This window comes from Lentzea sp. NPDC036949 (genome assembly GCF_055608075.1).
This window is the reverse complement of record NZ_JBVJRA010000004.1, coordinates 394,396-451,076: the sequence shown is the minus strand read 5'-3', so window position 1 is coordinate 451,076 and position 56,681 is coordinate 394,396. Positions and strand designations below refer to the sequence as shown.

At 70.8% G+C, this 56,681-nt stretch carries 49 protein-coding genes (1 of these 49 running past the window's edge); 22 read left to right on the top strand and 27 right to left on the bottom strand.

All coding sequences use genetic code 11. The features are described from left to right. The 4 genes from ACZ7CD_RS14605 to ACZ7CD_RS14590 form a co-directional block, all read left to right on the top strand. A protein-coding gene (locus ACZ7CD_RS14605) for an urease accessory protein UreD (RefSeq protein WP_470379049.1) crosses the window boundary here: on the top strand, window positions 1–505 show its 3' portion. It extends 197 nt beyond the left edge of the window; 505 of the gene's 702 nt are visible here — the last part of the coding sequence; the start codon falls outside the window, past its left edge; the stop codon is at window positions 503–505. Between the two features lie 156 nt (window positions 506–661). Continuing rightward, window positions 662–1,318 (top strand): pyridoxamine 5'-phosphate oxidase, encoded by a 657-nt coding sequence (gene pdxH / locus ACZ7CD_RS14600; protein ID WP_360385627.1) that lies wholly within the window; start codon window positions 662–664, stop codon window positions 1,316–1,318. A gap of 186 nt (window positions 1,319–1,504) precedes the next feature. Then, window positions 1,505–3,439 carry an asparagine synthase (glutamine-hydrolyzing) gene (gene asnB / locus ACZ7CD_RS14595; protein WP_470369529.1) on the top strand — a complete coding sequence of 645 codons (1,935 nt, stop codon included), beginning with the start codon at window positions 1,505–1,507 and terminating at the stop codon, window positions 3,437–3,439. Window positions 3,440–3,497: 58 nt separating this feature from the next. After that, a complete protein-coding gene (locus ACZ7CD_RS14590; RefSeq protein WP_470379048.1) occupies window positions 3,498–4,760 on the top strand; it encodes an MFS transporter in 1,263 nt (420 codons plus the stop codon). Here the strand turns inward: ACZ7CD_RS14590 and ACZ7CD_RS14585 are convergent. After that, window positions 4,744–5,538: a hypothetical protein gene (locus tag ACZ7CD_RS14585; RefSeq protein WP_470379047.1), complete on the bottom strand. Its 795-nt coding sequence runs from the start codon at window positions 5,536–5,538 to the stop codon at window positions 4,744–4,746. The genes ACZ7CD_RS14590 and ACZ7CD_RS14585 overlap by 17 nt on opposite strands. Before the next feature lie 104 nt (window positions 5,539–5,642). Here ACZ7CD_RS14585 and ACZ7CD_RS14580 point away from each other — a divergent pair, with 104 nt between their 5' ends. Beyond that, window positions 5,643–7,037, top strand: coding sequence for an APC family permease (locus ACZ7CD_RS14580; protein ID WP_360385633.1), 1,395 nt, complete (start codon window positions 5,643–5,645; stop codon window positions 7,035–7,037). Window positions 7,038–7,116: 79 nt separating this feature from the next. Here ACZ7CD_RS14580 and ACZ7CD_RS14575 read toward each other — a convergent pair whose 3' ends face one another. Next, window positions 7,117–7,893 (bottom strand): MBL fold metallo-hydrolase, encoded by a 777-nt coding sequence (locus ACZ7CD_RS14575; protein ID WP_458429523.1) that lies wholly within the window; start codon window positions 7,891–7,893, stop codon window positions 7,117–7,119. 38 nt (window positions 7,894–7,931) lie between these two features. Between ACZ7CD_RS14575 and ACZ7CD_RS14570 the strand changes: the two genes are divergently transcribed. Continuing rightward, the gene (locus ACZ7CD_RS14570) at window positions 7,932–8,816 is read left to right on the top strand and encodes an aldose 1-epimerase family protein (protein ID WP_470379046.1); all 885 of its coding nucleotides are present in this window, start codon (window positions 7,932–7,934) and stop codon (window positions 8,814–8,816) included. Window positions 8,817–9,530: 714 nt separating this feature from the next. Then, window positions 9,531–10,745, top strand: a complete 1,215-nt coding sequence (locus ACZ7CD_RS14565; protein ID WP_470379045.1) for an amidohydrolase — start codon at window positions 9,531–9,533, stop codon at window positions 10,743–10,745. Here the strand turns inward: ACZ7CD_RS14565 and ACZ7CD_RS14560 are convergent. Next, a complete protein-coding gene (locus ACZ7CD_RS14560; RefSeq protein ID WP_360385641.1) occupies window positions 10,742–11,881 on the bottom strand; it encodes an acyl-CoA dehydrogenase family protein in 1,140 nt (379 codons plus the stop codon). The genes ACZ7CD_RS14565 and ACZ7CD_RS14560 overlap by 4 nt on opposite strands. An 82-nt stretch (window positions 11,882–11,963) precedes the next feature. Here ACZ7CD_RS14560 and ACZ7CD_RS14555 point away from each other — a divergent pair, with 82 nt between their 5' ends. From ACZ7CD_RS14555 to ACZ7CD_RS14540, 4 genes are all read left to right on the top strand, one after another. Further along, a complete protein-coding gene (locus ACZ7CD_RS14555; protein ID WP_470379044.1) occupies window positions 11,964–12,554 on the top strand; it encodes a TetR/AcrR family transcriptional regulator in 591 nt (196 codons plus the stop codon). Window positions 12,555–12,560: 6 nt separating this feature from the next. Continuing rightward, window positions 12,561–13,493 (top strand): carbohydrate kinase family protein, encoded by a 933-nt coding sequence (locus ACZ7CD_RS14550; protein WP_360385645.1) that lies wholly within the window; start codon window positions 12,561–12,563, stop codon window positions 13,491–13,493. A 223-nt stretch (window positions 13,494–13,716) separates the two neighbouring features. Further along, the gene (locus ACZ7CD_RS14545; RefSeq protein WP_360385647.1) at window positions 13,717–15,030 is read left to right on the top strand and encodes a citrate synthase; all 1,314 of its coding nucleotides are present in this window, start codon (window positions 13,717–13,719) and stop codon (window positions 15,028–15,030) included. Window positions 15,031–15,098: 68 nt separating this feature from the next. After that, on the top strand, window positions 15,099–16,346 hold the full coding sequence (locus ACZ7CD_RS14540) for a cryptochrome/photolyase family protein (protein ID WP_470379119.1): 1,248 nt from the start codon (window positions 15,099–15,101) through the stop codon (window positions 16,344–16,346). On the opposite strand, the gene ACZ7CD_RS14535 is transcribed toward ACZ7CD_RS14540, so the two are convergent. Then, window positions 16,336–17,517 (bottom strand): ABC transporter permease, encoded by a 1,182-nt coding sequence (locus tag ACZ7CD_RS14535; protein ID WP_470379043.1) that lies wholly within the window; start codon window positions 17,515–17,517, stop codon window positions 16,336–16,338. The genes ACZ7CD_RS14540 and ACZ7CD_RS14535 overlap by 11 nt on opposite strands. Beyond that, window positions 17,514–18,422 (bottom strand): ABC transporter ATP-binding protein, encoded by a 909-nt coding sequence (locus ACZ7CD_RS14530; RefSeq protein ID WP_360385651.1) that lies wholly within the window; start codon window positions 18,420–18,422, stop codon window positions 17,514–17,516. Before ACZ7CD_RS14530 ends, ACZ7CD_RS14535 begins: the two co-directional genes overlap by 4 nt. A 129-nt stretch (window positions 18,423–18,551) precedes the next feature. Between ACZ7CD_RS14530 and ACZ7CD_RS14525 the strand changes: the two genes are divergently transcribed. From ACZ7CD_RS14525 to ACZ7CD_RS14515, 3 genes are read left to right on the top strand one after another with little or no spacing between them, the layout of a single operon-like run. After that, a complete protein-coding gene (locus ACZ7CD_RS14525; RefSeq protein ID WP_360385653.1) occupies window positions 18,552–19,004 on the top strand; it encodes a YbaB/EbfC family nucleoid-associated protein in 453 nt (150 codons plus the stop codon). A 20-nt stretch (window positions 19,005–19,024) separates the two neighbouring features. Beyond that, the gene (locus ACZ7CD_RS14520; RefSeq protein ID WP_360385655.1) at window positions 19,025–19,333 is read left to right on the top strand and encodes a hypothetical protein; all 309 of its coding nucleotides are present in this window, start codon (window positions 19,025–19,027) and stop codon (window positions 19,331–19,333) included. Further along, window positions 19,330–21,093 (top strand): WXG100 family type VII secretion target, encoded by a 1,764-nt coding sequence (locus tag ACZ7CD_RS14515; protein ID WP_470379042.1) that lies wholly within the window; start codon window positions 19,330–19,332, stop codon window positions 21,091–21,093. The genes ACZ7CD_RS14520 and ACZ7CD_RS14515 overlap by 4 nt, the downstream gene beginning before the upstream one ends. A gap of 73 nt (window positions 21,094–21,166) precedes the next feature. Here ACZ7CD_RS14515 and ACZ7CD_RS14510 read toward each other — a convergent pair whose 3' ends face one another. Next, on the bottom strand, window positions 21,167–22,552 hold the full coding sequence (locus tag ACZ7CD_RS14510) for a glycerol-3-phosphate dehydrogenase/oxidase (protein ID WP_470379041.1): 1,386 nt from the start codon (window positions 22,550–22,552) through the stop codon (window positions 21,167–21,169). Then, a complete protein-coding gene (locus tag ACZ7CD_RS14505) occupies window positions 22,549–23,115 on the bottom strand; it encodes a TetR/AcrR family transcriptional regulator (protein WP_458429516.1) in 567 nt (188 codons plus the stop codon). Before ACZ7CD_RS14505 ends, ACZ7CD_RS14510 begins: the two co-directional genes overlap by 4 nt. On the opposite strand from ACZ7CD_RS14505, the gene ACZ7CD_RS14500 reads away from it, so the two are divergent. Continuing rightward, the gene (locus ACZ7CD_RS14500; protein WP_470379040.1) at window positions 23,114–24,682 is read left to right on the top strand and encodes an FAD-binding oxidoreductase; all 1,569 of its coding nucleotides are present in this window, start codon (window positions 23,114–23,116) and stop codon (window positions 24,680–24,682) included. The two genes, ACZ7CD_RS14505 and ACZ7CD_RS14500, sit on opposite strands and share 2 nt — an antisense overlap. Window positions 24,683–24,743: 61 nt before the next feature. Here ACZ7CD_RS14500 and ACZ7CD_RS14495 read toward each other — a convergent pair whose 3' ends face one another. From ACZ7CD_RS14495 to ACZ7CD_RS14450, 10 genes are all read right to left on the bottom strand, one after another. Beyond that, a complete protein-coding gene (locus ACZ7CD_RS14495; protein ID WP_470379039.1) occupies window positions 24,744–25,751 on the bottom strand; it encodes an NADP-dependent oxidoreductase in 1,008 nt (335 codons plus the stop codon). 85 nt (window positions 25,752–25,836) lie between these two features. Then, a complete protein-coding gene (locus ACZ7CD_RS14490; RefSeq protein ID WP_470379038.1) occupies window positions 25,837–26,550 on the bottom strand; it encodes a GNAT family N-acetyltransferase in 714 nt (237 codons plus the stop codon). Continuing rightward, window positions 26,551–26,994 carry a hypothetical protein gene (locus ACZ7CD_RS14485; protein ID WP_360385669.1) on the bottom strand — a complete coding sequence of 148 codons (444 nt, stop codon included), beginning with the start codon at window positions 26,992–26,994 and terminating at the stop codon, window positions 26,551–26,553. Further along, complete coding sequence (locus ACZ7CD_RS14480) at window positions 26,991–29,810, bottom strand: FtsK/SpoIIIE domain-containing protein (RefSeq protein ID WP_470379037.1); 2,820 nt, start codon at window positions 29,808–29,810, stop codon at window positions 26,991–26,993. The genes ACZ7CD_RS14485 and ACZ7CD_RS14480 overlap by 4 nt, the downstream gene beginning before the upstream one ends. Beyond that, window positions 29,810–30,061 (bottom strand): hypothetical protein, encoded by a 252-nt coding sequence (locus ACZ7CD_RS14475; protein ID WP_360385673.1) that lies wholly within the window; start codon window positions 30,059–30,061, stop codon window positions 29,810–29,812. Before ACZ7CD_RS14475 ends, ACZ7CD_RS14480 begins: the two co-directional genes overlap by 1 nt. Then, on the bottom strand, window positions 30,061–30,321 hold the full coding sequence (locus tag ACZ7CD_RS14470) for a hypothetical protein (RefSeq protein ID WP_360385675.1): 261 nt from the start codon (window positions 30,319–30,321) through the stop codon (window positions 30,061–30,063). The genes ACZ7CD_RS14475 and ACZ7CD_RS14470 overlap by 1 nt, the downstream gene beginning before the upstream one ends. 238 nt (window positions 30,322–30,559) lie before the next feature. Then, on the bottom strand, window positions 30,560–30,991 hold the full coding sequence (locus tag ACZ7CD_RS14465) for a hypothetical protein (protein WP_470379036.1): 432 nt from the start codon (window positions 30,989–30,991) through the stop codon (window positions 30,560–30,562). A 197-nt stretch (window positions 30,992–31,188) separates the two neighbouring features. After that, on the bottom strand, window positions 31,189–31,791 hold the full coding sequence (locus tag ACZ7CD_RS14460; protein WP_360385679.1) for a DUF4232 domain-containing protein: 603 nt from the start codon (window positions 31,789–31,791) through the stop codon (window positions 31,189–31,191). 65 nt (window positions 31,792–31,856) lie between these two features. Then, window positions 31,857–32,819, bottom strand: coding sequence for a gamma-glutamylcyclotransferase family protein (locus tag ACZ7CD_RS14455; RefSeq protein WP_360385681.1), 963 nt, complete (start codon window positions 32,817–32,819; stop codon window positions 31,857–31,859). Window positions 32,820–33,069: 250 nt separating this feature from the next. Then, window positions 33,070–33,381, bottom strand: a complete 312-nt coding sequence (locus ACZ7CD_RS14450) for a winged helix-turn-helix transcriptional regulator (protein ID WP_470374288.1) — start codon at window positions 33,379–33,381, stop codon at window positions 33,070–33,072. Between the two features lie 108 nt (window positions 33,382–33,489). Between ACZ7CD_RS14450 and ACZ7CD_RS14445 the strand changes: the two genes are divergently transcribed. Then, on the top strand, window positions 33,490–34,248 hold the full coding sequence (locus ACZ7CD_RS14445; protein ID WP_470379035.1) for an SDR family oxidoreductase: 759 nt from the start codon (window positions 33,490–33,492) through the stop codon (window positions 34,246–34,248). On the opposite strand, the gene ACZ7CD_RS14440 is transcribed toward ACZ7CD_RS14445, so the two are convergent. The 7 genes from ACZ7CD_RS14440 to ACZ7CD_RS14410 all read right to left on the bottom strand — a co-directional run bounded on the left by ACZ7CD_RS14440 (window position 34,245) and on the right by ACZ7CD_RS14410 (window position 42,131). After that, the gene (locus ACZ7CD_RS14440; protein ID WP_458429507.1) at window positions 34,245–34,418 is read right to left on the bottom strand and encodes a DUF397 domain-containing protein; all 174 of its coding nucleotides are present in this window, start codon (window positions 34,416–34,418) and stop codon (window positions 34,245–34,247) included. The two genes, ACZ7CD_RS14445 and ACZ7CD_RS14440, sit on opposite strands and share 4 nt — an antisense overlap. Beyond that, window positions 34,393–35,241, bottom strand: a complete 849-nt coding sequence (locus ACZ7CD_RS14435; RefSeq protein WP_360385689.1) for a helix-turn-helix domain-containing protein — start codon at window positions 35,239–35,241, stop codon at window positions 34,393–34,395. The genes ACZ7CD_RS14440 and ACZ7CD_RS14435 overlap by 26 nt, the downstream gene beginning before the upstream one ends. A 61-nt stretch (window positions 35,242–35,302) precedes the next feature. Continuing rightward, window positions 35,303–36,253 carry a LysR family transcriptional regulator gene (locus ACZ7CD_RS14430; RefSeq protein ID WP_360385691.1) on the bottom strand — a complete coding sequence of 317 codons (951 nt, stop codon included), beginning with the start codon at window positions 36,251–36,253 and terminating at the stop codon, window positions 35,303–35,305. A 247-nt stretch (window positions 36,254–36,500) separates the two neighbouring features. Next, the gene (locus ACZ7CD_RS14425) at window positions 36,501–37,781 is read right to left on the bottom strand and encodes a PhzF family phenazine biosynthesis isomerase (RefSeq protein ID WP_470374291.1); all 1,281 of its coding nucleotides are present in this window, start codon (window positions 37,779–37,781) and stop codon (window positions 36,501–36,503) included. 31 nt (window positions 37,782–37,812) lie between these two features. Then, window positions 37,813–39,207, bottom strand: coding sequence for a hypothetical protein (locus ACZ7CD_RS14420; protein ID WP_470379034.1), 1,395 nt, complete (start codon window positions 39,205–39,207; stop codon window positions 37,813–37,815). Further along, a complete protein-coding gene (locus ACZ7CD_RS14415; protein WP_470379118.1) occupies window positions 39,204–41,012 on the bottom strand; it encodes a dynamin family protein in 1,809 nt (602 codons plus the stop codon). The genes ACZ7CD_RS14420 and ACZ7CD_RS14415 overlap by 4 nt, the downstream gene beginning before the upstream one ends. Window positions 41,013–41,207: 195 nt before the next feature. Then, the gene (locus tag ACZ7CD_RS14410) at window positions 41,208–42,131 is read right to left on the bottom strand and encodes an IniB N-terminal domain-containing protein (RefSeq protein WP_470374293.1); all 924 of its coding nucleotides are present in this window, start codon (window positions 42,129–42,131) and stop codon (window positions 41,208–41,210) included. 224 nt (window positions 42,132–42,355) lie between these two features. On the opposite strand from ACZ7CD_RS14410, the gene ACZ7CD_RS14405 reads away from it, so the two are divergent. The 3 genes from ACZ7CD_RS14405 (at window position 42,356) to ACZ7CD_RS14395 (ending at window position 48,058) form a co-directional block, all read left to right on the top strand. After that, window positions 42,356–43,543, top strand: coding sequence for an Hsp70 family protein (locus ACZ7CD_RS14405; RefSeq protein ID WP_470379033.1), 1,188 nt, complete (start codon window positions 42,356–42,358; stop codon window positions 43,541–43,543). Window positions 43,544–43,575: 32 nt separating this feature from the next. Next, entirely contained in the window at window positions 43,576–45,888 is a 2,313-nt protein-coding gene (locus ACZ7CD_RS14400; RefSeq protein WP_470369511.1) for a helix-turn-helix transcriptional regulator, read from the top strand. Between the two features lie 175 nt (window positions 45,889–46,063). Then, window positions 46,064–48,058 (top strand): diguanylate cyclase domain-containing protein, encoded by a 1,995-nt coding sequence (locus ACZ7CD_RS14395; protein WP_470379032.1) that lies wholly within the window; start codon window positions 46,064–46,066, stop codon window positions 48,056–48,058. On the opposite strand, the gene ACZ7CD_RS14390 is transcribed toward ACZ7CD_RS14395, so the two are convergent. Further along, window positions 48,033–48,530, bottom strand: a complete 498-nt coding sequence (locus tag ACZ7CD_RS14390) for a DUF2165 domain-containing protein (protein WP_470379031.1) — start codon at window positions 48,528–48,530, stop codon at window positions 48,033–48,035. The two genes, ACZ7CD_RS14395 and ACZ7CD_RS14390, sit on opposite strands and share 26 nt — an antisense overlap. A gap of 31 nt (window positions 48,531–48,561) precedes the next feature. On the opposite strand from ACZ7CD_RS14390, the gene ACZ7CD_RS14385 reads away from it, so the two are divergent. Further along, a complete protein-coding gene (locus ACZ7CD_RS14385) occupies window positions 48,562–49,620 on the top strand; it encodes a glycosyltransferase family 4 protein (RefSeq protein WP_470379030.1) in 1,059 nt (352 codons plus the stop codon). Here the strand turns inward: ACZ7CD_RS14385 and ACZ7CD_RS14380 are convergent. Next, the gene (locus ACZ7CD_RS14380) at window positions 49,604–53,413 is read right to left on the bottom strand and encodes a WD40 repeat domain-containing protein (protein ID WP_470379029.1); all 3,810 of its coding nucleotides are present in this window, start codon (window positions 53,411–53,413) and stop codon (window positions 49,604–49,606) included. The two genes, ACZ7CD_RS14385 and ACZ7CD_RS14380, sit on opposite strands and share 17 nt — an antisense overlap. A 251-nt stretch (window positions 53,414–53,664) precedes the next feature. Next, window positions 53,665–54,585: an LCP family protein gene (locus ACZ7CD_RS14375; protein ID WP_470379028.1), complete on the bottom strand. Its 921-nt coding sequence runs from the start codon at window positions 54,583–54,585 to the stop codon at window positions 53,665–53,667. 183 nt (window positions 54,586–54,768) lie between these two features. Here ACZ7CD_RS14375 and ACZ7CD_RS14370 point away from each other — a divergent pair, with 183 nt between their 5' ends. Both ACZ7CD_RS14370 and ACZ7CD_RS14365 read left to right on the top strand, forming a co-directional pair. After that, a complete protein-coding gene (locus ACZ7CD_RS14370) occupies window positions 54,769–55,239 on the top strand; it encodes a GNAT family N-acetyltransferase (RefSeq protein ID WP_458429496.1) in 471 nt (156 codons plus the stop codon). Continuing rightward, on the top strand, window positions 55,236–55,760 hold the full coding sequence (locus ACZ7CD_RS14365; protein ID WP_470379027.1) for a hypothetical protein: 525 nt from the start codon (window positions 55,236–55,238) through the stop codon (window positions 55,758–55,760). Before ACZ7CD_RS14370 ends, ACZ7CD_RS14365 begins: the two co-directional genes overlap by 4 nt. Window positions 55,761–56,681: the final 921 nt, after the last annotated feature.

The window sequence follows — 56,681 nt, the reverse complement described above, 5'->3', positions numbered from 1 at the left end:
TGCCGCGCTGGACCTGCGGGGCGTGGCGGCGACGCTGGCGCTGCCCGGCCCGTCCGGTGCGGAGTCGTCCTCGGTCGTGCGGTTCACGATCGAGGGCACTGCCCGGTACCTGCCGGAGCCCACGGTCGTGACGGGCCGCGCGCGTCACACCGCAGTGGTGGAGGCCGAATTGGACGGTCACGCGGTGTTGTCGTTGCGCGAGGTGCTGGTGCTCGGCCGCGTCGGCGAGAAAGCCGGTGCGCTCTCCACGTCGGTGCGCGCGACCCGGTGCGGCACGCCGTTGTTGCACCAGCAGCTCGTCGTCGGCGACCCGGCGGTCGACGCGTCCGCGGCCGGGCTCGCCGGCAAGCGCGTCCTGGGCAGCCAGGTGCACCTGGACGCCGTCGAGCGCCCCGCTGACGGCGGTGAGTGGTGGAACGTCGTGCCGTTGGCGGCGGGCGGATCCCTTGCCACCGCACTGGGTGAAGACGTGGTCACCGTCACACGTGTGCTCGACGCCATCTGACTCGATCACGTATTCGATCCAGATCCGTTCAAACCACGGACAGTCACTGTTCAGGTGGTGGTCATCACCGCGCAGGCGGTTTCGGGATCGGGTCGCCGTGCGTATGGTCGCGGGTCCAAGGACCACGAGTTCTGCGCTGTGCTGGGAGGTTCGCCGATGACGGAGACCACGAACATCGCTCTGCCCGCGATGCGCGTGTCTTATGAGCAGGGCTCGCTCGCCGAGTCGGAGCTTGCCGCCACCTGGCACGAACAGCTCCAGCTGTGGCTCGACCACGCTTCCCGCGCCGGTCTGGCGGAACCGAACGCCATGGTCCTCGCGACCACCGACACCCAGGGCCGCCCGTCCTCGCGCACGGTGCTGCTCAAGGGCCTCGACGAGCGCGGCGTGGTGTTCTTCACCAACTACACCTCGAACAAGTCGCACGACCTGATGGCGACCCGCTACGCCTCCGCCACGTTCCCGTGGTTCGCGATGCAGCGCCAGGCGCACGTCCGCGGCACGGTCGAGAAGGTCGGGCCCGTCGAGACCGCCGAGTACTGGAACTCGCGGCCGCGCGGGTCGCAGATCGGTGCCTGGGCCTCGCCGCAGTCGCGCGTGGTGGCCGGCCGTTCCACTTTGGACTCGGCGCTGCACAAGATCGAGCGGCAGTTCGCCGACACCGAGCAGATCCCGGTCCCCCCGCACTGGGGCGGCTGGCGGGTCCGGCCGGAGGAGGTCGAGTTCTGGCAGGGCCGCCGCGACCGGATGCACGACCGGCTGCGGTTCCGCCTGGGCCGCGACGGCTGGCAGGTCGAGCGAGTAGCGCCGTAGTCCGCGGCGCGAGGCTTTCGCGAGGGGGCGTCTCCTGTGGGCGGGAGGCGCCCTTTCGCATGGCCTTGACACACTGTCGCGGAACCTGGTGGCGGCCTCACACGTCCTCAGGCTGACCTAAGCGCCCAAACCACCCCTCGGCATACTGGGCGCTCAGCCACAGCGAACTACGAGGTGTGACTTCACGTGTGCGGAGTGCTCGGACTCATCTGCCCCACCGAAGCCGGCGCCGGCTCGGCGCGCGGCTCAGTGGCCGCCGCACTGCGCTGCCAGCGGCACCGCGGTCCTGACGAGAGCGACACCTGGGCCGACGCGGAGGTCGTCTACGGGTTCAACCGGCTCGGCTTCATCGACCTCGACCACTCGCACCAGCCGCTGGTCTGGGGCCCGCCGGAGAACCCGGCGCGGTACACGCTGAACTTCAACGGCGAGATCTACAACTACAAGGAGCTGCGGGCCGAGCTGGCCCTGCGGTTCGGCGCGCAGTTCCGCACCCAGGGCGACGGCGAGTCGATCGTCGCCGCCTACCACTACCTGGGCGCCGACTCGGTCAAGCGGCTGCGCGGCATGTTCGCGTTCATGATCTGGGACGCGCAGGAGCGGGTGGTCTTCGGCGCGCGCGACCCGTTCGGCATCAAGCCGCTGTACTGGGCGTCCGGGCCCGGCGGGGTGGCGTTCTCGTCGGAGAAGAAGAGCCTGCTGCAGCTCACCGGCACCCTCGGCATCAGCCAGGAGCTCGACCAGACCGCGCTGCAGCACTACCTGGTCCTGCAGTACGTGCCGGAGCCCGAGTCGCTGCACAGGGCGATCCGCCGCGTCGAGTCCGGCACCTCGTTCCGCGTCACGCCGGGCGGGCCGGTCCTGTTCAACCGGTACTTCAAGCCGGTGTTCGCGCCGCGGCCGGTCAACGGCGAGCACGAGGCCGAGGCGCTGCACGAGCGGATCGCCGAGGTCATGCGCGACTCGGTGGCCAAGCACATGATCTCCGACCCGGACGTCACGGTCGGCGCGTTCCTGTCCGGCGGCATCGACTCGACGGCCACGGCGACGCTCGCGAAGCTGCACAACCCCAACCTCATCGCGTTCACCAGCGGCTTCGACCGCCAGGGCTACTCGGAGGTGGACGTCGCGGCCGAGACGGCGGCGGCCATCGGCGTGCGGCACGTGGTCCGCACGGTGTCGCCGGACGAGATGATGAACGAGCTGCCGCTGATCCTCTGGTACCTCGACGACCCGGTCGCGGACCCGGCGCTGGTGCCGCTGTGGTTCATCGCGCGGGAGGCCCGCAAGTACGTCAAGGCGGTGCTGTCCGGCGAGGGCGCGGACGAGCTGTTCGGCGGGTACGTGATCTACCACGAGCCGCTGTCGCTGTCGCCGTTCGAGAAGGTGCCCGGCGGTGTGCGCAAGCTGATGGGCGCGGTGTCGAAGTCCATTCCGGAGGGTGTGCGGGGCAAGGACCTGCTGCGGCGTGGCTCGCTGCGGCTGGAGGAGCGCTACTACGGCAACGCCCGCAACTTCAGCGACGCGCAGGTCCGCGCCGTGTTCCCCGGCTACGTCGAGGGCGTCGGCTTCCAGGACGTGACCGCGCCCTGGTACCGCGAGTCGGAGGGCTGGGACCCGGTCGCGCGCATGCAGCACATCGACCTGTTCACGTGGCTGCGCGGCGACATCCTGGTCAAGGCCGACAAGGTGACCATGGCCAACTCGATCGAGCTGCGGGTGCCGTTCCTCGACCCCGAGGTCTTCCGGGTGGCCGCCGAGGTGCCGCTGGAGCAGAAGCTCACCGAGGGCACGACCAAGTACGCGCTGCGCAAGGCGCTGGCCAAGATCATCCCGCCGCACGTGCTGAACCGGCCGAAGCTGGGCTTCCCGGTGCCGATCCGGCACTGGCTGCGCGCCGAGATGTACGACTGGGCGCGTGGGATCATCGCCGACTCGCAGACCGGCCACCTGCTCGACAAGAACGCCGTGCTCGACCTGCTGGCCGAGCACAAGTCGGAGCAGTTCGACCGGTCGCGCCAGCTGTGGTCCGTGCTGTGCTTCATGATCTGGCACGGGATCTTCGTCGAGGGCCGGATCAGCCCGAAGGTGCCGGAGCCGGTGTACCCGGTCCGCCTCTGACGAGTGGTCTTGGTGACACCTCACGTGAAGTGCTTGTTAGTTGTCATAGGCTAACGAAGTGGCCACTGTGGGGAGAAGCGCGCGCTCGACGTTCGTGATCGACACGCGACCGTTGAAGATCGTCGCGTACCGCCGGTTGTGGCTCTCCACGATCGTCACGGCGGTGGGCTCCCAGCTCACCGCCGTCGCCGTGCCCAAGCAGGTCTACGACCTCACCGGCTCGTCCGCGTGGGTCGGCATCGCCGCGGGCGTGGCGCTGGTGCCGCTGCTGGTCTTCGGGCTGTGGGGCGGCGCGATCGCGGACACCGTCGACCGGCGCAAGCTGCTGCTCGTCACCAACACCGGCATCGCGGTCTCCTCCGTGCTGCTGTGGGTGCAGGCCGCGCTGGACGTCCGATCAGTGTGGCTCGTCATCGCGCTGCTCGGCCTGCAACAGGTGTTCTTCGCGGCCAACGCGCCCGCCCGGTCGGCCTCCATCGCCCGGCTCGTGCCGGCGGAGCTGCTGCCGTCGGCGGGCGCGCTCGGCTCGACGGTCATGCAGTTCGGCGCCGTGCTCGGGCCGTTGCTCGCCGGCGCCCTGATGCCCGTCGTCGGGCTGCCCACGCTGTACCTGGTGGACGCGATCGCGCTCGTCGTCACCGTCTACGCGGTGTGGAAGCTGCCGCCGATGCCCCCGCTCGACGGCGTGGTGCGGCGGGCAGGGCTGAAGGACGTGCTGGCCGGCTTCGTCTACCTGTGGGCGCAGAAGGTGCTGCTCGCGTCGATGCTGCTGGACATCATCGCGATGGTGTTCGGCATGCCGCGGGCGCTGTTCCCGGAGATGGCGCAGCACACGTTCGGCGACCCACCCGGCGGTGGGTTCGCCCTCGGCGTGCTGTTCGCCGCCATCCCGATCGGTGCCGTGCTGTGCGGGCTGACGTCCGGGTGGATCGCGAACGTCGGCAGGCACGGCGTCGCGGTCACCGTGTCGGTGGTCGCCTGGGGCGTGGCCATCGCCGGGTTCGGGCTCTCCGGCAACCTGTGGGTGGCGGCGGCGTTCCTCGCGTTGGCGGGCGCGGCGGACATGGTGTCGATGGCGTTCCGCGGCGCGATCCTGCAATCGGCGGCCACGGACGAGATGCGCGGCCGCATGCAGGGCGTGTTCATCGTCGTCGTGGCGGGCGGCCCGCGGATCGCCGACCTGCTGCACGGCACGGGCGGTGCGGCGTTCGGCACGGCCGCGGCGGTCACGGCCGGCGGCGTGCTGGTGGTCGTGGCGACCGTCGTCGCGGTGCTGCTGCTGCCCGCGATCTGGCGCTACCGCGTCAGTTCCGCTGGCTGACCACGGCCGGCACCGGGTCCACGACCCGCGCCGACGTGCCCCAGTCGGTGAACCTGGCGTCGTCGACGATCGTCGCTTGGCCGAACTGCCGGGAAACCTTCAACCGGGTCGGCAGACCGGCCCGGTCGAAGTCCAGCTCGGCGACCGACGCCTGCACGCCCTGGTCGAGAGCGATCTTGACCTCGTTCTTCAGGAAACCGTCCGGCAGCGAGTCGTAGGCCTTCCGGTGGTCGACGTCCACCGTGTACAGCGTGCGGTCGCCGAACTGGCCGGACAACCGCACCACACCGCCGGCCGCGATGATCGGCAGGTGGTACCGGGTGAACACGGCCTCCTGGTGGACCAGGTCGTAGAAGCCCAGCATGGTGTCCGTGAACTCGTCGGTGTCGGCGCGGGTGAGCTTCACCCACGGCTTGTCCGCGGGCAGCCCGAACACCGGGGGCAGCTCGACGTACGCGTTGTCCTCGCTCGTGGACACGTAGTGCAGCTTCTGCGGCGCCCCACCGGTCTGCACCGGTCGCTCGGTCGTGGCCTCGACGTCCGCGCCGTCACCCGCCGTGAGCCGCACGACCCCCGACGCCGACGCGACGGCGCCACCGCCCACCGGCGCGGTCACCGTGAAGCGGTAGGAGGTCTTCTCCGACACGGCACGGGTGGTCGCCGACACCAGCGAGGCGATGTCCTCGTGCACCACGGCGGTGGGCCCCGGAGCGGCCGGCGGCGGGGAGGAACAGGCCGCCAGCACCGCGGTCGAGATCAGCAGGACCGCGCGCTTCATCGCGACACCCCCAGGTCGGAACGAGTCCGGTCGATTACACCATACGGGTGAGGAAAGCAGTCATCAGTGCTGGTCGTCACACCGAACCGGCACAATTCCACGGCATGGCTGAAGCGACTCCACAAACGGAACAACCGGGGCTGCACCGGGCGATCGGGCCCAAGCTGCTGTTGTTCTTCGTCGTCGGCGACATCCTCGGCACCGGGATCTACGCGCTGACCGGCAACGTCGCCGGCAAGATCGGCGGCGCGCTCTGGTTGCCCTTCCTGCTCGCGTTCGTCGTCGCGTTCTTGACCGCGTTCAGCTACCTGGAGCTGGTCGGGAAGTACCCGAGAGCCGCGGGCGCCGCGCTCTACACCAACAAGGCCTTCAAGATCCACTTCCTGACGTTCATGGTCGCGTTCGCGGTCATGTGCTCGGGCATCACGTCCGCCTCCAGCGCCGCCCTCGCGTTCGGCCGCACCTACCTGCGGCAGCTGCTCGTGGAGTTCTTCGACATCGCGCTCAGCCCGGAGTCGCTGGTCATCACCGGCATCGCGATCGTGTTCATCGCGGCGCTCGCGATCATCAACTTCCGCGGCGTGTCCGAGTCCGTCAAGGCCAACGTGGTCCTGACCTGCATCGAGCTGTCCGGCCTGATCATCATCATCGCGATCGGCGCCTACGCGGTCATGGTCGGCGACGGCGACCCCTCGCGGCTCACCGAGATCCACACGCCGTCCGGCTCCAACGTCCTGCTCGCGGTCACCTCGGCGACGGCACTCGCGTTCTTCGCCATGGTCGGCTTCGAGGACTCGGTGAACATGGCGGAGGAGTGCCGCGACCCGGTCCGGATCTTCCCGCGCGCGATGCTGTGGGGCATGGGCATCGCCGCCTTGATCTACGTCCTGGTCGCGATCACGTCGTCGCTGCTGATCCCGTCCGACGAGCTCGCCAAAGCCGGCTCCGGCGCGTTGCTGAAGGTCGTCACCGTCGGCGCACCCGGCTTCCCGCTGTGGGTCTTCGCCCTCATCGGCCTGCTCGCCGTCATCAACTCGGCGCTGATCAACATGCTGATGGCGTCCCGCCTGCTCTACGGCATGGCCAACGAGAAGATCATCCCGAAGTTCTTCAGCGCCGTGCACCCGTTCCGCCGCACGCCGTGGATCTCCATCGTCTTCACCACCGGCATCGCGGTGATCCTGGTGTCCACGGCCGACATCGGCAAGCTCGGCGGCACGACCTCGTTGCTGCTGCTCGTCGTCTTCACCATCGTCAACATCGCGTGCCTGGTGCTGCGCAAGGAGAAGTCCGAGCACAAGCACTTCCGCGCACCCACCTGGGCACCGGTGCTGGGCGCCATCACCTGCGCGTACCTGGCGCTGCCGTTCACGTCCGGCCGGCCGTGGGACGACTACAAGATCGCCGGCTACCTGCTGCTCGCCGGCCTGGTGCTCTGGGGCATCAACCGGGTGCTGCACGGCAAGGTCGACATCAGCCCGGAGAACCTGTCGAAGTGACCGGTTCGGCACGAGGGACCGGTCGGGCACGCCCGACCGGTTCCGCTGCCTTTGTCGCACCCGAGCGTGCGGACGGCCGTCATCCCAGCCTGGCCAGCTCGACCGGGTCGTGCGCGCAGAACACCTCGACCTCACCGGTCGCCTTCAGCTCCCGCAACCGCTCCACATTGGACAGCCGCTGCACCCGGATCGTCTCCGTCTGCCTGGCGGTCATCTTGAGCGCGAAGATGCTGCTCGGCGGCGTCTCGACCTCACCGCGGTAGAAGTAGGCGTCCCCGGCGTGCAGCAGCCAGCCGTCGTCCGACCTGACCGCGATGCCGCTGTGGCCGCGGGTGTGCCCGACCAACGGCACGATGAGGATGTCCGCGGGCAGCCCCGGGATGTCGCGGACCGCCTCGAACCCGAACCACTCCTCACCGGTCGCGTGGTGCGTCCGGAACGTGACCCCCTCGCGCTGCGCCTTCGGAAACCGCATCTTCTCCTTGGTCGTGCGCGGGTTGGTCGCGGCCTCCAGTTCGGTGTCGAGCACGTGCACCGTCGCACCGGGGAAGTCCCGCAGCCCACCCGCGTGGTCCATGTCGAGGTGCGTGAGCAGCACGTGCCGCACGTCGCTCGCCCGAAACCCGCGCTTCTCGACCTGGCTGACCGCGGTCTCGTTGACGTCGAGCAGCGGCCGCAGCAACCGCCGGCTGAGCCCGTCGATGGTCTGCGCCGGGTCCTTCACCTCGTGCGTGCCGAAGCCCGTGTCGACCAGCACCAGCCCGTCGTCGGCCTCGATCAGCAGGCAGTGCGCCACGAGCCCGCCGGGCACCAGCGGCGGCCGCATCGAACCGCAGTTGAGGTGATGGACCTTCATGGGCAATTCCTTCCGTTGGCCCCGTAGGCTTCAGCCTCATGTTGGGGATCTCGTACGAGGGTGCCACCGCTGTGATCACGACTGTAGGCGCGGGCCTGCGGTCCTTCGAGGTGAACGGCGTCCCGTACGTGGAGACGTTCGGCCCGGACGAGAAACCACCGATGTCCGCCGGCGCCGTCCTCGTGCCCTGGCCCAACCGCACAGCCGGCGCCTGCTGGACCCTCGACGGCGAGGTCCAGCACCTGGAGGTCACCGAACCGGCCCGCGGCAACGCCATCCACGGCCTGGTCCGCCGCCGCCCCTGGTCCGTCCTCGAACACACCGGCTCCCTGGTGACCCTCGAAACGGTCATCGACCCCCAGCCCGGCTGGCCGGCGGCCCTGCGCACCACCGTCTCCTACGCCTTGGACGACAACGGCCTGACCATCGCCCACCACGTGACGAACGTCGGCGAGCTCGCCACCCCCTTCGGCGTCGGCACCCACCCCTACCCTCGCGCTGGGAACGCTTCCACGGACTCCTGCACGCTCACCCTGGCGGCCACGACGGTCCTCCCACTGGACCTCGAACGGATGGTGCCCTCCGGCCCCGCCGTACCCGTCGAGGGAACCTCCTACGACTTCCGCGCCGGCCGCCCACTGGCCGGGGTCCAGCTCGACACGCCGTTCGGCGGCTGCGAACCGGGCCGCGACGGGCTGGTGCGGCACTCGCTCGCCGGTGACGGCTGGGGGGTCGAGCTGTGGGCCGACCCGGACTTCCGGTGGGTGCAGGTGTACACGCCGGAGGCCTATCCGGGGCGGGGGCGGGCGGTGGCCGTTGAGCCGATGACCTGTCCGCCGGATGCGTTGAACTCCGGGGTGGATTTGATCTGGGTGGCTCCGGGGGAGTCCTGGGGGGCTCGGTGGGGGATTCGGCCGCTGTGACTCGCTGAGGGTGGCTGTTCCTGGGGCTCCGCCCCAGACTCCGACACTCCCAAAGAAGCCGCCGGCGCCGTTCGCGGGTTGATGGCACGCCTGTTGCTTTGTGCGGCTGCCGGTTGCGTTGTCGGTTGCGTTGCGGTGTGCGTCTTCCCCGTCGAGCGCTTCGGAGCGCGCCAGACCTGGGCAGGACGATCGGAGCGCTAGACGGGGAAGCCACCCACCGCGGAACCGCCCGAGGAAAGCCCTTCACGCCTCGCCTTCGGCTCGATCACAAGCCGATCCCCTGACGCTTCCCGCTATGCGGCTCTTACCCGGCGGCTTCCGCCGTGCGGCTCGCGCCTGGCCTCCACCCCGTCATCCCCCGGCGCACCCCAGCCCGTTCCCGGCCGCGAGTCCCCGCGCACCCCCGCCCAGGCTCCCCACCCGATCCCCACGCACCCCGACGCGTCTCCCCAGCGCGCCCCAACCCCCTCCTTCCATCGCACCCTCACCTCCACCCCCTCGACGCGATCCCTAACAACGTGCCGTGCGCCCCTCCCGCGCTTCCTTGTCTGCGGGCGAACGAACCACCTGCATCCGGACATCCCAACAGACGCCCAGGCGTGCAAATCAGGACAACCTTCACCCGATCAGGCGACCGCGCACGAAACGCAGGCAAAGCGAGAGCCACGAGGGTGGACTGGCCCGAGCGGCGTCCAACCGTTAGCGTTGCTAACCATGAACATCGCGATCACCGGGGGCTACGTCGTGCCGGTCGACGGGGAGCCCGTCGAAGGCGGCACTGTTCTGATCCAGGACGGGAAGATCGTCGCCGTCGGCGCCGACGTCGACATCCCGGACGGGGTGCGGGTCGTCGACGCGGACGGGGCCTGGGTGTTGCCGGGCTTCGTCGAGGCGCACGGGCACATCGGCGTCCACGAGGAGGCCGAGGGGTGGGCCGGGCAGGACACCAACGAGATGACCGACCCCGTCGGGGCGCGGATGCGGGCGCTCGACGCGATCAACCCCGCCGACATCGGGTTCGCCGACGCGCTCAGCGGGGGTGTCACCACCGCGGTGATCAAGCCGGGGTCGGGCAACCCCATCGGCGGGCAGACGGTTGCGATCAAGTGCTGGGGGCGCACGGTCGACGAGATGCTCGTCAAGGAACCGGTCAGCGTGAAGAGCGCGCTCGGGGAGAACCCGAAGCGGGTCTACGGCGACAAGGGGAAGCTGCCGTCCACGCGGCAGGGGGTCGCGGCGGTCATCCGCGACGAGCTCACCAGGGCGCAGGACTACCTGGCGAAGAAGGCGGAGGCGGAGGCGGACGGCAAGGCGTTCGACCGCAACACCACGCTGGAGGTCCTCGGCAAGGTGCTCACCGGCGAGCTGCCGTGGTGCCAGCACGCGCACCGGGCCGACGACATCGCCACGGCCATCCGGCTGGCGGAGGAGTTCGGCTACCGGCTGATCCTCAACCACGGCACCGAAGGCCACCTGATCGCGGACCTCATCGCCGAGAAGCAGATCCCCGTGATCATCGGTCCGCTGTTCACCACCCGGTCCAAAGTGGAGCTGCGCAACCGCGGGCTGCGCAACCCGGGCATCCTCGCGCGGGCCGGGGTCGAGCTCGCCATCACGACCGACCACCCCGTCATCCCCATCCACTTCCTGGTGCACCAGGCCACGCTGGCGGTGAAGGAGGGGCTCGACAGCGACGTCGCGCTGCGGTCGATCACCACCAACCCCGCGCGGATCATGGGGCTGGACGACCGGGTCGGGGCGCTCAAGCCCGGTCTCGACGGTGACGTCGTCATCTGGTCGGGGGACCCGCTCGACGTGATGAGCCGCGCGCTGCACGTCTACATCCAGGGACGCGAGGTCTACGCGTTCGACGAGCGCAAGGGCGAAGGGACCGTCGCCGATCCCTTCTACCGGGAGAACCTGGGCTAGCGCAGGCCGCGGCCGATCACGAGGCGCTGGATCTGGTTGGTGCCCTCGAAGATCTGCAGCACCTTGGCCTCGCGCATGTAGCGCTCGACCGGGAAGTCGCGGGTGTAGCCGGCGCCGCCGAGGACCTGCACGGCGTCGGTCGTCACCTTCATCGCCGCGTCCGTGGCGACGAGCTTGGCGATCGACGCCTGCTGGCGGAACGGCAGACCGGCGTCGCGGCGGCGGGCGGCCATCAGGTACGTCGCCCGCGCCGACTCGACGGCGGCGGCCATGTCGGCGAGCAGGAACTCCAGGCCCTGGAACTCGATGATCGGGCGACCGAACTGGGTGCGGGACTTGGCGTACGCCACCGCCTCGTCCAGTGCCGCCTGGGCCAGGCCGACCGCGCAGGCCGCGATGCCGAGCCGGCCGGAGTCCAAAGCGGACAGAGCGATCTTCAAGCCGTCGCCCTCGGCGCCGATCAGGCGGTCGGTGCCGAAGCGCACGCCGTCGAACGACAGCTGCGCGGTGATCGAACCGGTGAGGCCCATCTTGCGCTCGGCGGGCGCGGCGGACAGACCGGGCGCCTCACCGGGGGCCAGGAAGCAGGAGATGCCGCGGCCGGCGTCGGGGGACGTGCGGGCCATCAGCGTGTAGAAGTCGGCGGCGCCGGCGTGCGTGATCCACGCCTTGGTGCCGTTCACGACGTACTCCGAGCCCTGGCGCACCGCGCGGGTCGACATCGCGGCCGGGTCGGACCCCGCCTGCGTCTCCGACAGCGCGTAACCGCCGAGCAGCTCGCCTTCGAGCATCTCCGGCAACCAGCGGTCCTGCTGCTCGCGGGTGCCGAACGTGGCCAGGCCGTAGCAGGACATCACGTGCACGGAGAGGCCGACGGCGACCGTCATCCACGCGGAGGCGACCTCCTCCAGCGCCTGCAGGTACACCTCGTAGGGCTGCGCGCCGCCACCGAACTCCTCGGGGTACGGCAGGCCCAGCAGACCGCTGCGGCCCAGCAGCCGGAACGCCTCGCGGGGGAACTTCTCGTTCTCCTCCGCGTCCGCCGCGTGCGGCTTCAGCTCGTCCCGCGCGATCTCCTTGACCAGCGCGATCAGGTCTTCGGCCTCTTGGGTGGGGAGCAGCCGCTCGGCGGGCATCGTCGACCTCCGGTGTGTACTGGTAGCTGTACTGTAGGACGTACCGCAGTACACCTGCCAGTCAGTGTGGCAAGGTCGTCACATGACGCGGGCTCTCACGCAGCGGCAGGCCGAGCTGCTCTCCCGGTTGGAGGTCCTCTTCCTCGACGAGGGCTTCGGTCACCTCACGCTGGACGACATCGCGGGCAGGCTGCACTGCTCGAAATCCACCCTCTACGCGCTCGCCGGCAGCAAGGAACAGCTCGCCGTGCGGGTCGTCGGCCGGTACTTCAAAGGCGCGGCCGAACGCATCGAGAAGCGCATCGCGGGCCTCCACGACGTGCGCAAACGCATCGGCAGCTACCTCGCTGCCGCCGCGGAGGAGCTGAACAGGGCCTCGGCCGCGTTCATCGCCGACGTGTCCGACTTCCCGCCCACGCGCGCCACCTACGAGCGCAACGCCCGTGCCGCCGCCGAGCGCATCAAGGCGTTCATCCAGGACGGCGTCGAGCTGCACGTGTTCCGCGAGGTGCACGCCACGTTGTTCGCCGAGATGGCCGGTCTGCTCATCGAGAGCATCCAGACGGGGGTCCTCACGAAACGGGCGGGTGTTTCGGATGCCGAGGCGTTCACCGCACTGGGGGAACTGCTGTTGGATGGTCTGCAGAGGACCGGGGCCGGCCAGAAGGAGTAGGACGCTGTGATCGTGGTTGCTGGTGAGGCACTGGTCGACATGGTGCCGGTGGGGGACGACGAGCTGGCGCCGCTCGCGCCCAAGCTGGGGGGCGGCCCGTACAACGTCGCCGTCGCGCTCGGGCGGCTCGGTGTGCCGACGGGTTTCCTGTCGCGGGTGTCGGCCGACCACTTCGGCGAGCAGCTCGTGAAACGGCTGCACGCGTCGAACGTGGGCACGGACCTCGTCCAGCGCGGGCAGGAGAACACCACCCTCGCGGTCGTCGGTCTCGCGGACGACGGCAGCGCGCGCTACTCGTTCTACGTCGACGGCACGGCCGACCGGCTCGTCGAGGACCCCGGCCCGCTGCCGGAGGGTGTGAAGGCCGTGTCGTTCGGCACGCTGAGCCTCGTCCTGGAACCCGGTGCGAGCGTCTACGAGACGGTGCTGCGGCGGGAGAGCAAGCGGCTGCTGACCGTTCTCGACCCCAACATCCGGGCAGGCCTGATCGACGATCCGGGCGCCTACCGCACGCGGTTCACGTCGTGGCTGCCCGACGTCGGGCTGCTGAAGGTGTCCGTCGAGGACGCTCAGTGGCTCGCCGAGGACGGCGACGTGATCGAGATCGCACGCACCTGGATTTCACAGGGACCCGCCGCCGTCGTGCTCACCAGGGGTGGTGACGGTCTCTCCGTGATCACCGCCACGGACCGGGTCGACGTGCCGCCGGTGGAGGTCGACGTCGTCGACACCATCGGTGCCGGCGACACCGTGCAGGGCGCCCTGATCGCGTGGCTGCACGACCACGACGCGTTGTCCGCCGAGAAGGTCCGCGCGCTGTCCGCGGAGGAGTGGACCAGCGCGTTGACCTACGCCGGTGCGGCCGCCGCGATCACATGTTCGCGTGCGGGTGCCGAGCCGCCCTTTGCGAGCGAACTCACCGCCGCGTTGGGTGGATAAAGCGCCGAACCGGACTACCGTGGGGGAGCCGCGCTAGAAACCTGCATCGCGGATGTGATGCCGGTCCCATCTCACAGAATCGGTTCACACCGCTGCTGCGAGGCGGGCCTTCCGCCGACTAGCGTGGATGAACTTGAAGACTCAGATCCCAACGGGGTGGTCCGAGACGACGGCAGTCCGCGCGGGCTGCCGCCACCCCGTCCGAGCGTTGAGAGGGACTTGAATGCCCGACGCGACGACTGCGCCGAACGACACCCAGACCGTCGCGCTGCGCCACGGGGGCGGAGAGCTCGAGATGAAGGTGGTGCCGGCGACCGAAGGCGCGTCCGGCATCGAACTCGGCAAACTGCTGTCGACGACCGGTCTGGTGACCCTGGACACCGGTTTCGTCAACACGGCCTCCTGCTCCTCCGAGATCACCTACATCGACGGTGACGCGGGCATTCTGCGTTACCGCGGGTACCCGATCGAGCAGCTGGCCCAGCGTTCGAACTTCGCCGAGGTCTCCTACCTCCTGATCTACGGCGAGCTTCCGACCGCCGCGCAGCTCGAGGACTTCACCTCCAAGATCAGCCGCCACACGCTGCTGCACGAGGACCTCAAGCGCTTCTTCGACGGCTTCCCGCGTGACGCGCACCCGATGCCGGTGCTGTCCTCCGCGGTCTCGGCCCTGTCGACCTTCTACCAGGACTCGCTGTCGCCGTTCGACGCCAACCAGGTCGAGATCTCCACGATCCGCCTGCTGGCGAAGCTCCCGACGATCGCGGCCTACGCCTACAAGAAGTCGGTCGGCCAGCCGTTCCTCTACCCGGACAACTCGCTTGGCCTGGTGGAGAACTTCCTGCGGATGACCTTCGGGTTCCCGGCGGAGGCCTACGACCTCGACCCGGACCTGGTCCGCGCGCTCGACCTGCTGTTCATCCTGCACGCCGACCACGAGCAGAACTGCTCCACGTCGACCGTGCGCCTGGTCGGCTCCTCCGAGGCGAACCTCTTCGCGTCCATCTCCGCGGGCATCAACGCCCTCTTCGGCCCGCTGCACGGCGGCGCGAACAGCGCGGTGCTGGAGATGCTGGAGAAGATCAAGGCCGACGGCGGCGACGTGGCGTCGTTCGTCAACAAGGTCAAGAACAAGGAGGACGGCGTCCGCCTGATGGGCTTCGGCCACCGGGTCTACAAGAACTACGACCCGCGCGCCGCGATCATCAAGAAGACCGCCGACGAGATCCTCAACAAGCTCGGCGCCGACGACCAGCTGCTCGACATCGCGAAGCAGCTGGAGGAGACCGCTCTCGCGGACGACTACTTCATCTCCCGCAAGCTCTACCCGAACGTGGACTTCTACACGGGTCTGATCTACCGGGCGATGGGCTTCCCGACGAAGTTCTTCACCGTGCTGTTCGCGCTCGGCCGGCTCCCCGGCTGGATCGCGCACTGGCGCGAGATGATCAACGACCCGGCCACGAAGATCGGCCGCCCGCGGCAGATCTACACCGGCCCGACCGAGCGCGACTTCATCCCGATGGAGAACCGCTAGTCACCCACCGCTTCACCCGTGCGGGGCGCGCCTGTCATGCAGGCGCGCCCCGTTCGTCTTAGCGTCGCCTGGTGAGCTCTTCCCCCTCGATCGTCTGGTTCCGCCGCGACCTGCGGACGGCCGACCACCCGGCCCTCCTCGCCGCCGCCGGGCGTTCTCCCCGCGCGCTCGGCTTGTTCGTCCTGGACGACCGGTTGCTGAAGCCGTCGGGGCAGCCGCGGATCGAGTTCCTGCACCGCTGCCTGCACGCGCTGAACGACCAGCTGGGCGGCCGGCTGATGGTCGTGCACGGCGACCCGGTGAAGACGGTCCCGCGCATCGCACAGGAGATCGGCGCGGGCAGCGTCCACGTCTCCGCGGACTACGGGCCGTACGGGCGGCGCCGCGACGAGGCCGTCGAGGAGGCGCTGGGCGACGTCGAGCTCGTCCGCTCCGGCTCGCCCTACGCCGTCGCGCCCGGCCGGGTGCTCAAGGGCGACGGCACGCCGTTCAAGGTCTTCACGCCGTTCCGCAACGCCTGGCTCGACCACGGCTGGCGCGCGCCCGCCGACACCGGCGCCTCCACTGTGGACTGGCTCGAACCGCCGCACAGCACCGCGATCCCGAAGACCACCGAGAAGCTGCCGGACGCCATGCGGTTGTGGGAGGAGTTCCGCGACGAACGGCTCCCCGACTACGACAAGACTCGCGACCGGCCCGACCTCGACGCCACGAGCCGGCTGTCGGCTTTCCTGCGGTGGGGCGTGCTGCACCCCCGCACGCTCCTGCGGGACTGCGACGGCACGTACCGCAGCGAGCTCGCGTGGCGCGAGTTCTACGCGGACGTGTTGTGGCACAAGCCGGAGACCGCGCGGCAGAACCTCGACCGCAAGTTCGACCGGATGGTGCACGACGACGACCGGGAGCTGTTCGAGGCCTGGAAGCAGGGGCGCACCGGCTACCCGATCGTCGACGCCGGCATGCGCCAGCTGCTCGTGGAAGGCTTCATGCACAACCGGGTGCGCATGATCGTCGCCAGCTTCCTCGTGAAGGACCTGCACCTGCCGTGGTGGTGGGGCGCGCGGCACTTCATGGAGCACCTCGTCGACGGCGACCTCGCGTCGAACCAGCACAACTGGCAGTGGGTCGCCGGCTGCGGCACGGACGCGGCGCCGTTCTTCCGGATCTTCAACCCGATCACGCAGGCCAAGAAGTTCGACCCGGACGGCGCGTACGTCCGCAGGTACGCGCCCGACTCGGCGGACCTCACGCCGATCGTCGACCACGCGGTGGAACGCCAGGTCGCGCTCGACCGCTACCAGGCCATCAAGTCCTGAACGCCTCGCGGAGCTTGACGCGAGCGCCGGTCCGCAGCACGGCGTTCGCGTAGACCTTGCCGCCCAGCCACGTGATCACCGCGATGGCCACCAGCGCCAGCACCACGGCCAGCACCACCTGCCAGGCGGGGGCGACGCCCAGCGCCATCCGGCCCGGCATCAGGATCGGGGCGAACGGCGGCAGCAGCGACAGGACCGTCACGGTCACCCCGGACGGGCTGCCGATCATCAGGTTGATGCCGGCCACGAACGCCACGATGATCGTCATGCTGATCGGCGTCAGCACCGACTGCAGCTCCTCCTGCCGCGACACCAGCGACGCGGCGGCCGCGAACACCGTGGCGTACAGGAAGAACCCGAGCAGGTACCAGAGCACGCCGGTCGCCAGCGCCGTCACGCCCACCGCGCCGACGTCGACCACGTCGAACCCCGACGACAGCGCGAGCCCGACCGTGGAGATCACCAGCAGCTGCAGCAACCCGACCGCGCCGAGGCCGATCACCTTGCCCAGCAACAACTGCCACGGTCGCACGGTCGCGAGCAGGATCTCCACGACCCGGCTCGACTTCTCCTCGACCACGCCCTGCGCGACCATGGTTCCGTAGACCAGCAACGAGTAGTACAGCAGCGCGGCCACTACCAGCCCGATGGCGAGGCGCTGACCTTGTTGTGGGTCAACGGGTTCCAGCGCTGTCACGCCCACCCGCACGTTGGCGAGGTTCTCCGCCACCTGCTGCGGGGTGATGCCCGCCTCCGCGAGCTGCGCGACCAGGACCTGTTGGCGCAGCACGTCGTTGAGCGCCGTGGTCAGCACCGAGTCGCCGGAGCCCTTGACGATCATCTTCAGCTCCGGCGGCGCACCGGTCACCAGCGCGTCGAGCGCGCCGTCGCGGACCAGCTGCTCGGCGTTGGCGTCGGTGGTGACGTCGCGCGTCTCCAGCTCGACGCCGAACGACATCGCCTTGTCCCGCAGCGGTTCCGCGAGCTGCGTGGCCTGGCCGGACAACCCGACGACGCTGCGTTGGTGGTCGTCGAACAGCACCGACTGCAGCACCACGTACCCGGCGAGCACCGCGATGATCACCGCGGTGCCGATGAGGAACGACCTCGTGCGCACCTTCGTGACGAACTCGCGCCGCGCCACCAGTCCGACCGCCCTGGCGGATGTCATGCGGTCCTCTCCCCGGTGGTCACGACGTTGCGGAAGAGCTCGGTCAGCGCCGGGCGCTGCCGGGAGAACTCGTGCACCGGACCGGCCGACAGGGCCGCGTGCAGCACGGCCTGGTCGTCGGTGCCGTCCACGAGCTCCAGCACGCAGCGCGTCCCGTTCTCCTCGATCACCCGCACGCCGTCCAGCGTGGCAGCCCAGTCGGTCGTCGGCGATTCGACGACCAGGCGCGGCACCCCGCCCGACCGCAGCTCGTCCACGGTGCCGACGGCGACCATCGCACCCTCGCTCACGATGCCGACCCGGTCGCACAGCCGTTCCACCAGGTCGAGCTGGTGGCTGGAGAACACCACGGGCACCCCGGCGGAGGCCTTCTCGCGCAGCACGCCGCTCATCACGTCCACCGCGACCGGGTCGAGGCCGGAGAACGGTTCGTCGAGCACCAGGACGTCCGGGTCGTGCACCAGGGCCGCGGCGAGCTGCACGCGCTGCTGGTTGCCGAGGCTGAGCCGCTGCACCTCGTCGGTGCGCCGGTCGCGCAGCCCGAGCCGGGCGATCCAGTTCTCGGCGTTGCGGTGCGCCTCGTTCGTGCCCAGGCCGTGCAGCTCGGCCAGGTAGACGAGCTGGTCGAGGACCTTCATCCGCGGGTAGAGCCCGCGTTCCTCCGGCATGTAGCCGATCCGCCGCCGGGTGTCGAGGTCGACGGCTCTGCCGTTCCACCGCACCTCGCCGGAGTCGGCGGCGAGCACGCCCAGCGCGATCCGCATGGTCGTGGTCTTCCCGGCGCCGTTGCTGCCGACGAACCCGAAGAGCTCGCCCGCACGCACGTCGAACGACATGTCCCGCAGGGCGACGACCTCTCCGTAGCGCTTGGAGACCGCGTCGATCTCCAGCACCCCCTCAGGCACGGTGCACCCCTTCGTTAGCCCGGATGGCGGTAATCGGACTCAAAGTATCGATGAGCAGGGAACGGGTGAAACGATACGGGCGTCTACGGCGAATCGAACGAACGACTGATTCACTCAACGGGGGTGACCATGCAGCCCATCGAGCCCGACCAGTGGCTCGCCCAGTACGGGGCGAAGATCGAGCAGGCCAAGCAGCAGGCCGAGCAGGCCCGCGACCAGCTCGGAGGCGTGGGCGGGAGCGCCAGCTCGCCGGACGGGATGATCACGGTGACCGTCAACGCCACCGGCGTGTTGACAGATCTCCGCATCAAGCCGGAAGCCCGCGGCATGGACCCCGGTCAGATCGCGTCCGAGATCCTCACCGCCTCGGCGAAGGCCCAGCGTGAGGCCTCCGGGCGGGTGGTGCAGATCATGACCGACTTCGTCGGCGAGAGCCCGGCCCTGGACTTCGTGAAGCAACAGATGCCGAACGGATACAAGGGCGACGGAACCGACGAGGACGAACCGAAGTCGGAGTTGGAGCGCAAGGACACGCGGCCCGACGACGAGTACTTCACGAACCCGCCCGACGTCATGGCCTGAGTGCAGGAGGGGGTTAAGGCATGAGCCAGTTCAATCTCGATCTCGACGAGCTCAGACGCCACGCCGCGAGCGTGGAACGGCTGACCGATCGGATGCGCAAGGCCACCGAGACGTGTGATCCGGGTGCTCTCACGACCGAGGCGTTCGGCGTGTTCGCGGGCTTCCTGGCCTCGCACATCCTCAAGACCGCCGGGCTGTCGCAGGACGGTCTCGGCAAGGCCGCCAACTCGCTGATGGACATGGGCATCGGGCTCAAGGAGACCATCGAGCAGTACGAGCAGGTCGACCTCGACAACATGTTCGGCTTCACCGGAAAGGGCCGAGGATGAACGCGCCCGCCACCCAGGCCGCGGGAACCGACCCGCAGCAGCTGATCAGCACCATTTCGAGCACCTACTCCGCGATCGAGCGCGGTGACTGGGTGCAGGGCGGTCTCGGCATCGCCAACACCGCGATGGGCATCGTCGGCATGGCGTCGAACCCGCTCAGCGGCTTCCTCTCCGCCGGTTTCAGCTGGGCCATCCAGCACGTCGACTTCCTGCGCGAGCCGTTCGACGTCCTGCTCGGCAACCCGGAGGCCATCGGCAAGATGGCCGGGTCGTTCCGGTCGGCCGGCAAGCAGGTCCACGACATCGCGGCCGAGTACAAGAAGATCTGCGTCGAGCAGACCCGCGAGTGGGAGGGCAAGGCCGCCGACGGCTACCGCGCGGCCGCCCAGAAGCACGCGGGCGGTCTGGAGTCGCTGGCCAAGGCCGCCGACGGCATCGCGGGTGCCGTCGAGGGCGCGGGCCAGCTGGTCGGCACCGTCCGCAAGATGATCATGGACATGATCAGCCAGGCCGTGTCCGACATGGTCATGAAGATCATCCAGTGGCTCGCGGCCTCGTTCCTCACCTTCGGCGCGGCCATCGCGGGCGCGATCTCCGACATCGTGACCACCGCGGTGAAGTACGCGAAGAAGCTGGCCGACTTCCTGCAGAAGCTCTCCGGTTCGCTGCAGAAGCTGATGAAGCTGGTCCAGAGCGTGCAGAAGATCGCCCAGACGGCCGAGCAGGTCATCAACGCGATCTCCGCGATGGCGCACAAGGGCGCGGGCGGTGGCGGCGGTGGCGTGACCCGCCCGTCCTCCGGCGGTCTGGGCATCGACGCGGGCCACCTCGACCGGGTGTCCGGCGGCGCGAACGGCCAGTACTCGCACGACCAGGGCGGCTACCGCGGCGGCCCCGGTGGCGGCAGCGGCGGTCCGCAGGTCCAGCCGGTCTACAACCCCGGTGGCGTCCCCGTCGGCGCGGGCGGCGGCAACACCGGCACGTCCGGCACCGGCGGCCCGGTGGTCCGCCCGCCGTACACGCCGCCCGGCCAGGGATCGGGCGGCGGTCAGTGGGTGCCCGGTCCCGGCGGTGGTTCCGGCGGTTCCGGCGGTCAGTGGGTGCCCGGACCCGGTGGCGGCTCCGGCGGCTACCCCGGTTACCCCCAGGGACCGGGTGGCGGCTCCGGCGGCTACCCCGGTTACCCCCAGGGACCCGGTGGCGGCTCCGGTGGCACCGGCAGCCAGGGTCCCGGCCGCTGGGTCCCCGGTCACTGGGAGTACGACCAGACGACCACGGCCGGTGGCAACACCGGGACGAGGCCGCCGTCGATCGGCACCCCGAGCACGGGTGACTGGTACCGGCCGGCCGTCGAGCACCCGGCGTCGCCCGCGTCGTCCACGTCGGCGCACTCGGCCACGTCCGCGGCGGGCGGTGGCGGCGGTGGCGGCGGCATCCCCAAGGGCATGGGTGGCGGAGGCGGCGGCATCCCCGCCGGTGCCTTCGGTGGCGGTGGCGGTGGCACGGGTGCGACCGCGATGCAGCACGGTGGCGCGGCCGGTGTCATGCCGACCGCCACGGGTGGCGTCGGTGGCGCTGTTCCCGCCGGTGGTGGCGGTGGCGGCGGTGGTGGTGCCGCGGGCGGCATGATGGGTGGCGCTCCGATGGCCGGTGCCGCCGGTCAGCAGGGCGGCTCCAACGAGCACAAGCGGAAGGTGCGGATCGAGGGCGACGCCCTGGTCGACCCGCCCAAGGCCGCGAAGCCCGTCATCGGCGAATAACCCGCGTTCCTCGCGCTGAGGGCGTCTGCGAGTACCACCGACTTCGTGTCGGTAGTACTTGCAGACGCCCTTTTCACACGGTGGCGAGGAGTTTCGCGATCTCCGGCTCCGCCCTGGCGCGGTCCGCGGGCACCAGGCCGATGCGGGTGCGCCGGTCGAGCACGTCGTCGGCGGTGAGCGCGCCCTCGTGTCGGACGGCGTGCAGCACGTCCGCCTCCGTCACGCCGGGAGCGATCGGCGTGGTCGGGTGCGGCCGGTCGTCGACCAGGCGGATGTCCTTGGTGCGGCACGGCATCCGGGTCAGGCCCGTCGCGTTCACCGCGTCCGCCGCCATCCTGCGGTAGGTGGTGAGCTTGCCGCCGACGATCGTGAGCACGCCGTTCGGTGCCGTGAGGACGGTGTGGTTGCGCGACAGGTCGGCCGAGCGGCCCTCGGCCTCCAGCAGCGGCCGCAGCCCCGCGTAGCTGCCGATCACGTCCTGCCTCGTCAGCTCCCGCCGCAGCACATGGGAAGCGGTCCGCAGCAGGAAGTCCACATCGGACTCGGGAACGACCGGCACGTCCGGGACGTCGTCGACCGGCTCATCGGTGAGACCCAGGTAGGCGCGGCCGTTCGGCTGGGGGAGCAGCAACGCGTACCGGTTGCGCTCACCGGGGACCGGGATCGTGACCGCCGTCCCCGCGAGACCGACGCCCTTCGCGTCGACCACCAGGTGCGAGCCCCTCGACGGCGTGAGCCGCACCGGTGCGAGCGTCCCGGCCCAGACACCGGTGGCGTTGACCACCGCCCTGGCCCTGACCGTGAACGCGGTGCCGGTGAGCGTGTCCACCGCCTCGGCACCGTCACCCTCCAGCGCGGTGACCTTCGCGCGGGTGATGATCCGCGCGCCGTGCCCCGCCGCGGTCCTGGCCAGCGCGACGACCAGCTGGGCGTCGTCGGTCAGCTGGCCGTCGTAGCTGAGCAGGCCGCCGAGGAGGTTGCGCGGGCTCAGCCCCGGGACCAGCGCCAGCGCCTCGTGCCGGTCCACCCGGCGCGGCCGCGGCAGGACCCGCGCGGACGTGCCGGCGGCGATGCGCAGCGCGTTGCCCGCCTTCAGTCCGGCCATGACGAGGTTGTTCGCCTTGTCGTGCAACGGGAACAGCATCGGCAACGTGCGGGTGAGGTGCGGTGCCGTGCGCGTCATGAGGATGCCGCGTTCGACCGCGCTCTCGTGCGCGAGCTTCACGTCCCCGTTCGCCAGGTACCGCAGCCCGCCGTGCACGAGCTTGCTCGACCACCGCGACGTCCCGAACGCCAGGTCGTGCGCCTCCAGCAGCACGGTCCGCAGCCCGCGCGAGGCCGCGTCGAGCGCGACCCCCGCGCCCGTGACCCCGCCGCCGACCACGAGCACGTCGACGACCTCCCGTTGCGCCGCCTCCAGGTCCTCCCGGCGGCGGGCGGCGTTCAGCGACGTGTTCACGGCCTCAGCGCCCCGTCCAGCTGCCGGGCGAGCTCGTCCAGCAGCGAGGCGGGGTCGAGGCCCGACGTCGCCGGCCGCGTCGACAGCACCATGCCCTGCGTCGTCAGCAGCACCACGCGTGCCTGCGTCTTGGCGTCGCCGAACCGGATCGACCCGTCGAGGTGCCCGGCCTCGATCTGCGCCACCAGGAACTCCTCGACCAGCCGCTGCGTGCTGCCCAGCCGTTCGACCAGGTACGGCAGCATCAGCTCGGCGTCGAGCTGGAGCACCCGCTGCATCAGCGGGTTCGCGCCCAGCAGCCGGATCGCGTCCACGGCCCGGCTGACCAGCTGCTCACGGGCGTTGCCGCGCCCCTGCGTCCGCTCCAGCAGTGCCGCGAACTCGCGCGTCATCAACGCCCGCACCAGGTGGTCCACGTCGGGGTACCGCCGGTACAGCGTCATGCGGCTCACGCCGGCCCGTTTTGCGACGTCGGTGAGGGTCGTGCGGCGCACCCCCACCTCCAGCACGCACTCGCGGGTCGCGTCCAGCAGGTCCTCGTCGGTGTGACGTTGAGACGTCATGTGTAACACTGTAGCAGTGACTAGGGCCCGCTGGACCACCGAGACCACACCGCTGCCGCCGCACGCGCTGGCCTGGCTGAGCGCCCGCGTGGGCCTCGGCGACCCCTTCACGCCCGCCCCGGTGCAGGCACCGCCGTCCGCGCTCTCCGAGGACGCCTTCACGGCCCTGGAAGCCGTGTGCACGATCAGCGTCCTGCCCGCCGACCGCCTCGGACACGCCGGCGGCCTCTCGTACCTCGACCTGCTGCGCCACCGCGGCCACGGCGACCTGCCCGTGCCCGACGCCGTGGTCGTCCCCGCCTCTCCCGAGGAGGTCGCCGAGGTCCTGCGCGTCTGCGTGGAGCACGACGTGGCCGTGGTCCCGTTCGGCGGCGGCACCTCGGTCGTCGGCGGTGTCGAGGCCCTGCGCGGCCCCAAGGACGCGGTCGTCGCCCTGGACCTGGCCGGACTCGGCTCCCTGGTGTCGGTCGACCCGGTCTCCCGCGTGGCCGTGCTCCAGGCGGGCGTCACCGGCCCGGAGGCCGAACGCCTGCTCGGCGAGCACGGCTTCACCCTCGGCCACTTCCCGCAGTCGTTCGAACGGGCCACGATCGGCGGGTTCGCGGCCACCCGCTCCGCCGGCCAGGCCTCCTCGGGCTACGGCCGCTTCGAGGACATGGTCGAGTCGGTCCGCATCGCCACCCCCACCGGTGAGTGGGTTGTCGGTACCGCACCGGCCTCCGCTGCGGGCCCGGACCTGAAACAGCTGGTCATCGGCTCGGAGGGCCAGTTCGGCGTGATCACCGAGGTGTCGGTGCGGGTGCGCCCCAAGCCGAACGGCCCGCGTTACGAGGGCTTCGTGGTCGACGGCTGGGAGGCGGGCGTCGAGCTCGTGCGCACGCTGGCCCAGAACGGCGCTCTGGCCGACATCACTCGTCTGTCCGATGAGCACGAAACGGAGGTCGCGCTGGCGTTGGCCGGTAGCAAGGCCTCCGTGGTGACGCGCTATCTGCGCCTACGGGGAGTCCGCAACCCGTGCCTGGTCATCTTGGGCTGGGAGTGCCGTTCGCGGTCGGCGACCATGCGCTCGTTGAGCGGCCACCGCGTCGTGCGCCTCGGCCGCGCCATGGGGGCGTCCTGGCTGCACGGCCGGTACAACGGGCCGCGCCAACGCGACGCACTGCTCGACGCCGGTGTGGCCGTGGAGACGCTGGAGACCGCCACGCACTGGTCGCGGGTGTCGCAGCTGCGGGACGCGGTCCGGGAGGCCCTGCTGGGCGAGCTGGGGGACGCGGTGGTCATGTGCCACATCTCCCACGCGTACGAGACGGGTGCCTCGCTGTACTTCACGGTGCTGGTGCCGCGCGACCTCGCCGACCCGGTGGGGCAGTGGGCGCGGGCGAAGGTGGCGGCGTCCGAGGCGATCTCCCGGCTCGGGACCATCACGCACCACCACGCGGTCGGACGGGACCACCGGCCGTGGCTGGAGCACGAGATCGGCGCCATCGGCGTCGACGTGCTGCGCGCCGTGAAGACCCGCCTCGACCCGACCGGCATCCTCAACCCCGGCAAACTGCTGCCGCTGTGAACGCACGCGGGGCGCTTTCGTGCTCCAGAAGAGTACGAAAGCGCCCCGCGTGCACTCGAAATCAGAACTTCACGAGCATCTTTCCGGTGTTGTCGCCGCGCAGCATGCCCAGGAAGGCCGCCGGGGCCTGCCGGACGCCGCCCTCGACGACGGTCTCGCTGTACTTCAGCTCCCCGGACGCGATCCACGCCCCGACCTCGGCCACGAACTGCGGCTGCAACGCCTTGTGGTCACCCACGAGCATGCCGCGCAGCGTCAGCCGCTTCGCCAGGACCTGGATCAGGTTGCGCGGGCCGGTGGGCGTCCCGGCCTCGTTGTACTGCGAGATCGCACCGCACATCGTGATGCGCCCGTTGAGGTTCAGCGCGCCGATCGCGGCTTCCAGGTGCTCGCCGCCGACGTTGTCGAAGTACACGTCGATGCCGTCGGGCGCGGCGGCCGCGAGCTGTGGTGCGACCGGGCCGTCCTTGTAGTTGAACGCGGCGTCGAAGCCGAGCTCCTCGACGAGGTACTCGACCTTCTCGGGGGAGCCGGCCGAGCCGATGACGCGGGAGGCGCCCTTCAGGCGGGCGATCTGGCCCACGAGCTGGCCCACGGCACCCGCGGCGCCGGAGACGAAGACCGCGTCGCCCTCCTTGAACTCCGCGGTGGTCAGCAGGCCCGCGTAGGCGGTCAGCCCTGGCATGCCGAGCACGCCCAGGTAGGCCGACAGGGGAGCGACGGACGGGTCGACCTTCACGGCGTGCGTGCCGGCGACGACGGCGTACTCGCGCCAGCCCAGGCCGTGCAGGACGTGGTCGCCGACCGCGAAGCCCTCGGCGTTCGAGGCCACGACCTCGCCCACCGCACCGCCGTCGAGGGGGGCGCCGACCTGGAACGGGGGCACGTACGACTTCACGTCGTTCATCCGGCCGCGCATGTACGGGTCGACGCTCATGAACACGTTGCGCACCAGGACCTGCCCCTCGCCCGGCGTCGGGATCTCCACCTCGGCGATCTCGAAGGTGTCCTCGGTCGGCCAGCCGGTCGGGCGGGACGCGAGCCGGACCTCGAGTGCGGTGCTGGTCATGGTCGAACCATCTCCATCCAGAGTCGTGTGAACGTCGGTACCCCGCACAACGCCCCGTAAACGGATAAAGATTCCACTTTGTGAGTTAGGTCGCAGGCAGCAGGGTCGTCACGTCGCGGTACGCGAATCCCAGCTTGCGGTACAGGGCGATGGCCGGCTGGTTGGAGCTCTCCACCAGCAGCGCGCAGGTGCCGTACAGGTCGAGCAGCGCCGACGCCACGAACTGGCACACCCGCAGCCCCAGGCCGCACCGCGCGTGAGAAGGGTGCACCGCCACGCCCATCATGAAACCGACGTCCACCGACGACCACGCCTCCGCGGCCGTCGCCACCAGCGCGTCGTCCTCGACCACACCGGCCCAGCGGCGCACGCCCGGTTCGCCCGGCCACGCCCACGACGACGGCAACGCCTTGCGCAGCAACGGTTCCACCTCGTCGTCCGAGGACAGCCAGCCCACACCGGGAGGAGCGGCCAGCGAACCGGAGCGGTCCATCCACCCGAACGGCCCGTCCTCCACCCACGGCTCCGGCATCAGCGCCCGCACCTCCGCCGCCACCGACCGCTCCAGCATGGGCCGCAACGAGACACCGCGCCCGTGCGCCGCCAGCAGCGACGCCACGCCCTCGCTGGGACCGGACAGCACCAGCCTGCGCCGGCGCGTCAGGCACGGTGCGTGCACGGCGACCGCGCCGCGGTGCTCCCAGGCCGCACCGCCCGCCGACAACGCCTGAGCGGCCCACCGGACCAGCGGGTCCGCGCAGGCGTCGAGCACGTCGGCGGTGGTGCGCAAACGGCGCACTCAGTCCTTCTGCTTGCGGCGCAACAGGGTGCGCTTGGCCAGCGCGTTCTCCAGCGCCTGGTAGGCGAGGTCCATCCGCTCGTTGTACTCGCTCTGCGGCCGGGGCTGCACCGACTCGTCCGGCAGCGGCGGCGTGGTCATCTGCAACCAGCGCTCGTTCCACAGCTGCTCGACGGCCTGCTCCCAGTGCAGCGCGGCACCCATCCGCACCACCCGCTCGCGGTCGCGGACCTCGGCGATCTGCCGCTGCGTGGCCGCGATCCGCTCGGCCAGCTCAGCGCAGCGCACCTCGTCGAGCTTGCGCTGGCGTGCCGCCGCTTCCGTGGCGATGGCGATGATCTCCTTGTAGCGCTCCACCGCGGACAGCGCCGGCGCCTCGACCACCTCCTCGCTCTGGCGTTGAGCCGGAACCGACTCGAACATCGCCGTAGTCATCGGGTTCATGACACCTCACCTGTGTCGAACGGGATGATCACCTGCGGTCGCGAGTGCTCGAACCGGTCGAAGAACAGGCCGCGCCGCGGTCGTGGCGACCACGCCATCACCTGTTCCGGTCCGAGCGACAGCAGCTCCTTGCCCTGGACGTCGAACGCCACCCAGGCGCCGATGTCGTCGTACACACCGGGCGGAAGACTCGACTTCAGCCGCTGCACACCGCGCCACCAGCCCAGCACGTGCGTGCGGTGCTCCGGGCCGTGCTTCAGCACCGCCCGCAGGCTGTCCACACCGGACGACCGCGTCGCCGGGTCCTTCTGCTCCAGCAGCGTGAGCGCCGCGTCGACGCCGTACAGCACCAGGTAGTGCGGTTTCAACGGCGCCTCGGCCTGGCCCGTGCCGATCGACTGCAGCCGGGCCGCCGTCTGGTCCAGCACCTCGCGGATGCGGTCGATCTGGACCACGTCCGCGTCGTGCCCGTCGTGGCTCAGGCGCTTCATCAGGTGGAGCGCGGAGGGCATCGCCTCCTCGACCAGGCAGGCCAGCGTGAACACCGCCTCGTGCGGGTGGTGCTGGCGGCCCAGCGACGCGGCCGCTCCACCGAGCACCGCGGCCGCGTCCTGGACCACGGAGCCGATCACCGCGATGTTGCGTCCCGGCGTGCGGGCGAAGCGCACCTTCGCCGCGCTGCCCGCGACGTCGATGACCTGTCCGAGGAGCACCGTGGGCGATGCGTCGCCCGGTCGCAGGTCGAGGAAGTCCGGTGTCGCGTCCAGCAGCGGGACCTTGCTGCCGTCGAACAGGCCGGGTGCCTGGCCGGGTTCGCGCCGCCACAGCTCGGACTGCAGGAAGTCCATGGTGCCCTTGGACGTCGAGTCCGGGATGCGCGCGATCTCGTTGCCCGGCTTCACACCCGACTCGTGGTTGATCACCGCGTGCCAGCGCGGCAGCTCCACGGCGGCGTCGTTCTGCGGCTCGGCCAGCACCCGGCGGGCCTTCGGCAGCGCGATGCGGACCGTGAACTGCTCGAAGATCGCCGACTTGCCCCAGAACCCCTCGATGCCCGAGACGTCCTGCGACGACAGCACCAGGTGGATGCCCTGCGACCGGCCGCGCCGCGCCACGTCCTCCAGCAGCTGCGTGGCCGCCGCCGTGACCTGGTCGCGTTCGCCGAACAGGTACTGGAACTCGTCGATCACCGCGACGATCCGCGGCCACCGGCCACCGGGGTCCTCGACCCGCAGGTGTTCGAGCTTCGTCACCTCGTGCTGCTTGGCCGCGTCCGCGCGCCTGCGCATCTCGTCGGACAGGAACCTCAGCAGCGCCACGCCGAACTCGCGGTCGGTGTTGACGTTCACGCCGACCAGGCGCGCGTGCGGCAGCCACGACGGGTCCTTGCGGCCCGGCGCGAACTGCGCGAACGACACGCCCTCCTTGAAGTCCAGCAGGTACAGCTCGAGCTCGTCGGGCGAGTAGCGCGCGCACAGCGAACCGAGCATCGCGTAGAGGAAGTTCGTCTTGCCGGAGCCGGAGGGCCCGCCGATCAACGCGTGCGGCGAGGTGTCGCCGAGCTGCACGCAGACCTGCTGGCCGTCGTCGAATCCCACGGGCGCAACGACTCCGGCCGCCGAGTTCTCCGTCCACGGGCGTTCCGGCAGCAGGTCGCCGAACTTGCCCATCCGCGAACGGCGTTCCTCGCGCTTGTCCGCGATGGCGGCACATGCGCGCGGCACCAGCGTCCGCGGCAGCGCGGGGTCCAGCGTCACGGTCACGTGCTTGCCGGTCATCGTGCAGGTCGCGGTTCCGTCGCCGCGCAACGACACCGTCTCCACCGGCGAGTTGACCGTGATCGGGATGTCCACGATGAACAGCTGCACGCCGCACGCCAAACCGTTGCGCGCCACGCGTTGCAGCTGCTGCTGGTGCTCTTCGCGCAACGCCTTGCGGTTGCCGAACAGCACGGCGATCCGCCACGGCTCGGTGCGCCGGCCCTCACCGCTGACCGACCGCACGGTGAGGTGCCCGTCGACCAGGACCTTGGTGTGCACCTGGCGGATGTGCTCGGACAGCTCGTCGAGCAGCTCGTGCAGGCGCGCAGGGTCGTGCACCGTCAGCAGACCGGCGCGGGTCAGCGGGTACAGCCCCGGCAACGACCCGGTCAGCTGCCCGACGTCCCACACGTGCACGTGCACCAGACCCGGCTGGAAGTGCGAGAGGACCCGCAGCAACAGGTTCTCCACCAGCGTGTCCGCGAGCTGGCGGCTGTCCGGTGTGGACGCCACGTGCAGGTGCGACTGGTCCAGCAGCGGCACGGCGACCGGGAACGGCTGGGCCTCCGGCGCGGAGGTGACCACGCCGGTGCCGATCCGCCACAGCTCCGGCACGCCCTCGCTGCCGTCGTGCGCGCCCGGCGTGCCGAGCCACGACTCGTGCGGCCACGACGCCGGTCCGGCGGCGACCGAGCTCACCAGCGCGGTCAGCTGGTCGGGCCCGGTCGCGGACCACTCGTGGTAGGACTGCTGCCAGTCGTGCCTGATCTGGTCGAGCCGCTCGGCGAACTCCGGCATGGACAGCGGGGCCTGGCGCGGGTGCCCGGTCCGCTTCTCGTCCACGGTGAGGAACGCGGTCACGTCGGCGAGCGCCGCGTCCCGCAACGCCCGGTCGATGCCCACGCCGCGCACGGTGAACTCGACGATGTCCTTCGCGTGCTCCGTGGCGAGGGCGCGGTGCTCCCGTGCCACGGAGCCCAGCGCGGCCGCTACGGCGCGCTGGAAGTCCGCGAAGGCCTCCTCGATCCGGCGCCGCCGGTCGTCCCGCCTGCTCATCACAGCTCCACGGTGAGTCGTTGGATGCGCTCGAGGGTTCCCACCATCAGCTCCAGCTGTTCGGGGAATCTTTCCTTCGCACGCACGAACTCCGCTGGAAGCAGCGACTCGTGGTGGTTCTCGCTCGACTCGGCGAGGATGGCGACCGCCTCGTCGAGACCGTCCTGGGCGCTGCGCACACTGCGGTACGCCTCGCGCAGGATCTCGCTCGCCTGCTCGAGCGCGGCGCGGACCTCGCCGATCGATGCCATCAAAGCCTGCTGTTGATGCCCTCGGCCCCGGAGATGCCGGCGCCGAGGTAGTTCTGCAGCTCGCTCACACCGGAGACGACCTGCTGGAACTGCGCGTTCGTCGTTTCGACGTCCGCCTGCACGGAGCCCTGGGTGACCGATGTCAGCAGCTGCTGCGCGTCCTCGGCGAGATCGGCCGCCTGTTGGAGGGCCGACTGGCTTTGGCTCGCCTTGTCGATCGCCTGGGCAATTGCGGCACGGACCTCTTCGATGCTGGCCATGTCGACTCCCGAACCCTCCCGGAACAGGGTGGTCGCACGGCCACCCCAGTAGAGATTGTGCCCAGATTTTCACAGTTCATAACGAAGATCGGCTAACCGGGTGGATGCCTGAATGCACTCGAACGGGCCTTGCTTTAATGATCAGTTAGCCGCGTCACAGAACCCTTGCCCCGAACGTGAAGTGACGCTCTCGCACGCCTCACGGCCCGTGGTCGCCGCACCCCGCCGGCCGGGTGACTCACGTCTTTCTTCCAGGTGACCTGTCACGCGGAGTGCCTGCCCCGAACGGGTCATCGCCGGCCCACGCCTCGACCAGCACGCGCTCTGCCCCCGGCACCAGCCCGTTGATCAGCTCGGGCTCGTCGAGCACCGTCCACGCCGTCGGTGGCTCGCACGCCACCCGCGGTGTCGGGAACCCGTCGCCCAGCCCGCGCACGAACGTCCGCACCGCTCGCGCGAGCGCCGCGGACACGTTGTGCGTGGTCTTCTCGGCGCTGGGCTCGGTGATGACCACGGCCCAGCAGTTCGGTTCCTCGTCCGAGCAGTCCCTGGCGTCCAGGACCCGCGCGCCGGTACGGCTGCTGAGCGCGTCGCACGCTGCCCGCGCCTGGTGCTCGTCCGCCGCCTCGACCACCACGGTGATCAGCAGCACGAGGTCGTCATCGCTCATCTCGGGCGTGATTGTCCCTCAGCGCGGACGGAGTCCCGGTACCGGGCCGCTTGCGCCGTACGGATGATTGTGGCCCCCTGCGCGCGCATCGTTAGCGTGGAAGACCCACTTCATAGGCCGATGGGGTGAGAACTTCCGCCGGGACGAACGGCGGCGGGCTCACCGTGCCGGAGCACGACGAGCCCGTCGTCGGTTCCTCAGACCGCGTAGAACGCGCTGATCGTGATGTGGCCGCCCGAGCACACTGGTCCGAACGTCCACGGCACGCTCAGCGGCGCCGTCTCGTTCGGCGGGATGGCCGCGACCTTCGACGGCTCCGGCTGGCACGCGCCCTGCACCGGCTCGGAGCCGGCGGGCACGACACCCCAGTGCAGGTTCGCGGCGGCCTTGGCACCCGGCGCGAGGTTCAATGGCTTGGGGCCGGGATCGGCCATGCGCTCCAGCTTCGTCGGCACCGCTCCGGCGCCGTTCTCCAGCTGGAAGCCGCTGTAGCCGTTCAGCGTGCACGGCTGGGAGCCGGTGTTCGTGACGACGAACTTGCCGTACCGGTTGCCCGCGCCCGCGTCGGTGGGTTCCACCGCGCCCTTGAGCACGGTGGCGTTGCAGCGGTTCGAGACCTCGCCGCCCGCGTTGCCGACTGCCGTGGACGGTGTGGCCGATGAGTTCGAAGAGCTCGAAGAGCTCGACGTGGACGGAGCCGCGGTCGGCAGCGTGCCCGATCCGACCTCCGCGCTTCTGTCGCCGCAGGCCGTCACGGAAGCGAGCACCAGCAGGCTGCAAGCGATCAACCGTCGGGTCATGGGTGCACCTCCTACCAGTGAGGATGTGCCCATTCACCAACTAGCTCACACAACCTGCCGGAAATTCACCGGATCTGGTGGACGTCCCACCCGTCGGGCAGCTCGGCGAGCCCCTCCACGGCGGCGGTCCACAGGTACGTCCAGGCGATCCGGCCGTCGGGCAGCACGACCCGCACCCGCCGGTAGTCCGCGCCCTCGTACTCGTCGAGCTGCGGCAGCGCCACCTCGGGCGACCGCAGCCGCAGCACGAAGCCGGGCACGCCCAGGCCGGCGCCGGGCCGCAGGGCCGGGTAGCCCAAGCCGGTGTCGAGCAACCTGCCGGGCAGGTGGGTCTCCTCGGAGTCCACGACGTGCGGCTCCATCAGGTGCCAAGCGCTTGCGCCCGGCTGGAGCGTGCCGTAGGCGAAGAGCAGCTCCGGCCAGTCGTCCGCCGACGGGTCGCCCTGCACCTCGGTCACGTCCAGGCCGTCGGTCGGCGCAGGACGGCCGCCGAGGTGGAGGGCGTGCCGCTGCGAGAGGTTCGAGCACGGGACCATGCGCCCGTTGACGAGGATCGGCATGCGCTTCTTCGAACCGGCCGTGTAGGCCAGAACGCTGTCGACGACACCGCCGTTGTAGAGCACCACACGGCCCGTGTGCAGGCGTACAAGGCGATAACGCAGACCGCGGCCCTCGCAGCGGTCCAGCACGCGCAGCTGCTCGGGCGTGGCGAACCAGACCGAGTGCTCCTCGACGACGCCGGGAGCCGCTGCCAGGGTGGCCGGGCGCTGACCATCGCGCGCACGCGTGCCATCGGCCCACACCGCGGAGATGCCCTCGCAACGCGCGCGCAGCACGACCGCGGGGCCTTCGAGACCCAGTTCCTCGCGGAGCCAGGTGACCTTGCTGGGGTTCGCGTTGGAGCCGTAGCCGAGCACCGGCATCCGGGCCGCGAGGGGCGGTTCACCTCGGCTGATGAGCCATTGGTCCAGATCGATGTCATCCGGCTCGACCCGCCATCCCGACTCCATCGTGAGGTCCGGTCGCACTGGCCAGCCCGTTTCGTCGACGTGGACGAAACAGTGGTCTGGACGAGTGCCCGGATAGGGCTCCGCCGGATGGCTTTCGTCGGTGAACGGTTGGGCCATTGGTCCATTGTGCCAAGGATTCGCTCGGTTTGCTGCCCCCAGATCGTGACCTATCCGATCTCTACTGCCGACGGAGGGCAGTTAAGTGAGAACGTTCACTGCACAAACGGGTGACTGACCCGATGTCTGAGGCGAGATGTTCCGGTGAAGCTCAGGAGGCGTCATAGCTTTCCTGCGCTTCGGCCACCTCGGCGCTGTTCGCGGAGATCCACGAGGCGAGCGCCACGAGGTGGACGGCCGCGCCCTTGCCGAGCGGCGTGAGGGTGTACTCGACGTGCGGCGGGATCACCGGGTGGACCTCGCGGTGCACGAACCCGTCGCGCTCCAGCGTCCGCAGCGTCTGGGTGAGCATCTTCTCGCTCACGACCTCCAACTCGCGGCGCAGGTCGCTGAAGCGCCAGGACGCCCCGTCGAACAGCGCCTGCAGCACGAGCACGCCCCACTTGCTTGTGACGTGCTCCATGACCGCTCGCTCGGGACAGATCGTGACCTGCATGCTCACCTCCGGGTAAGTACCCCACTCAGAAGTAGGTACTTTCCACAGGTTAGCGCTAACCATAACGTCGACGCCATGACGATCCTCATCACCGGCGCGACCGGTCAGCTCGGCGGCGGCGTCGTCCGCCACCTCCTCGCCCGCACCGACGAGCAGCTCGTCGTGTCCGTGCGCGACCCGAAGAAGTTCGACGTCCCCGGCGTCGAGGTCCGCCAGGGCGACTTCGACCGCCCCGAGACCCTCGACTTCCGCGGCGCCGACCGGCTGCTCATCGTCTCGGCCGACGCGCACGACTCCGACGTGCGCATCCAGCAGCACGCCAACGCCGTCGCCAAGGCCGTCGAGCACGGCGTGGGCCACGTCTTCTACACGAGCATCACCGACGCCGACACCTCCACCGTGGGCGCGGCCGTCGTGCACAAGGCCACCGAGGAGATCATCCGCGACTCCGGCCTGACCTGGACGTTCCTGCGCAACGGCATGTACCACGAGAACTACCTCGGCCCGCTGTCCGCCGAGACCGTCGCCGTCTCCACCGGCGACGGCCGCATCGCCAGCGCCGCCCGCGACGACTACGCCCTGGGCGCCGCCGTCGCGCTGAGCACCGAGGGCCACGAGAACCAGACCTACGAGCTCACCGGCTCCACCACCTGGTCGTTCCCCGAGCTCGCCGGCGACCGGTTCCGCGACGTCAGCGACGAGGACCTGATCGCGGCCGGCGTGCCCGCGTTCGCCGTCGACTTCTTCACCGCCATCCGCAACGGCGTGTTCGCGCAGGTCCGCCCGGACCTGGAAAAGCTGATCGGCCGCCCCACCACCCCGATCGCGGTCTAGGGACGGCGCAGGAACGCGCGCCAGGCCGGGGTGCTGAAGACCAGCACCTCACCGGCCGGGTTCTTCGAGTCGCGGACGAGCGCGTCGTGGCCGAGGGACACCTCGACGCAGGCGCTGTCCTCGCTGCCGCCGCTGTGGCTGCTCTTACGCCATTCGCGGTCCTCGCTCATCGACACCCTCTCGCGGCAGGCTGATGTACTCCATCAGCTTCTGCCGCGATTGTTCCTCATCCAGGGCGACCTGCTTCAAGCGATCGAAGGTCAACCTGATCCGCGCGATGGCTCCGGGTTCCTGGACGAACACCTTCGCGAGGTCCGAGTCGTTGAACGCGACCGGCAACGCCTTCTCGAACTCCCAGAGGATCAGTCCCGTCGAGATGGCGGGTACGTCGGCAGGCACGATCCGGATCAGGCGCACGTTGAAGAGCAGGTGGAGGTACTGCTCCTCCATGACCTGGTCGTCGCCGAACCGCTGCCGCAGGGCCAGCTCGTGGATGTAGAACAGGCAGTCCGGCCGGTCGTGCCGCCGCAGAACCGCCTGGCGATGACCCCGGATCTGCACGAGGGCCGGGATTCGCTCCTCCACGACGAGTCCGGAGTGCCGGTAGAGACCATCCGCGTACCTGTCGGTCTGCAGGAGACCGGTGATGGTCAGCACGTCGTAGGCGGTGATCGTCGTCGCGCTCGCCTCAGCCATGGCGACCGTGCGCAGGTTCTCCGGCACCAGCACGATGTAGTCGTCGAACGCGCGTCGGTAACGCTGCTTGAAGTCCTCGAAGAACGGCAGGTCCTTGCCGCACATCATCAGGAACTGGATGAGGTCGACCTCGCTGGGCCGCACCTTGCCGTTCTCGATGTTGGACACCTTGCTCGGGTCCCAGCCGAGTCGGACGGCGAGGGCGCGGCCGGTGAGGTTCGTGGTGGACTCGCGCAGCTTCTTCAGCTCGTCGCCGAGGTCCCGGCTGTACGCGGTGGACGGGGTGGTGGGCGCCATGACCATGGACGCTATGACTAGGACTTGTTCCACGGTACGGACTCATCCGGGTGAAAACGGTCTACGTGAACTCGGGGTGCGCCTCCGGGTGCGAGTCCCACCACTTGCGGTACTCCGGGTTGCGGTCCAGCACCGAGCGGTAGGCGTCGGCGGCGCACGCGAACACCTCGTGCGCCCGTCCCGCCACCGGTGAGTCCCGGCGGGTCGCCACGAAGATGTCGACCATCAGCGGCACGCCGCGCAACCGCCGGATGACGATGCCGTCACCGGTGCGCGACGGGGCCGCCGCGAACGAGACGGCGCCGCTGGCGACCAAGCCCCGGGCCATGCCCGCGTCACCGGTGTGGTGCGTCAGCCGGGGCACGAACCCGGCGTCCGCGCAGGCCTGGAACATCTGCATCCGGTTGCCCTGCTGCTGGGCCGGCGGGGTGACCCAGTCGCGGTCGGCGAGCTGGGCCAGGTCGATCTCGTCCTGCTGCGCCAGCGGGTCGTGCTCGGAGACCGCGACGAACGCCGGTTCGGCCACGAGCCTGCGCAGCTCGATGCCCGCCAGGTCGCGGGAGGGCATGCCGTCGAAGAACTCGAACAGCGCCACGTGGATCTGGCCCGCCTCCAGCATGTCCACGACCTCCGCCGACGAGATGCGGGCCTCCGCGCGCACGTCGGCGTTGAGCTGGCGCAGGTTCTCCACGAGCTTCGCGAAGTACAGGAACGAGACGCTGCCGAAGAACAGCGGACCCCGGCGGTCGGCCTCTCTGGTGGTGCTCATCAGCTGCGCCATCTCGTCGAGCACCAGCCTGGCCGTGCCCAGCACGCGCCGGCCCAGGTCGGTGGGCACGCAGCCGTTGCGGGTGCGGTCGAACAGCTGACCTCCCACGAGCCGTTCGACGGTCCGCAGCTGGGCGGACAGCGCGGGCTGGGTCAGACCCAGCCGCGTGGCCGCCCTGGTGACGCTGCCCTCCTCGGCGATCGTGCGGACCGCTCGGAGGTGGCGGAGCTCCAACTCGGGCATAAAGACCTTGTATCCCGGTTCTGTATGAGCCGCCACCCTTCTAACGGGTCATAGTGGTTGCGCGATCTTCCGGCCCGGTGCTTGCGGCAGCACCGGGTCCGGCGCGGGAGGGTGCGCACCCCTTCGGTTCGACGCTGCTGCCGGGCACCCTGCAAGGCGCGGCAGCAGCGTCGGGCCCTCGCGGTCCCTTGCAGGGGAGCGCACAGCCGGTCCCTGGAACCGGGACCGGCTGTGACGGCTCGTGGTGTCAGGAAGAGGGGATGACGACGGCAGCGCCGGTCACCGACACCCGGCGGTCGGCGCGCGTGGCGTCGACCTCCAGCCGGGACGGGCGGCCCATGTCCTCGCCCTGGCTGATGACGAACCGCTGCGGCCCTTCGAGGTCGCGCAGGTAGCCGCCGAACGCCGCGGCGGCCGCGCCCGTGGCCGCGTCCTCCACGACACCGCCCACCGGGAACGGGTCGCGCGCGTGGACCAGCTCCGGCGACTCGCGCCAGAACAGGTGCACGGTCGTGAGGTCGTGGTCGAGCATCAGGTCGCGCAACGCGTCGAAGTCGTAGTCGAGGTCCGCGAGCTGCTCGCGGCTGCGCACCGGGACCAGCAGGTGCCGCGCACCGCCGAAGCCGACGTGCACCGGACCGTCGCCGACCTCGCGGTACCGCAACGCCTTCAACGCCCGTGCGACGAGCTCGGGGTCCGCCTCCTCGGTGCTGGTCGGCACGCTCGTGAGCGTCGCCGTGCCGTTCGCCGTCTCGACGGTGACATCGCCGGCGAGCGTGTGGAACGTCAGCGGCCCGTCCCCGATCCGCTCGGCCAGCGCGACGGACGTGGCGATGGTGGCGTGCCCGCAGAACGGCACCTCGGCCCGCGGGCTGAAGTACCGGACGACGAACTCGCGGTCCTCCGCGCCCGGGAACAGGAACGCGGTCTCCGAGTAGCCCACCTTCGCTGCGACGGCGAGCATCTCGTCGTCGGTCAGTTCGGTCGCGTCGAGCACGACACCGGCCGGGTTGCCGCCCGCCGGATCGGTCGTGAACGCGCTGTACCGCAGTACCCCCGTGTCGCTCATACCCCGGTCCAACGCGTAGCCGTGCTGAAGTCTTCCGAACACGTACCGGCTGGTGAAGTAGGTCAGCCCGGCCTTCTCCAGCACCCGGCCGGAGGCGGTGTTCTCGGCCTGGTGACCGGCGACCACCCGGTCCTTGACCGCCAGCGCCTTGTCCCGCAGCAGCGCGGCGACCTCGGTGGCGACGCCGCGGCCCCAGTGCTCGGGCGCCACCCAGTAGCCGATCTCGACCTCACCCGGCGCGTCGAGCATCTGCGCCAGCCCGACGACCTCGCCGTCCTCGACGACCGCGTGCAGGCCGAAGCCGTGCTCCTCCCAGTGCCGCAACGCCTGCTCGTGCCGCTGCGCCACGTACTCCGGCGACCACGGCCGGCCGTTGCCGACGTACTCGGTCATCCGCGGGTCGGCACCCCACCGCAGCATGTGCTCGAAGTGCTCGTCCCGCCACCGCACGAGTTCCATGCCGACCATGGTGCCCCACCCGCCGGACCGGTCAGGGCAGTTGCGGCAGCAGCCCCTCGCAGCTGCGGACGACGACCTGCGCGGCCCGGCGCTGGTCGTTCGGCGCGTGCACGTCGGCGGCCCGCGCCTGCCACCGCACCAGCGCGTCGAGCAACGCCTCGCGCTGCTCGCGCGGGTCGGCGTCGTAGTCGAAGCCCAAGCGCGCCAACGTGTTCGTGCCCTCGGCACCGACCAGCCGCATGGCCTCGGCCTGCACCTCGGCCGGCAGCCTCGTGCGCCCGGACTGCAGTGCCGCGACCAGCCGCAGCTCGCGGAAGTCGTGGGCGGAGGCCACCACGCGTTCGAGGTCGGCCATCAGCTTGCGGGCGGCCGGCCGCGGTTCCACCCGGAACAGCACGTCCAGCGCCAGCAACGCCGAGCGGGCCTTGAGGATCTCCCTGCGTTCGGTGAAGTGCACGGCGATCGAGTCGCGCAGCTCGCCCAGGCCGCTGCGCTGCACGAGCTGGCCGGTGAGCTTCACCTGCGTGTCGAAGCCCTGCCGGATGAGCGCGGTGACCAGCCGGACCCCGAAGATGCCGAACCGGCCCAGCAACGCCTGGCGCACAGCGGGTTCCATCGGCACCGGGAACACCTCGCCGACGAACCGGTCCGCCGACAGGAGGTGGTCCTCCAGCTCCTCGCGGCCCAGCGCCGACAACGCCCGCAGCGCCGCGAACTCGTCCTCCCGCAACGTCCTGCCCGCCACCGCGAGCAGCCCGGCGACCGAGACCACGTTCTGGCACAACGGTTGCACCGCGACGTCCCTGCGGTAGCGGCGGGCGATCTGCTTGGCCGACGACAGCGCGTCGATCCGCCCGGCGCCGATCTCGTCGGCCCGCGCGAGCACCGCGACCGTGTGCACGGCGGCGGTGCGGGCGATCGGGTGGTCGTTGGCGGCCTGGAGGAACTTCAGGTCGTCGTCCTGCACGTGCCGCATCAGGTACAGCAACGCGTCGGCGTCGCCGAGCACCTGCTCCGGGGCCGCCGACGCCGGCGTGTCGATCAGGACCACGTCCCGCAGCGACCGCGAGGGCCACTCCACGACGACCCGGTCCGGCCGGTCGAACTGGCCGACCTCCACGTGCCGGCGGTGGTTGCGCCCGGTCACCGCGACCTCGTGCGGACGGCCGGGCCCGGCGAACACGTGCGCCCGCGCCTGCGCCCCGCCGCCGTACCAGACGAACGAGTCCAGCGGCGCGAACTCGTCGCCGACCAGCGCGTTGACGACGGTGGACTTGCCGATCCCCGGCCGGCCGGCCACCGCGATCCGCACCGGTTCGGTGTAGCGCTCGACCTGCGAGCGCAGCCAGCCGGTGGCGCGCGGGCTGTCGCGGTAGACGGCGGAGGCCTCCTGCAGCATCGACCAGACGACGCGGTCCAGGGTCACGCCGACAGCTCCATGACCGGTCCGCCCAGCGCCTGGACCCGCTTGTAGAGGCTGACGAGCTTGTCGAGCTCCTTGCGGCCCTCGCGCAACCGCCGCTCCCGTTCGGTCTGGTCGTCCTGGATGGCGCGCTTGGCGCTGCGGGCCGACTCCAGCAACGTCTCCTGGAGCTCCTCGGCCAGGGTGCTGAAGTGGGTGCGCAGCGCACGCTGGATGTGCCGGCCGGAGTCGCGGACGTCCTTGGAGAACTTGACGAAGAAGTCGTCGACGTGGCGCTGCGCCGCGGCCTTCGCGGCGGCCTGGCGGCGCTTGAGCCGGGCGTCGCTCTCGTCGAGGATCGACTTGCCGCCGAACAGCGCACCGGCGCCGAGCGAGACCACGTTGATCAGCGGCATCCCGGCCAGCGAGGTGACCAGACCGAACATCAGCAGGCCGCCGTAGGAGCCGCGCAGACCGGTGAAGAGCTTCTGCGACACCGAGAACGGCTCGATCTTCGGCTTCTCCAGCCGGCTGACCGGCTCCAGCAGGTCGTCGGGCAGCACCGAACCGGGGAGCAGGTCCTCGCGGTAGACGGGGAAGTTCTTCGCGACCTTCGCGGCCACCCACTCCGCGCGTTCCATCAGCCAGGCGAAGTTCGTGGTGGCGGCCTCGTTGAGGTTGTCCTCCAGCCACTGCTCGAACTTGTCCCAGCCGATCGCGGGGTCGGCCTCGTCGTAGGTCTTGTCGACCTCGCGCAGGATTCGGCGGGTGCGGTCGCGCAGGTCGTACTCGACGTCGGAGATCAGGTCGGCCATCTCGTCGTTGAGCACGTTCTGCCAGCGCGCCGACCGGCGGCGCAGCTCGTCGACCCGGCGCTGCGCCTCCTGCAGCGTCGCGACCGTGTCCGCGGTGCGCGCCGAGTCGTGCGCCGTCAGCTCCTCGCGCAGCGGCGTCACCAGCTGCGTCAGCGCGGAGGACGCGACCACGGCGACGGCGCGGCGGGCCAGCAGGTCGGCGGAGGCGACGATGTCGCGCTGCACGCACGCCAGCAGGTCGGGGAAGCCGGACTCGGCGTTCAACCCCTGGTCACCGGTCTTCGCCGCGCGCAGCCGCAGCGCCGACGACACCGGGATGAGCTTCGCCGGGACGCCGGCGCGTTGCAGCAGCGCCCTGTTGCGCTCCACGACGGCCCGCCAGCTCGGCACCAGGTCGATCTTCGTGACGACCACCGTGACGTTCGGGCAGGCCTGCATGACCTTCTTGAGCAGCGTCATCTCGGCGCCGGTCAGCTCACCGGTCGCGTCGGACACCATCAGCACCGCGTCGGCCTGCACCAGCGTCGCGAACGTGCTCGCGGTGTGCGCTGATCGGGTGTCACCCACCCCGGGGGTGTCGATGAGGACGAGGCCGTTGTCGAGCAGCGCCCGCGGGATGCCGACCTCGGCCCGCACGACCTCGCGCGCCTGCGGCGTCGACACCTGCTTGGTGACCTGCTCGATCGGCACGGCGATGCGCTCGGTCGGCGCGTGGAAGATCGAGCCGCCGACGGAGGCGTTGCGGACCAGCGCGGCCGAGGGCGTCTCGGCGTGCTGCACGTAGGTCGGCACGGTGGTCGTGATGTCATCGCCCACCGCGCAGACGGGGGCGTTGATCAGCGCGTTGACGAGCTGGCTCTTGCCCTGCTTGGACTCGCCGACGACCAGGACGCGCAGCCTGGGGTCCAGCTGCTGGGCCCGCTTCTCGCGCAGCCGGGCCTCCAGGTCGGGCCGCCGGTGCGTGACGCAGGCGCCGATCGTCTCGTCCAGCACGTCGAGCCAAGGCGGTGCCATCACGTGACGCATAGTGCCGTGTTCACCCCCCTGGGTGAAAGCCTGGAGTGCACAACCGGGTGCCGACCGGCGCGATGCGGCCGGTCGGCGCAGCCGGGTGACGTTGCTCACCGGCCGCCCGCCGGGACCGGAGAAGCAGAACCGGCCCTGTCCGCGGGGGACAGGGCCGGTTCCTCGTGCGGGAGGGGGAGAAGATCAGCCGAGCAGGCCGTCGAGGCCGAGGTCGCCGACGACCGGCACGCCGTGGGTGACCTGGCCGACGGTGTCGGTGACGCCGCCGAGCACGTTGCCGACGCCCGCGGTGTCACCGGCCAGGCCGGTCGCGCTGTGCGCGACACCGGTGGCGGTGCCGACGACGCTGCCCGCGACGCCCTGCGCGGAGACGACGGTCTCGGTCGAGTGGACGTTCAGCGCGCCGTGCGACAGGTCGTCGAGGCCGGACACGCCGAGCACGTTGCCGAGGCCCGCGTCGCCGCCGCCGACGGTGCCGAGCAGGCCGTCGGCCAGGCCGGTCACGCCGCCCAGGTGGCCCACCACCGAGTCGGTGCCGGGGACGACCGAGGAGACGGTGTCCAGCGCGGCCGAGTCGATCGTCGAGACGCCGGTGTCGGCCACGTCGAGGACGGAGCCGGTGAGCGGGGAGGTGGTCTGGTCGAGCACGCTCGCCACGTCGCCGACGGCGGAGAAGTCGCCGTCCAGGCCGATGTTGGTCGAGGTGTACTCGCCGAGCGTCCGGTTGGCGGCGATGATGTTGAGACCGTTGCCGTCCGCGGCCAGCACGCCGGCCGACGAGGTGTGGATGTCGCTGAGGGACAGGCCCGACGAGGTCAGCTGAGACGCGACGGCCTGCAGCTGGCTGATGGCGCCGAGCGGACCGTCCGCGAGCAGCTCGTCGGCCGGCAGGTCCAGGTCCACACCGTCGACGGCGGGCAGGCCGTCGACGTCCGGGACCAGGTCGAGGACCAGCGGGATGACCTCCTGGACGTCCACGGCGGTGATGTCGGCCAGGCCGGCCTGCTCCAGGCAGCCCTGGGCGTCCGCCGCGAACGCGGCCTTCAGCGCCGGGTCGCTGAGCAGGTTGAGCACGAAGTCGTGGAGCGTGCCGGGCGACGACATCATCGAAGGATCTCCTGGTGGAAGCACGGGTCGGGGTTTGGCGGCTGGCTGTCGCAGAACGTAGGAGAACCGGCCCGTCTCGAACATCGGGGATAACTCCCAGTGAATCCCCGTTCCCCGATGGGGTGACGCTCGTTGACCCCCTAAGGGGTTAGGGGCATCGCTTGAGCGTGCTTCCTTCACCCGTGTAGGTACTGGTCGCTGCTGCGAACAGGTGAGGAAGAGACGTGTCGTACGTACTCGGAGTCGATGTGGGCACCACCCGCACCACGGCTGCCGCGTGCCGTCTCGAGGGCGGCCGGGACGCCGAGATCGCCCTGGTCGTGCCCTCGTTGCTGCAGCTCACGGACGCCGGGACGTTCTCGGTCGGCGACGTCGACCCCGGCGGCTGGCTCGCCTCCGGGTTCGCCCGCCGGATCGGTGACGCGGTGCCGTTCTCGCTGGGTCCCGAGGTGGTCCCGGCCGAGGAGCTGACCGCGTTGCTCGTCCTGTGGGTCGTCGGCGAGGTCGTCGCCCGACAGGGTGAACAGCCCCGGCACGTGGCCGTGACTCACCCGGCCGGGTGGGGCCCCTATCGCCGGGGGCTGCTGCACGCCGCCCTGCGGCAGGTCGGGCTGCCCGAGGTGACGCTCGTGCCGGAGCCGCTGGCGGCCGCGGAGAACCACGCCGTGCTCGCCCGCGTCCTGCCCGGCTCGACCCTGGCGGTCTTCTCGCTCGGCAGCCACGCGTTCTCCGCCTCGGTCGTGCGGCGCACCCCGGGCAGGACGTTCGAGCTGCTCAACCACGTCGACGCCGTCGACCACCCGGCCGGCGCCGACTTCGACGACGTGCTGGCGGCGCTGGTGCGCGGCCGGCTCGGCAAGGACGCGTTCGTGTCAGCCGCGGAGTGCGAGGCGGCGAAGCGGACGTTCGGGCCCGCGGTCGTGGTGGCCGGCGCCGAGGTGACCCGCGACGAGTTCGCCGAGGAGCTGCGGCCCGCGGTGGACCAGCTGGTCAGCACGTTCGTGCGCGCGGTCGGCGCGGACCGGCCGGAAGCGGTGCTGATGGTCGGTGGGGCGGTGCGGACACCGGTGATCGGTGACGCGCTGTCCGCGACGGTCGACTGCCGGGTCCTCGCCGAGGCCGCCCCCGAGCACTCGGTCGCGAAGGGTGCCGCCGTCGCCGCGCGGCTCGTGGTCGTCGGCCCCGAGGCCGAGCCGGAGCCGAGCGACACGTCCGTGCTCGTGCACACCCGCGAGGCGTCCCTGCGGTTCCCGGTCGGCGAGGTCCAGAAGCCCGACGACGAGGAGTTCACCGCACCGCCGCCGCGCCCGCCCGTGGACGTCCCGCCGCTGGAGCTGCCGCCGCCGCGGTCCAAGCGCGTGACGCGGGTGCTGAAGCCGACCGGTCGCCGGTCCGGCTCCCGTTCCGACTGACTTCCCCCCACAGAAGAGGATGGCCGTTGAGCGTGACCACGCGAGCCCGACTGGTGCTGGACGACTCCACCAGGGGTGTCCTCGACCGGATCAACGACGCCGCGCCGGGCACAAGCCTGCGCGTGGTCGTCGCGGCGCCCGGAGGTCACGGCAAGACAGCGTTCCTCGGTGAGATCGGCAACCCCGCGGTCCGCGTGGTCGACGACGCCCACCTGCTGGACGACGCCGCGTTGCGCGCGCTGGCCGCGGAACCGTTGCTGGTGCTGGCTTACCGGCCGTGGCCGCGCCGTGCCGTGCTGGCCGAGCTGACCCGTGGCGCAGTCGTGGTGCCGTTGGCGCCGTTCTCGAAGGACCAGGTCCGCGAGCTCCTGCACGCCCCGCGGCCGGTGGTCGACTTCGTCCACGCCCAGACCGGCGGCGTACCCGCGTACGTCGAACGGCTCGGTGCCGCCTCCGAGGTCACCGCCGAGGTGCTGTCGGCGTTCCGCGGCGACCTCGACTGGCTCGACCCGGACCTGCAGAAGTTCCTGCTGGCCGCGGAAGCCGGTGCCGCCCAGCGCCTCGACCTGCTGTCGGCGTTGCTGGACAAGGACTTCGACGAGGTCAGCGACATCATCGAGGCCGCACGCGCCACCGGCCTGCTCGCCGAGGACGGCACCCTGCTGCCGCTGGCGCAGCGCGCGGTCGGCGCCCTGACCCGCACCGAACGCCGCATCGCCGTCCGCCAGCGCCTCGCCCAGCTGCAGCTCGACCGCGGTGGCCCGGTCCTCGACCTGGTCCGCCCGCTGGTCGACACCGGCATCGGCGGCCCGGTCTTCGCCGCGGCCGCCCGCGAGGCCCTGTCCTCCGACCCGGCACTGGCCGCACGCCTGTTCAAGGCCTCGACCGGCGGTGGCGTCGTCCCCTCCGACACGGCCGCCCAGTGGGCCACCGCCTCCGCGATGGCGGGCGACCTCGACTCCGCCCTGCGCCTGGCCGACCAGGTGATCAGCGCCCCCGACTCCCCGCACCGCCGCACCGCGGCCGAGGTGGCCGCCGTCGCGCTGGCCCACCGCGGCCAGCTGGCCCGCAGCACCGAGCTGTTCCGCTGGGCCGCCACCCCCTACGCCGCGGCGTTCGCCGGCATCGGCGCCCTCGGCACCGGCACCCCGTCCGACGACACCCCCGCCCAGCCCCCGACCCTCTTGGGTGGCGCCGCATCCCTGATGCTGCAAGGCGTCCGGCAGTCCGTCTCCGGCTCCGAGACCGCCGCACTGTCCACTTTGGTCCGCGCATCCTCCCTGCTCGAACCGGCGGGCGGCGCCGTCCTGCTCCCCGACAGCCCGGCGTCGCTGGCCGCGCTGGTCGCCCTGCACTGCGGCGAGCCGAACGTCGCCGAGTCCGTCCTCGACCGCGCCGTGGAGGCCGGCACCGGCGGCGTCCTGATGTCCGTGCGCCACCGGCTCCTGCAGGCCTGGCTGCACATGCTGCGCGGCAACCTCGCCGTGGCCCGCGAGACCCTGATGTCCGTCCGCGGCACGTTCGAGCCCCGCGACTGGATCTTCGCCGTGGCCCTGGAGGTGGGCGTGGCCCGCCGCAACAGCGACCTCGCCACCCTGCGCCGCACCTGGGAGCAGGCCTGCGAGGCCGTGCTCCGCCACCCCGTCGACCTGTTCTCCCTGCTGCCGCTGGGCGAGTTCGCCGCGGCCGCCGCCCGCCTGCGCGACCAGGACCGCCTCGCCCCGCACCTGTCCCAGGCCCTGGCACTGCTCCAGTCGCTCGGCACCCCGCCCCTGTGGTCCACGCAGCTGCGCTGGAGCCTGCTGCACGCCGCGATCATCGACGACGACCTCACCTCCGCCGAGGAACACGCGGCGGTGCTGGCGGCGTCCCGCGACCACAGCCGTTACTGCGCGATCATCTCCACCGCGGCCGAGAGCTGGCTCGACGTCGTGGCCGGCGAGGTCGACGCCGACCGCGTGGAAGAGGCCGCCCGCAGCCTGCACGCCGTCGGCCTGTGGTGGGACGCCGCGCGCCTGGCCGGTCAGGCGGCGATCCGCACCTCCGACCGCCAGGCGATGGTCCGCCTCCTCGACTGCGCCCGCCTGCTCCAGGGCCGCCCGGTGTCCGCCCGCCGCGCCGAGGCCGACGCCCCCGTCGTGGTCGAGGACGCCGGGAAGCTGAGCGAACGCGAGCGCGAGGTCGCAGGGCTGGTGCTGGAGGGGATGACGTACAAGCAGGTGGGGGACCGGTTGTTCATCTCGGCCAAGACCGTCGAGCACCACATGGCGCGGATGCGGCAGCGGCTGGGGAGCACGAGCCGCAGCGACCTGCTGGCGCAGCTGCGGCACATCGTGGGTTCCTGAAAGCACCTCGCGCGAGGTCGTTCCTCGCCCGAAGGGGCGAACGCCGCCGTGCGGCGGGACGATGTGGTTTGCTGGCGGTAGGCTTCCGCACCGTTGCTCGTCGAGCAGGTCAGGTGGAACGATTTTGCCGAGCCAGGACGACGCGAGATCGTCACGCCCGCCGGGACGTGACGAGGTGGCGCGCGACTGGGCCCGCGAGGTCAGCCGGACCTCCTACATCCCCCTGTCCTCCGCGAAGCTGGCGGAGGAGCTGCGCGAGCTGGTGAACCTGATCGCCGAAGCGCTCGCCGGGGACGCGAAGACCGCCGCGCGGGTCGGCACGCGGCTGGTGGAGATGCACTGCGTCGGCGCGGACAGCCTGCGCAGGTCCGTCGAGGTGCTGGCCGGGTTCGTGGCGCACGAGACGGAGGACGCGCACAAGAGCGCGTTGGTCATCGGGGAGATGTCCGCCGGGTACACCGATGCGATGCAGGCGTTCGTGCTGGAGCAGCAGGAAAGCGTCAGCCAGGCGATGTTGCGCGCGACCCGGGCCGCGCAGCTCGACCTGCGGGCGAGCGAGGAGCGGTTCGAGGACATCTTCGCGCACTCGTCGACGGGGATCGCGATCGTCGGCCTCGACGGGCGGCTGGAGCGGGCCAACGAGGCGCTGTGCACGATCCTGCGGCGCGAGGAGGTCGGCGGGATGACGCTCGGCGACCTCATCGCGCCGCCCGACCTGCCGTTGGTCGAGAACGCGCTGGCCGGCCTGCGGTACGGGCGGATGCGGCGGGTCCAGGAACGACCGCGGCTCATCGACCGCGACGGCGAGCACTTCCGGGTGCTGCTCGCGGCGACCGTGCAGAAGGACGCGGAGGACACCCCGCGGCACTACGTCGTGATGATCGACGACGACAGCCAGCTCACGTTGCTCGGCGGGCGCTTGCAGTACCAGTCGCTGCACGACGCGCTGACCGGGCTGCCGAACCGGCAGTACCTCACGACGCGGCTGGAGTCGTTGCTGCACAGCGACATGGAGCACGGCGTCACGCTCTACCACCTCGACCTCGACGCGTTCGCCGTGATCACCGACGGGCTCGGGCGTGAGATCGGCGACCGGGTGCTCAAGCTCGTCGCGGAACGGCTGAGCGCCGTCTTCGCCGGCGGGAAGGCCATGGTGGCGCGGCTGGAGGGCGACGAGTTCGCCGTGCTCGTCGAGAACGGGCCGGACACGCCGGACGTCGACAGCACCATCCGCACGATCGAGCACGAGCTGGCCGAACCCGTCTACTTCACCGGGCACGGCGTCGCGGTGTCGGCGTCGATCGGCGTGCTGCCGCGGCTGCACCCCGGCGGCCACCCGGCCGAGGTGCTGCGGGCGTCGGACATGACGCTCAGGAGGGCCAAGCGCAGCGGGCGCCGGCAGTGGGGGCTGCACGACGCGACGCTCGACAAGCGGGAGCAGGAGGAGTTCGCGCTCGCCGCCGTCATGCCCGGCGCGTGGGAGAGCGGCGAGATCGACGTCGTGTTCACCCCGGTCATGCGGCTCGACGGCGCGGCACGGGTGTGCGTCGAGGCCGAGCTGCACTGGCGGCACCGCGACGCCGGGCTGATCCCGCACGAGAAGTGCGTGTCGATGGCCGAGCACACCGGGTTGATGCTGCCGCTGGGCGAGTGGATGTTGCGCAGGGCTGCGGAAGCGGCGTGCGGGCACGACGAGGTGCTCGCCGTGTGCCTGACCGAGGGCCTCGCGAACAGCCCGGACCTCGTGCGCGACGTGCGGCGGGTGCTCGCGGACACCGGGCTGCCCGCCGGCCGGTTGCTCCTCGGCTTCCCGGTGCGCGTGCTGGCCGCGCAGGACAGCGAGGCCGCCGACAACCTGGAACTGTTGTCGGACATGGGAATCCACATCGGCGCCCGTGACTTCGGGGGATCGACCGCGGAGATCGAGCTCGTCCGCTCGCTCGGCGTGATGGCGGTGCGGATGACCGGCCGCAGCCGCACATCGGACGAGCTGGTGTCGCGCGTGCTCAGCGACGTCATCGGGTTCGTGCACGAGGCCGGTGGGCTGGTCGTGGTCGACCCGGTCGAGGACGCCGAGCAGCGCGACTGGTGGAGTGGTCTGGGAGCCGACGCGGGGGTCGGCCCGGTGTTCTGCCGGGAACCGGTTACGAGCTGGCCCGCCGCGGGCTGAGGTGCACGAGGACCAGCGCGAAGCCCGCGACGGTCACCATGCGCAGCGCGGCGCCGATGCCGTTCCAGTCCTTCGACTGCCACATCGCGAACCACTCGCCGCCGACCGTGATGAACCCGCCCAGGAACAGCGCCACGACCATCAGCAGGCCCGCCGACGCGAAGCTGCGCGCGCTGTCCTCGCGGTTGCGGGCGTACGCGACGGTGCCCGCGGTCAGCAGGAGCGCGGAGACCGCCTCCCACACGATGATCGCGACGTAGATCAGCGTCACGACGGCGGAACTGGTGATGGCCCGCCACTTCAGCCCCTCGCCGAACGTGGTGTCCATCGCGAGCACGTGCTGCACGAACGCCTCGTTCGTGCCGTAGTCCGTGACGTTGCCGATCACGACGAGGACCATGTTCAACGCGATGAACCCGACGGTCACCGCGACGACCGCGCGCAAGCTGCCGACCCGAGCAAGTAAACGCATGGCGCGGACAGTAACCGATAGGGTGCGGGCGGTGAGCCGTGTTTGTGTCGTCTCCCACCGGCTGGGCGGGTTCGACGGCGTCAGCGTCGAAGCCGCGAAGTGGGCGCACGCCTTCGCGGTGCTCGGCTGGGACGTCACGCTCGCCGCCGGCCACTTCGCCTCGGGTTCCGGGGTCGTCGTCCGCGGCCTGTGGGCCGACCGGCCCGGCGGTGACCCGCCACCCGTCGACCACGCCCTGATCCGTGAGCTCTGCGCGACGCACGACCTGGTGGTGCTCGACAACGCCGGATCGCTGTGGAGCGCACCGGAAGCCTCGGTGGCGTGGGAAGAGCACGCTCTCGCGGCCCGCGTTCCGGTGGTCCTGCGCCACCACGACCCGGCGTGGCAGCGCGTCCAGCTGCGGCCGGTCGACGGTGACGTCGTGCCGCTGCACCACCCCGCGCACCTGCACGTGCTGATCAACTCGTTGACAGAGCGGGAGTTCCGCGCGCGCTGGCCCTCGGTGCACACCAGGGTGGTGCACAACCGGGTCGACGTCGCCGGCCTCGCGCACGGCGACCGCGACGGCACCCGCGCCACCCTCGGTGCCGCACCCGGCGACTACCTCGTGGTGCACCCGGCCCGCGTCGAGGGCACGTCCAAGAACATCCCCGGTGCCGTCGACTTCGTCCGGCGCCTGTCCGCGCGCCGCCCGGACGTCCGCTACTGGCTCACCGACGACGCTCCCTGCCCTGCTGCGGACCGGCTCCCAGGTGTGCTGCGCGGGCGCGTCGCGAACCAGGCCAACCTCTACGCTGCCGCCGACCTCGTGCTGCTGCCGTCCACCTGGGAGGGGTGGGGGCTGCCCGTCTGCGAGGCCGCGGCGGCGCGGAAACCCGTTGTGGCAGGGCCTTATCCGGTGCTGGACGAGATCCGCGCGCTCGGCCTCACCGTGTTCGACCCCTCCGACCTCGACGGTCTGCTCGCCGCCACCGACGCCGTGCTCGACGCCAACCTCGCCGCAGTGCAACGACATCTGGACCTGCGCGAGCTGCCGCGCGTGCTGGCGGGGCTGGTGGAGGACGCCGTCCGGCTCAGCACGGGTCCCTGAAGTCCATCTGCGGCAGCTTCTCCTGCCACACCGCGGGGGTGAGCGCGCCGCGCGTGGCCGTGCAGATCCGGTCGACCTGGTGCGGCACGTCGAGGTCCCACAGCCGCACCACGCCGTCGGCGTTGCCGGTGGCCAGCAACCGGCCCTGCGTCGAGAACCGCACGTACGGCTCGGACGTCCAGTCGCCGGTGATCTGCTGACCGGTGAAGAACGGCTTGGCCGGGTCGCTGATGTCCCACAGCCGGAACGACTTGTCCGCACTGCTGCTCGCGAGCAGCCGGCCGTCCGCGCTGACCGAGATCGTGGTGATCACGCCCGTGTGCCCCCGCAGCTCGCTCACCAGCCGCGGGTGCTCGCGGTCGCGCACGTCGTAGAACCGGATCACCCGGTCCTGCCCCGCGGTGATCAGCGTGCCCCCGTCCGCGGTGAAGACCGCCTTGTGCACGATCTGCGGGTCCTGGATCGGCGTGCCGATCAGCCGCGCCCGCGTCGGGTCGCTCACGTCCCACAGCCGCACCGTCCGGTCGCTGCTCGCCGTGGCGACCGTGCGGCCGTCGGGGCTGAAGTCCATGCCGTTGACGTACGCGTCGTGCCCGGTCAGCGGTTCGCCCAGCGGCACGGGGTGCGCCGGGTCCGCGGCGTCCCACAGCCGCACCGAGTTGTCGTCCTGGCTGGTCAGCAGCACCGTCCCGGCCGGGTCGAACCGCGCGGCCGTGGCGAAGCGGGTCGGCAGCAGGACCGGTTCGCCCAACGGCCGCGGGCGGCTCGGGTCGGCCACGTCCCACCGGCGCACGGTCTGGTCGCCCGCCGCGGACACGAGCACCTTCCCGTCCGGCCGGAACGCCGGAGGGCCGACCGAGCGCTCGTGGCCCAGCAGCGGTGGTCCCGCCGGTTTCGGGTGGTGCTGGTCGGACAGGTCCCACAGCCGCACCGTCTTGTCCGCGGACCCGGTCGCCAGGAGCCGGCCGTCCGGGCGGAACGACGGCTCGCCCACCCGCGCGGTGTGGCCGAGCAACCACTCGCGCGGCAACGACCACAGGTTCGCGCCGCTCTCCTGCGACCCCGTGGCGAGCGTGGCGCCGTCCCCGCTGAACCCGACGGCGAACAGGGACCCGCCGCGCCCGGTGAGCGGGCGCCCGAGCGGGTTCGGCACCGCGGGGTCGCTGATGTTCCACAGGCGCGCGGTCGCGTCGGCGCCCGCGGAGGCGAGCACGGGCTCGGCGGGGCTGAACTTCACCGACCACACGGCCTCGGTGTGCCCGGCGAGCGGCAGGCCGACCGGTTCCTGCGTGGCCGGGTCCCACAGCCGCACCGTCTTGTCCTCGGAGCCGCTCGCGAGGAGCTTCCCGTCGCCGCTGAACGCCATCGAGTGGATGCCGTCGCGGTGGCCGGTCAGCGGCTTGCCGGTCCTGGTCCCGGTGGCCACGTCCCACAGCCGGATCGTGGAGTCGTCGCCGGCGGTGGCCAGCGTCCTGCCGTCCGGGCTGAACGCGAGCGAGCGCACCGCGGCGCTGTGGTCGCGCAGCGGTTCCCCGACGGGTTTGGCGTTCGCGGGACTGCTCACGTCCCACAGCCGCGCCGACCGGTCCTCGTTCGCCGCCGCGAGCAGCCTGCCGTCGGGGCTGAACTCCAGCAGGTAGGTGGGGCCGTTGCCGGTCTCGATCGTCTTGAGCGCCTGGGGCGAGCCGGGGTCCGCCACGTCCCAGAGCCGGATCGTCGCGTCCTGGCCGGTCGTCGCGAGCACCTTGCCGTCGGGGGAGAAGACCGCGGAGCTCAGCCAGTCCTCGTGCCCGCTGATGACCGCGACCTGCCGTGGGCGGCTGCGGTCCCGGACGTCCCACAGCCGCGCGGTGCGGTCGTAGCTCGCGGTCGCGAGGAGCGTGCCGTCCGGGCTGAACGTCGTCAGGTAGACCGCGCCGGTGTGCCCGAGCACCGGCACCGCGAGCGGCACCTGCTGGGTGGCGAGCACCTTCGCGGCCACCGCCTGGTCGTCCGGGCGCATCCGGTGCGCCACGAGCAGCAGCTGCGCCGACAACGACACGTCCGTCGTCGCCAGCCGGTCCGCCTCCGCCACGACCTGGCGGTACTGGGCGTCGTTGCGCTGCTGCACGCTGATCACCGCCGCACCCGCCGCGATCAGCGCGAACACCGCCACCAGCGCGACGGCACTGCGGCGCAGCCAGGTGCTCTTGCGGTGCTGGCGCTCCGACGTGCGCACGAACTCCCTGGCGAGCACGGTGACGTTCCGCTGCTGCCGCACGCCCTCCAGCCTGGCCCCGCGGTAGAGCATCGACGAGTCGCGGTCGTGCGCGGACCAGGTGGCCGCGTCCTCCTCCAGCCGCTGCCGGGTCAGGTTGCCCGCGCGGTCCTCGTCGATCCAGCCGCGCAGCCGCGGCCACGCGTGCAGCAGCGCCTCGTGCGTGATCTCCACGCTGCCGGCGTCGAGCGTGATCAGCCGGGCCCTGGCCAGCACCTCCAGCGCGCGTTCGGTCGCCGGCAGGTTCGTGCTCGCCTCCAGCAGGCCGTGGCGGCTGGAGCGGCGCCGGGTGTCCTGGGTGTCGTCGCCGACCCTGACCAGGCGCAGGAGCAGCTGCTTCGCCGCCTGCTGGCCCGGGTCGTCGAGGTCGGCCCAGGCCCGTTCGGCCGTCGTGGCGACGGCACCCTGGATGCCGCCGGCCGCCCGGTAGCCCGCGATCGTGAGCCGGCCTGCCTGCCGGCGCTGCCAGGTGACCAGCAGGGCGTGGCTGAGCAGCGGCAACGCCCCCGCGTCGTAGGCGTCCTTGCCGCGCCGGTTCTGGGCGCCCAGGTCGCGCAGCATGAGGTCGACCAGGCCCGCTTCGAGCTGCAACCCTGCGGCCTTCGCCGGGTTCGTGACCGCGTCGCGCACCTCGGCCGCCGACATCGCGCCGAGCACCATCTGGTTGCTCTGCAGCGCCTCGGCGAGCTCGGGGAAGTCGAGGCAGCGGGCGTAGAAGTCGGCCCGCACGCCCAGCACGACCGCCGTCTTCTGCGCGGCCGCGTGCAGGGCCTGCACGAAGACCCGCAGCCGGTTCGCGTCGCCGCCGAGCGTGAACGCCTCCTCGAACTGGTCGACGACCACCACCCGCTCGCCGACCGCGATCTGCACCTCCTGCGCGAACTCGACCAGCGCGTCCGAGTCGGCGGCGGCTTCGAGCACCGCTATCAGTTCCGGCAGCTGGAGCGCGAGCTCCTTCAACGGATCGGTGCCGGGGGAAATCACCACCGCCTCTTTGCGGAGACGGGGCAGCACGCCCGCTTTGATCAGGCTCGACTTACCGGCACCCGACGCGCCGACGAGCATTGTCAGGCCGTTGTCGTTCATCCGGGCGAGAAGTGCGTTCGTCGCTCTTTCCCGTCCGAAGAACCAATTCGTGTCCTGCGGTCCGAATGCGCTGAGACCCATGTAAGGGCACACCGCGTTTTCGTCCTGAGGGGGTGTGTCCGCGTCACCCACCGGGCTGGCGAGCGCCTCCTCCCAGAGCGTGCGCCAGACCTCGACGTCGTAGAGCCCGTCGACCGCGGGCTGCGGCCGGCGCTTGCGCGCCTCGCCGGTGAGGACCTCCAGCACGGCGCTCAACCCGCTGAACCTCGCCGGCACGTTCCGCCCGCGCCGCCAGTCGCTGACCCGCTGCGCCGGCACGCGGACCGGTCTGCCCTGTTCGTCCGTCCGGCGGGCACGGGTCACCGACTCCGTGACCCGCTTCAGCGGCGGGTCACCTGCCTCCGCGTACAGCAGCGCGAAGCGCTCCGCGAAGACGCCACGGGGTCCCAATCGCCCTCCACCTCGTCCGGACCGGAAAACGCACACCACCCGCCTGAGCTGCGGCGCACGCGCCGGACGGGCCCTTCCGAACCCACCCTAACGAGATGGTCTGACAACCTCGACCGCACGTCCTTTCACGAGACCGGGAGACCGTCACAGTGGTAGCGGCTGGCTGGGGAAGATCTTCCACGGCTGAGGAGCGCTGGGGGTCTCCTCAGCCGTGGCCTCGACCGAGTGAGTGGCAGGGTGCTGCCTGCTAGTCAGGCGGCCGTCCAGAGCGCGTCGGCCTCCGGCTGCTTCGGCTGGACTCGGTTGGGGTCGGGCAGGTACTGCTCGACCGGCAGCGTCACGTAGCCGATGCTCCCCGGTCGCAACGCCGTGAGCTTGCCGGCGAGGCCCGCCAGCGCGCTGATCGATCCGAGCTCCGCGTCCGTCACGATCGACCTCGTCATGACGTCGGCGAGCTCGAACGTCCGCTGCGGGCTGCCGAGCCAGTTCTCGTTCGCGAGTTTCTGACTGAGTGCGGTCAGGAAAAGCTGCTGGTTCTTTATCCGGTTCAGGTCGCTTCCGTCCCCGATGCTGTACCGGGTCCGCACGAATGCGAGTGCTTGGGTTCCGCTCAACCTGTTCGGCCCGGCCGGAACGCGCAGTCCGCTCTTGTCGTCGTCGATCGCCTCGGGCAACGTGATGTCGACTCCGCCGAGGCGGTCGACCACGTCGCGGAAACCGTTGAAGTCGATCTGCACGAAATGGTCCATCCGCAGATTGCTCATCTGCTCGACCGTCGCGACCGTGCACGCCGCCCCACCCGTGGAGAAGGCGCTGTTGAACATGGCGATGCGCGCCGGCGGGTGGTCACCGCACCGCGGCCGCGGCACCATCGTGTCGCGCGGGATGCTGATCACCCTGGCCGCGTCGCCCCTGGCGTTCAGCCGCACGACCATGGCGGTGTCGGACCGCCCGTCGTCCCTGCCGATGAGAAGGACGTTGAGCGGCCTGCCCGGCGTCGACGGCGTCTGCGTGGGTCGCGGCGGCCGGGCATTGCCGCTGAGCTCCTCGGCGAGGTCGACGGTCTGGAGGTTGCCCTCAAGCCGTGCGTAGGACCCCCAGACGACGACGCCCGCCGCGATGACCGCAGCGGCCCCCGAGACCACCAGCCATCGTTTCCAGTGGACGTTCACACCCCCAACGGTCCCGGCACTTTGTCCGGACCCGGTAGGGGATTTGTCAGGGTTGTGTCACAGCCTCGCGGAGCCCGTCCGTGCCGATGGCGACCACCTCGCCTTCAGGTAGTACAAAGCGAGGGCATCGTCAATGCCGCGACCCGCGTCGACGATGATCCGATCACGCCACTGGGGGCACCGATGACAATCCGCAAAGCCGTGGTCTCCGACGCACCCGCCGTCGCCGCCGTCCACGTCGACTCGTGGCGGACCACCTACCGCGGCCACATGCCCGACGACGTCCTCGACGCCCTGTCCGTGGAGTCGCGCACCTCCATGTGGGAACGCCTGATCCCCTCCGGCACCGTCTGGGTCGCCTTGGCCGACGACGAGGTGGTGGGCTTCGCGAGCGTCGGCCCGTCCCGCGAACCGGACGCCACCCACGAGCTGTACGCGATCTACTTCCTGGAGTCCGCCCAGGGCACCGGCCTCGCTCACCCCTTGGCCGCCGCAGCACTGGAAGGCCTCCCGGACACCATCGTCTGGGTCCTCGCCGGCAACCAGCGCGCCCGCCGCTTCTACGAACGCCTCGGCTTCACCCCCGACGGCACCACCCGCCGCGAAACCCTCGGCGACGCCGTGCTCGACGAGGTCCGCTACCACCGCGCATGACCACGATCTTCCATCCGCCCAGCAGGGGAGCCGCCGTGGTGTTCCGCCCTGTGTTCCGCCGCGCTCTTGCGTCCCGCGAAGCCGACATCGCGCGCAAGGTCTTCGGCGACGCCCTCGACATCAGCGCCCTCACCCTCGCCGAAGGCGGCCTCCTCGGCGCCTTCGGTGTCGCCCGCACCCTGCCCCGCCTCGTGACGTTCCCCAGGGGAATCCTCACCTCGCCGCAGAACCAGGCCCGTTACGAGCGCTGGCTGGTCCACGAACTGACCCACGCCTACCAGTACCAGCACGGCCGCAGCGTCCTCAGCCTGCTGCCGACGGCGTTCGCCGGGTTCTTCGTGAAGGGGCTCTACGACTACGGCGGGGTCAAGGGGCTGCGGGGGAAGACGTTCGAGGAGTTCAACTCGGAGCAGCAGGCCAACATCATGGCCGACTACTACTACCTCAGCACTTATGAGCCTGGGCGGGATGTTTCGGCCTATGAGCCGTACGTCGAATTCGTGCGGTCGCAGGTGAGGTGATCAGTCTTCGGTGGGAAAAGATCAAGCTCCGACCGCGTTGCCGCTGGTCAGAGCTTGATTTCACCCGGCGAAAGGTGGTGCCCCAGGCAGGATTCGAACCTGCGACACACGGTTTAGGAAGGCAAGTGGGCTGCTCTGCGGCTCATGCCCGCTGACCTGTGGGTTCGCCTGCATCCGTTGGGACGCTTGGCATAGCCAGTCCGTGAGGAGTCCGTGGTCCGTGCGCGGCCACTTCTCCCGCTTCATCTCGACCCCAAGCCGATCACGCGGCCAGTGGTGTCGGGTCAAGGTACTCGTTCCAGCCTTGACGCGGCATCGCTGGCCGTTGTCATGCTCGCGTGTCGAGGGCAGCTGGAACCCTAGGACGGGGACACTCGTATCTCATCCGGCGTCCTCGCTAGGCGGCCGCAACCTGGCAGCAAGCGATGGCTGGCAGAACCTACGAGCGGAAGGAGCCACTCTTGGCTCAGTGGTGGGAGCTTGCCATCCCCGCATCTGCGGGCGTCCTGGGTGGTGTGGGAGGTGCGGTTCTCGGCTCCCTTGTTCAAGGACGGAACACCCGCCGGCTCTTCCGTCTTGAGACGGCCGAGCGTCGGCTTGGCCACTTCCGCGACGACCGTCGTGGCGTCTATACGACCTTCCTCACGGCGTTCACGGAGTGGGAGCCGCTTCGTAACACGAGCTGGAAGCGCCGTAGTGAGGTCGACACCGCTGTGGAGAAAGCGGTTGCGTGGGAACGTTGGCACGAGGCCCGCAATGCTGCGAATGAGCCATTCAGACGACTTACTACAGCACTGCAAGACATCGACATTGTTGCTTCACAGCCGGTCCGCGACGCTGCTACAACCCTGTACGTCGAGGCAGGCCGGACAATGGCAACTACCCCCTTCCGGGAGAAGTTTTTGGTTGCAGTCCGCCAGG

Bases quoted from the DNA above. Each gene is read 5' to 3' on its own strand.
- pdxH (WP_360385627.1), top strand. From the start codon at position 662: ATGACGGAGACCACGAACATCGCTCTGCCCGCGATGCGCGTGTCTTAT.
- ACZ7CD_RS14585 (WP_470379047.1), bottom strand. From the start codon at position 5,538: ATGAAGCGCGCGGTCCTGCTGATCTCGACCGCGGTGCTGGCGGCCTGT.
- ACZ7CD_RS14580 (WP_360385633.1), top strand. From the start codon at position 5,643: ATGGCTGAAGCGACTCCACAAACGGAACAACCGGGGCTGCACCGGGCG.
- ACZ7CD_RS14575 (WP_458429523.1), bottom strand. From the start codon at position 7,893: ATGAAGGTCCATCACCTCAACTGCGGTTCGATGCGGCCGCCGCTGGTG.
- ACZ7CD_RS14570 (WP_470379046.1), top strand. From the start codon at position 7,932: ATGTTGGGGATCTCGTACGAGGGTGCCACCGCTGTGATCACGACTGTA.
- ACZ7CD_RS14565 (WP_470379045.1), top strand. From the start codon at position 9,531: ATGAACATCGCGATCACCGGGGGCTACGTCGTGCCGGTCGACGGGGAG.
- ACZ7CD_RS14560 (WP_360385641.1), bottom strand. From the start codon at position 11,881: ATGCCCGCCGAGCGGCTGCTCCCCACCCAAGAGGCCGAAGACCTGATC.
- ACZ7CD_RS14555 (WP_470379044.1), top strand. From the start codon at position 11,964: ATGACGCGGGCTCTCACGCAGCGGCAGGCCGAGCTGCTCTCCCGGTTG.
- ACZ7CD_RS14545 (WP_360385647.1), top strand. From the start codon at position 13,717: ATGCCCGACGCGACGACTGCGCCGAACGACACCCAGACCGTCGCGCTG.
- ACZ7CD_RS14535 (WP_470379043.1), bottom strand. From the start codon at position 17,517: ATGACATCCGCCAGGGCGGTCGGACTGGTGGCGCGGCGCGAGTTCGTC.
- ACZ7CD_RS14525 (WP_360385653.1), top strand. From the start codon at position 18,552: ATGCAGCCCATCGAGCCCGACCAGTGGCTCGCCCAGTACGGGGCGAAG.
- ACZ7CD_RS14520 (WP_360385655.1), top strand. From the start codon at position 19,025: ATGAGCCAGTTCAATCTCGATCTCGACGAGCTCAGACGCCACGCCGCG.
- ACZ7CD_RS14515 (WP_470379042.1), top strand. From the start codon at position 19,330: ATGAACGCGCCCGCCACCCAGGCCGCGGGAACCGACCCGCAGCAGCTG.
- ACZ7CD_RS14500 (WP_470379040.1), top strand. From the start codon at position 23,114: ATGTGTAACACTGTAGCAGTGACTAGGGCCCGCTGGACCACCGAGACC.
- ACZ7CD_RS14505 (WP_458429516.1), bottom strand. From the start codon at position 23,115: ATGACGTCTCAACGTCACACCGACGAGGACCTGCTGGACGCGACCCGC.
- ACZ7CD_RS14495 (WP_470379039.1), bottom strand. From the start codon at position 25,751: ATGACCAGCACCGCACTCGAGGTCCGGCTCGCGTCCCGCCCGACCGGC.
- ACZ7CD_RS14485 (WP_360385669.1), bottom strand. From the start codon at position 26,994: ATGAACCCGATGACTACGGCGATGTTCGAGTCGGTTCCGGCTCAACGC.
- ACZ7CD_RS14480 (WP_470379037.1), bottom strand. From the start codon at position 29,810: ATGAGCAGGCGGGACGACCGGCGGCGCCGGATCGAGGAGGCCTTCGCG.
- ACZ7CD_RS14475 (WP_360385673.1), bottom strand. From the start codon at position 30,061: ATGGCATCGATCGGCGAGGTCCGCGCCGCGCTCGAGCAGGCGAGCGAG.
- ACZ7CD_RS14470 (WP_360385675.1), bottom strand. From the start codon at position 30,321: ATGGCCAGCATCGAAGAGGTCCGTGCCGCAATTGCCCAGGCGATCGAC.
- ACZ7CD_RS14465 (WP_470379036.1), bottom strand. From the start codon at position 30,991: ATGAGCGATGACGACCTCGTGCTGCTGATCACCGTGGTGGTCGAGGCG.
- ACZ7CD_RS14460 (WP_360385679.1), bottom strand. From the start codon at position 31,791: ATGACCCGACGGTTGATCGCTTGCAGCCTGCTGGTGCTCGCTTCCGTG.
- ACZ7CD_RS14450 (WP_470374288.1), bottom strand. From the start codon at position 33,381: ATGGAGCACGTCACAAGCAAGTGGGGCGTGCTCGTGCTGCAGGCGCTG.
- ACZ7CD_RS14445 (WP_470379035.1), top strand. From the start codon at position 33,490: ATGACGATCCTCATCACCGGCGCGACCGGTCAGCTCGGCGGCGGCGTC.
- ACZ7CD_RS14440 (WP_458429507.1), bottom strand. From the start codon at position 34,418: ATGAGCGAGGACCGCGAATGGCGTAAGAGCAGCCACAGCGGCGGCAGC.
- ACZ7CD_RS14435 (WP_360385689.1), bottom strand. From the start codon at position 35,241: ATGGCGCCCACCACCCCGTCCACCGCGTACAGCCGGGACCTCGGCGAC.
- ACZ7CD_RS14430 (WP_360385691.1), bottom strand. From the start codon at position 36,253: ATGCCCGAGTTGGAGCTCCGCCACCTCCGAGCGGTCCGCACGATCGCC.
- ACZ7CD_RS14425 (WP_470374291.1), bottom strand. From the start codon at position 37,781: ATGGAACTCGTGCGGTGGCGGGACGAGCACTTCGAGCACATGCTGCGG.
- ACZ7CD_RS14415 (WP_470379118.1), bottom strand. From the start codon at position 41,012: ATGGCACCGCCTTGGCTCGACGTGCTGGACGAGACGATCGGCGCCTGC.
- ACZ7CD_RS14410 (WP_470374293.1), bottom strand. From the start codon at position 42,131: ATGATGTCGTCGCCCGGCACGCTCCACGACTTCGTGCTCAACCTGCTC.
- ACZ7CD_RS14390 (WP_470379031.1), bottom strand. From the start codon at position 48,530: ATGCGTTTACTTGCTCGGGTCGGCAGCTTGCGCGCGGTCGTCGCGGTG.
- ACZ7CD_RS14370 (WP_458429496.1), top strand. From the start codon at position 54,769: ATGACAATCCGCAAAGCCGTGGTCTCCGACGCACCCGCCGTCGCCGCC.
- ACZ7CD_RS14365 (WP_470379027.1), top strand. From the start codon at position 55,236: ATGACCACGATCTTCCATCCGCCCAGCAGGGGAGCCGCCGTGGTGTTC.